At 61.1% G+C, this 54,114-nt stretch carries 60 protein-coding genes, 3 tRNA genes and 2 pseudogenes (2 of these 65 cut by a window edge); 34 read left to right on the top strand and 31 right to left on the bottom strand.

Annotated elements, in window-relative coordinates; all coding sequences use genetic code 11:
- The 4 genes in view from BJ6T_RS20580 to BJ6T_RS20595 are tightly spaced (at most 11 nt apart) and all read right to left on the bottom strand, a layout consistent with a single transcriptional unit that may run on beyond the window.
- Window positions 1-719, bottom strand: partial view of a hypothetical protein gene (locus tag BJ6T_RS20580; RefSeq protein WP_014494403.1) — the 5' portion only. The gene continues 25 nt to the left of window position 1, outside the view; only the first 719 of its 744 coding nucleotides appear in the window; it begins with the start codon at window positions 717-719; its stop codon lies off the left edge, out of view.
- Window positions 716-1,132: a phage holin family protein gene (locus BJ6T_RS20585; RefSeq protein ID WP_014494404.1), complete on the bottom strand. Its 417-nt coding sequence runs from the start codon at window positions 1,130-1,132 to the stop codon at window positions 716-718. Before BJ6T_RS20585 ends, BJ6T_RS20580 begins: the two co-directional genes overlap by 4 nt.
- The gene (locus tag BJ6T_RS20590; protein WP_014494405.1) at window positions 1,129-1,788 is read right to left on the bottom strand and encodes a hypothetical protein; all 660 of its coding nucleotides are present in this window, start codon (window positions 1,786-1,788) and stop codon (window positions 1,129-1,131) included. Before BJ6T_RS20590 ends, BJ6T_RS20585 begins: the two co-directional genes overlap by 4 nt.
- 11 nt (window positions 1,789-1,799) lie before the next feature.
- Window positions 1,800-2,762 carry a hypothetical protein gene (locus tag BJ6T_RS20595; RefSeq protein WP_014494406.1) on the bottom strand — a complete coding sequence of 321 codons (963 nt, stop codon included), beginning with the start codon at window positions 2,760-2,762 and terminating at the stop codon, window positions 1,800-1,802.
- Between the two features lie 1,008 nt (window positions 2,763-3,770).
- Here BJ6T_RS20595 and BJ6T_RS20605 point away from each other — a divergent pair.
- Window positions 3,771-4,019: a hypothetical protein gene (locus tag BJ6T_RS20605; protein ID WP_223153919.1), complete on the top strand. Its 249-nt coding sequence runs from the start codon at window positions 3,771-3,773 to the stop codon at window positions 4,017-4,019.
- Window positions 4,020-4,326: 307 nt separating this feature from the next.
- On the opposite strand, the gene BJ6T_RS20610 is transcribed toward BJ6T_RS20605, so the two are convergent.
- The 6 genes from BJ6T_RS20610 to BJ6T_RS20635 all read right to left on the bottom strand — a co-directional run bounded on the left by BJ6T_RS20610 (window position 4,327) and on the right by BJ6T_RS20635 (window position 7,220).
- A complete protein-coding gene (locus tag BJ6T_RS20610; RefSeq protein ID WP_014494408.1) occupies window positions 4,327-4,536 on the bottom strand; it encodes a hypothetical protein in 210 nt (69 codons plus the stop codon).
- A 130-nt stretch (window positions 4,537-4,666) separates the two neighbouring features.
- Window positions 4,667-4,891 (bottom strand): hypothetical protein, encoded by a 225-nt coding sequence (locus tag BJ6T_RS20615; protein WP_014494409.1) that lies wholly within the window; start codon window positions 4,889-4,891, stop codon window positions 4,667-4,669.
- Window positions 4,891-5,232 (bottom strand): hypothetical protein, encoded by a 342-nt coding sequence (locus BJ6T_RS20620; protein WP_014494410.1) that lies wholly within the window; start codon window positions 5,230-5,232, stop codon window positions 4,891-4,893. The genes BJ6T_RS20615 and BJ6T_RS20620 overlap by 1 nt, the downstream gene beginning before the upstream one ends.
- A 72-nt stretch (window positions 5,233-5,304) precedes the next feature.
- On the bottom strand, window positions 5,305-5,763 hold the full coding sequence (gene hspD / locus BJ6T_RS20625) for a small heat shock protein HspD (RefSeq protein ID WP_014494411.1): 459 nt from the start codon (window positions 5,761-5,763) through the stop codon (window positions 5,305-5,307).
- A 182-nt stretch (window positions 5,764-5,945) separates the two neighbouring features.
- The gene (ligD, locus tag BJ6T_RS20630) at window positions 5,946-6,866 is read right to left on the bottom strand and encodes a non-homologous end-joining DNA ligase (RefSeq protein WP_014494412.1); all 921 of its coding nucleotides are present in this window, start codon (window positions 6,864-6,866) and stop codon (window positions 5,946-5,948) included.
- 3 nt (window positions 6,867-6,869) lie between these two features.
- Complete coding sequence (locus BJ6T_RS20635) at window positions 6,870-7,220, bottom strand: hypothetical protein (protein ID WP_014494413.1); 351 nt, start codon at window positions 7,218-7,220, stop codon at window positions 6,870-6,872.
- Between the two features lie 116 nt (window positions 7,221-7,336).
- Here BJ6T_RS20635 and BJ6T_RS20640 point away from each other — a divergent pair, with 116 nt between their 5' ends.
- Together BJ6T_RS20640 and BJ6T_RS20645 are read left to right on the top strand one after the other, a co-directional pair.
- Complete coding sequence (locus tag BJ6T_RS20640) at window positions 7,337-7,561, top strand: hypothetical protein (protein WP_014494414.1); 225 nt, start codon at window positions 7,337-7,339, stop codon at window positions 7,559-7,561.
- A gap of 465 nt (window positions 7,562-8,026) precedes the next feature.
- Window positions 8,027-8,248, top strand: a complete 222-nt coding sequence (locus BJ6T_RS20645; RefSeq protein WP_141378549.1) for a hypothetical protein — start codon at window positions 8,027-8,029, stop codon at window positions 8,246-8,248.
- Between the two features lie 869 nt (window positions 8,249-9,117).
- Here the strand turns inward: BJ6T_RS20645 and BJ6T_RS48475 are convergent.
- Window positions 9,118-9,459, bottom strand: a complete 342-nt coding sequence (locus BJ6T_RS48475; protein WP_225894826.1) for a hypothetical protein — start codon at window positions 9,457-9,459, stop codon at window positions 9,118-9,120.
- Between the two features lie 235 nt (window positions 9,460-9,694).
- Between BJ6T_RS48475 and BJ6T_RS47330 the strand changes: the two genes are divergently transcribed.
- The 9 genes from BJ6T_RS47330 to BJ6T_RS20695 all read left to right on the top strand — a co-directional run bounded on the left by BJ6T_RS47330 (window position 9,695) and on the right by BJ6T_RS20695 (window position 15,161).
- Window positions 9,695-9,925: a hypothetical protein gene (locus BJ6T_RS47330; RefSeq protein WP_028170169.1), complete on the top strand. Its 231-nt coding sequence runs from the start codon at window positions 9,695-9,697 to the stop codon at window positions 9,923-9,925.
- Window positions 9,926-10,362: 437 nt separating this feature from the next.
- A complete protein-coding gene (locus BJ6T_RS20660; RefSeq protein ID WP_014494417.1) occupies window positions 10,363-10,749 on the top strand; it encodes a DUF1236 domain-containing protein in 387 nt (128 codons plus the stop codon).
- A 387-nt stretch (window positions 10,750-11,136) separates the two neighbouring features.
- Complete coding sequence (locus tag BJ6T_RS20665) at window positions 11,137-11,343, top strand: hypothetical protein (protein ID WP_014494418.1); 207 nt, start codon at window positions 11,137-11,139, stop codon at window positions 11,341-11,343.
- A 38-nt stretch (window positions 11,344-11,381) separates the two neighbouring features.
- Entirely contained in the window at window positions 11,382-11,627 is a 246-nt protein-coding gene (locus BJ6T_RS20670; RefSeq protein WP_014494419.1) for a hypothetical protein, read from the top strand.
- A 51-nt stretch (window positions 11,628-11,678) separates the two neighbouring features.
- Window positions 11,679-12,062 (top strand): hypothetical protein, encoded by a 384-nt coding sequence (locus BJ6T_RS20675; RefSeq protein WP_014494420.1) that lies wholly within the window; start codon window positions 11,679-11,681, stop codon window positions 12,060-12,062.
- Window positions 12,063-12,154: 92 nt separating this feature from the next.
- Window positions 12,155-12,556, top strand: a complete 402-nt coding sequence (locus tag BJ6T_RS20680) for a response regulator (protein WP_014494421.1) — start codon at window positions 12,155-12,157, stop codon at window positions 12,554-12,556.
- Between the two features lie 8 nt (window positions 12,557-12,564).
- Window positions 12,565-12,927: a response regulator gene (locus BJ6T_RS43735; RefSeq protein WP_014494422.1), complete on the top strand. Its 363-nt coding sequence runs from the start codon at window positions 12,565-12,567 to the stop codon at window positions 12,925-12,927.
- Between the two features lie 607 nt (window positions 12,928-13,534).
- A complete protein-coding gene (locus BJ6T_RS20685; RefSeq protein WP_014494423.1) occupies window positions 13,535-13,783 on the top strand; it encodes a DUF6894 family protein in 249 nt (82 codons plus the stop codon).
- Between the two features lie 1,180 nt (window positions 13,784-14,963).
- Window positions 14,964-15,161, top strand: coding sequence for a hypothetical protein (locus BJ6T_RS20695; protein WP_014494425.1), 198 nt, complete (start codon window positions 14,964-14,966; stop codon window positions 15,159-15,161).
- Between the two features lie 519 nt (window positions 15,162-15,680).
- On the opposite strand, the gene BJ6T_RS20705 is transcribed toward BJ6T_RS20695, so the two are convergent.
- Window positions 15,681-16,097 (bottom strand): PRC-barrel domain-containing protein, encoded by a 417-nt coding sequence (locus BJ6T_RS20705; protein WP_014494426.1) that lies wholly within the window; start codon window positions 16,095-16,097, stop codon window positions 15,681-15,683.
- Window positions 16,098-16,226: 129 nt separating this feature from the next.
- Here BJ6T_RS20705 and BJ6T_RS20710 point away from each other — a divergent pair, with 129 nt between their 5' ends.
- The 5 genes from BJ6T_RS20710 to BJ6T_RS20725 all read left to right on the top strand — a co-directional run bounded on the left by BJ6T_RS20710 (window position 16,227) and on the right by BJ6T_RS20725 (window position 18,703).
- The gene (locus BJ6T_RS20710; protein WP_014494427.1) at window positions 16,227-16,430 is read left to right on the top strand and encodes a CsbD family protein; all 204 of its coding nucleotides are present in this window, start codon (window positions 16,227-16,229) and stop codon (window positions 16,428-16,430) included.
- A 576-nt stretch (window positions 16,431-17,006) separates the two neighbouring features.
- Window positions 17,007-17,249 (top strand): DUF6894 family protein, encoded by a 243-nt coding sequence (locus BJ6T_RS20715; protein WP_014494428.1) that lies wholly within the window; start codon window positions 17,007-17,009, stop codon window positions 17,247-17,249.
- A 372-nt stretch (window positions 17,250-17,621) separates the two neighbouring features.
- Window positions 17,622-17,870, top strand: coding sequence for a hypothetical protein (locus tag BJ6T_RS20720; protein ID WP_014494430.1), 249 nt, complete (start codon window positions 17,622-17,624; stop codon window positions 17,868-17,870).
- A gap of 353 nt (window positions 17,871-18,223) precedes the next feature.
- Window positions 18,224-18,424 (top strand): hypothetical protein, encoded by a 201-nt coding sequence (locus tag BJ6T_RS48480; RefSeq protein ID WP_014494431.1) that lies wholly within the window; start codon window positions 18,224-18,226, stop codon window positions 18,422-18,424.
- A gap of 48 nt (window positions 18,425-18,472) precedes the next feature.
- Window positions 18,473-18,703 (top strand): DUF6894 family protein, encoded by a 231-nt coding sequence (locus tag BJ6T_RS20725; RefSeq protein ID WP_014494432.1) that lies wholly within the window; start codon window positions 18,473-18,475, stop codon window positions 18,701-18,703.
- Window positions 18,704-18,712: 9 nt separating this feature from the next.
- Here the strand turns inward: BJ6T_RS20725 and BJ6T_RS20730 are convergent, their stop codons facing one another.
- Window positions 18,713-18,982 carry a hypothetical protein gene (locus tag BJ6T_RS20730; protein WP_014494433.1) on the bottom strand — a complete coding sequence of 90 codons (270 nt, stop codon included), beginning with the start codon at window positions 18,980-18,982 and terminating at the stop codon, window positions 18,713-18,715.
- Window positions 18,979-19,449, bottom strand: coding sequence for a hypothetical protein (locus BJ6T_RS20735; RefSeq protein WP_014494434.1), 471 nt, complete (start codon window positions 19,447-19,449; stop codon window positions 18,979-18,981). Before BJ6T_RS20735 ends, BJ6T_RS20730 begins: the two co-directional genes overlap by 4 nt.
- Before the next feature lie 778 nt (window positions 19,450-20,227).
- On the opposite strand from BJ6T_RS20735, the gene BJ6T_RS20740 reads away from it, so the two are divergent.
- Window positions 20,228-21,790, top strand: coding sequence for a winged helix-turn-helix domain-containing protein (locus BJ6T_RS20740; RefSeq protein ID WP_014494435.1), 1,563 nt, complete (start codon window positions 20,228-20,230; stop codon window positions 21,788-21,790).
- 572 nt (window positions 21,791-22,362) lie between these two features.
- Window positions 22,363-22,800 carry a YybH family protein gene (locus BJ6T_RS20745; RefSeq protein WP_014494436.1) on the top strand — a complete coding sequence of 146 codons (438 nt, stop codon included), beginning with the start codon at window positions 22,363-22,365 and terminating at the stop codon, window positions 22,798-22,800.
- Window positions 22,801-23,243: 443 nt separating this feature from the next.
- Here the strand turns inward: BJ6T_RS20745 and BJ6T_RS20750 are convergent, their stop codons facing one another.
- From BJ6T_RS20750 to BJ6T_RS42640, 9 genes and pseudogenes are all read right to left on the bottom strand, one after another.
- Complete coding sequence (locus BJ6T_RS20750; RefSeq protein ID WP_014494437.1) at window positions 23,244-24,803, bottom strand: hypothetical protein; 1,560 nt, start codon at window positions 24,801-24,803, stop codon at window positions 23,244-23,246.
- Between the two features lie 427 nt (window positions 24,804-25,230).
- Window positions 25,231-25,559 (bottom strand): annotated as a pseudogene (locus tag BJ6T_RS48485) (NYN domain-containing protein); the annotation flags it as partial.
- A 64-nt stretch (window positions 25,560-25,623) separates the two neighbouring features.
- Window positions 25,624-25,866: a DUF6894 family protein gene (locus BJ6T_RS49685; protein WP_014494439.1), complete on the bottom strand. Its 243-nt coding sequence runs from the start codon at window positions 25,864-25,866 to the stop codon at window positions 25,624-25,626.
- An 862-nt stretch (window positions 25,867-26,728) separates the two neighbouring features.
- A pseudogene (locus tag BJ6T_RS43750) lies at window positions 26,729-27,160 on the bottom strand (YciE/YciF ferroxidase family protein); the annotation flags it as partial.
- A 301-nt stretch (window positions 27,161-27,461) separates the two neighbouring features.
- Entirely contained in the window at window positions 27,462-28,100 is a 639-nt protein-coding gene (locus BJ6T_RS20775) for a cysteine hydrolase family protein (RefSeq protein WP_014494441.1), read from the bottom strand.
- Between the two features lie 778 nt (window positions 28,101-28,878).
- Entirely contained in the window at window positions 28,879-29,721 is an 843-nt protein-coding gene (locus tag BJ6T_RS20785; protein ID WP_014494443.1) for a hypothetical protein, read from the bottom strand.
- On the bottom strand, window positions 29,718-30,479 hold the full coding sequence (locus BJ6T_RS20790) for a HipA family kinase (protein WP_014494444.1): 762 nt from the start codon (window positions 30,477-30,479) through the stop codon (window positions 29,718-29,720). Before BJ6T_RS20790 ends, BJ6T_RS20785 begins: the two co-directional genes overlap by 4 nt.
- A gap of 156 nt (window positions 30,480-30,635) precedes the next feature.
- Window positions 30,636-30,860 carry a hypothetical protein gene (locus BJ6T_RS20795; RefSeq protein ID WP_014494445.1) on the bottom strand — a complete coding sequence of 75 codons (225 nt, stop codon included), beginning with the start codon at window positions 30,858-30,860 and terminating at the stop codon, window positions 30,636-30,638.
- A 597-nt stretch (window positions 30,861-31,457) separates the two neighbouring features.
- Window positions 31,458-32,465, bottom strand: a complete 1,008-nt coding sequence (locus BJ6T_RS42640; protein WP_144038006.1) for a COG3904 family protein — start codon at window positions 32,463-32,465, stop codon at window positions 31,458-31,460.
- Window positions 32,466-33,081: 616 nt separating this feature from the next.
- Between BJ6T_RS42640 and BJ6T_RS20805 the strand changes: the two genes are divergently transcribed.
- A complete protein-coding gene (locus BJ6T_RS20805; protein ID WP_141378678.1) occupies window positions 33,082-33,465 on the top strand; it encodes a hypothetical protein in 384 nt (127 codons plus the stop codon).
- A gap of 1,485 nt (window positions 33,466-34,950) precedes the next feature.
- Here BJ6T_RS20805 and BJ6T_RS20810 read toward each other — a convergent pair.
- Together BJ6T_RS20810 and BJ6T_RS20815 are read right to left on the bottom strand one after the other, a co-directional pair.
- Window positions 34,951-35,025, bottom strand: a tRNA-Thr gene (locus BJ6T_RS20810).
- Between the two features lie 170 nt (window positions 35,026-35,195).
- Window positions 35,196-35,684, bottom strand: a complete 489-nt coding sequence (locus tag BJ6T_RS20815) for a hypothetical protein (RefSeq protein WP_014494450.1) — start codon at window positions 35,682-35,684, stop codon at window positions 35,196-35,198.
- 326 nt (window positions 35,685-36,010) lie between these two features.
- Between BJ6T_RS20815 and BJ6T_RS20820 the strand changes: the two genes are divergently transcribed.
- Together BJ6T_RS20820 and BJ6T_RS20825 are read left to right on the top strand one after the other, a co-directional pair.
- The gene (locus BJ6T_RS20820) at window positions 36,011-36,496 is read left to right on the top strand and encodes a hypothetical protein (RefSeq protein ID WP_014494451.1); all 486 of its coding nucleotides are present in this window, start codon (window positions 36,011-36,013) and stop codon (window positions 36,494-36,496) included.
- Window positions 36,497-36,551: 55 nt separating this feature from the next.
- A complete protein-coding gene (locus BJ6T_RS20825; RefSeq protein ID WP_014494452.1) occupies window positions 36,552-37,064 on the top strand; it encodes a hypothetical protein in 513 nt (170 codons plus the stop codon).
- 124 nt (window positions 37,065-37,188) lie between these two features.
- Here the strand turns inward: BJ6T_RS20825 and rlmB are convergent, their stop codons facing one another.
- Window positions 37,189-38,019, bottom strand: coding sequence for a 23S rRNA (guanosine(2251)-2'-O)-methyltransferase RlmB (gene rlmB / locus BJ6T_RS20830; RefSeq protein ID WP_028169916.1), 831 nt, complete (start codon window positions 38,017-38,019; stop codon window positions 37,189-37,191).
- A gap of 206 nt (window positions 38,020-38,225) precedes the next feature.
- On the opposite strand from rlmB, the gene BJ6T_RS20835 reads away from it, so the two are divergent.
- Window positions 38,226-38,311, top strand: a tRNA-Tyr gene (locus BJ6T_RS20835).
- A 109-nt stretch (window positions 38,312-38,420) separates the two neighbouring features.
- Here BJ6T_RS20835 and BJ6T_RS20840 read toward each other — a convergent pair.
- Window positions 38,421-39,464, bottom strand: a complete 1,044-nt coding sequence (locus BJ6T_RS20840; RefSeq protein ID WP_014494454.1) for an LLM class flavin-dependent oxidoreductase — start codon at window positions 39,462-39,464, stop codon at window positions 38,421-38,423.
- 138 nt (window positions 39,465-39,602) lie between these two features.
- The gene (locus BJ6T_RS20845) at window positions 39,603-40,526 is read right to left on the bottom strand and encodes a LysR family transcriptional regulator (RefSeq protein ID WP_014494455.1); all 924 of its coding nucleotides are present in this window, start codon (window positions 40,524-40,526) and stop codon (window positions 39,603-39,605) included.
- A gap of 114 nt (window positions 40,527-40,640) precedes the next feature.
- Between BJ6T_RS20845 and BJ6T_RS20850 the strand changes: the two genes are divergently transcribed.
- The 3 genes from BJ6T_RS20850 to BJ6T_RS20860 are packed head-to-tail and all read left to right on the top strand — an operon-like array spanning window position 40,641 to window position 43,759.
- Window positions 40,641-41,999: an MFS transporter gene (locus tag BJ6T_RS20850; RefSeq protein WP_014494456.1), complete on the top strand. Its 1,359-nt coding sequence runs from the start codon at window positions 40,641-40,643 to the stop codon at window positions 41,997-41,999.
- A complete protein-coding gene (locus BJ6T_RS20855) occupies window positions 41,996-42,499 on the top strand; it encodes a GAF domain-containing protein (protein WP_014494457.1) in 504 nt (167 codons plus the stop codon). The genes BJ6T_RS20850 and BJ6T_RS20855 overlap by 4 nt, the downstream gene beginning before the upstream one ends.
- A 12-nt stretch (window positions 42,500-42,511) precedes the next feature.
- A complete protein-coding gene (locus tag BJ6T_RS20860; protein ID WP_014494458.1) occupies window positions 42,512-43,759 on the top strand; it encodes a metal-dependent hydrolase family protein in 1,248 nt (415 codons plus the stop codon).
- 62 nt (window positions 43,760-43,821) lie between these two features.
- Here BJ6T_RS20860 and BJ6T_RS20865 read toward each other — a convergent pair whose 3' ends face one another.
- The gene (locus tag BJ6T_RS20865) at window positions 43,822-45,879 is read right to left on the bottom strand and encodes an ATP-dependent helicase (RefSeq protein WP_014494459.1); all 2,058 of its coding nucleotides are present in this window, start codon (window positions 45,877-45,879) and stop codon (window positions 43,822-43,824) included.
- A 128-nt stretch (window positions 45,880-46,007) separates the two neighbouring features.
- Between BJ6T_RS20865 and BJ6T_RS20870 the strand changes: the two genes are divergently transcribed.
- Window positions 46,008-46,598, top strand: a complete 591-nt coding sequence (locus tag BJ6T_RS20870; protein WP_014494460.1) for a TMEM175 family protein — start codon at window positions 46,008-46,010, stop codon at window positions 46,596-46,598.
- A 9-nt stretch (window positions 46,599-46,607) separates the two neighbouring features.
- Here BJ6T_RS20870 and BJ6T_RS20875 read toward each other — a convergent pair whose 3' ends face one another.
- Window positions 46,608-46,988, bottom strand: a complete 381-nt coding sequence (locus tag BJ6T_RS20875; protein WP_014494461.1) for a YciI family protein — start codon at window positions 46,986-46,988, stop codon at window positions 46,608-46,610.
- 167 nt (window positions 46,989-47,155) lie between these two features.
- Between BJ6T_RS20875 and BJ6T_RS20880 the strand changes: the two genes are divergently transcribed.
- A complete protein-coding gene (locus BJ6T_RS20880; protein WP_014494462.1) occupies window positions 47,156-47,365 on the top strand; it encodes a hypothetical protein in 210 nt (69 codons plus the stop codon).
- Between the two features lie 24 nt (window positions 47,366-47,389).
- Complete coding sequence (locus BJ6T_RS20885) at window positions 47,390-47,593, top strand: hypothetical protein (protein ID WP_014494463.1); 204 nt, start codon at window positions 47,390-47,392, stop codon at window positions 47,591-47,593.
- Window positions 47,594-47,603: 10 nt separating this feature from the next.
- On the opposite strand, the gene BJ6T_RS20890 is transcribed toward BJ6T_RS20885, so the two are convergent.
- Window positions 47,604-48,317: a substrate-binding periplasmic protein gene (locus BJ6T_RS20890; RefSeq protein WP_014494464.1), complete on the bottom strand. Its 714-nt coding sequence runs from the start codon at window positions 48,315-48,317 to the stop codon at window positions 47,604-47,606.
- Window positions 48,318-48,618: 301 nt separating this feature from the next.
- On the opposite strand from BJ6T_RS20890, the gene BJ6T_RS20895 reads away from it, so the two are divergent.
- From BJ6T_RS20895 to BJ6T_RS20915, 5 genes are all read left to right on the top strand, one after another.
- On the top strand, window positions 48,619-51,030 hold the full coding sequence (locus tag BJ6T_RS20895; RefSeq protein WP_014494465.1) for an ATP-binding protein: 2,412 nt from the start codon (window positions 48,619-48,621) through the stop codon (window positions 51,028-51,030).
- A 322-nt stretch (window positions 51,031-51,352) separates the two neighbouring features.
- Window positions 51,353-51,426: transfer RNA gene (locus BJ6T_RS20900), tRNA-Gly, on the top strand.
- Window positions 51,427-51,959: 533 nt separating this feature from the next.
- Entirely contained in the window at window positions 51,960-52,550 is a 591-nt protein-coding gene (locus BJ6T_RS20905; protein WP_014494466.1) for an RNA polymerase sigma factor, read from the top strand.
- A 128-nt stretch (window positions 52,551-52,678) separates the two neighbouring features.
- The gene (locus BJ6T_RS48495) at window positions 52,679-53,065 is read left to right on the top strand and encodes a hypothetical protein (protein WP_014494467.1); all 387 of its coding nucleotides are present in this window, start codon (window positions 52,679-52,681) and stop codon (window positions 53,063-53,065) included.
- Window positions 53,066-53,169: 104 nt separating this feature from the next.
- On the top strand, window positions 53,170-54,114 hold the 5' portion of the coding sequence (locus BJ6T_RS20915; protein ID WP_240537986.1) for a vWA domain-containing protein. 582 nt of this gene lie beyond the right edge of the window; only the first 945 of its 1,527 coding nucleotides appear in the window; it begins with the start codon at window positions 53,170-53,172; its stop codon lies off the right edge, out of view.

Consider the following 54,114-nt stretch of genomic DNA (forward strand, 5'->3'; position numbering starts at 1 on the left):
TTGGCGGTGGCTGCCTCGGCGGCATCCATGCCGGTTTGCTTTACCCTATCCAGGGCTTCGGCACCTTTGTCGCCGACTTCTGCGATCACTGTATCTGAGGCTTCACGCAAGGCCTGCGATACCGCGCCGGCGCGACGATTAAGGTCGGCCTTCATTTCGTCGGCGACTTTGCCGATATATTCGTTCTCAATTTCGGAAGCGCGAAACGCGCCTGCGACTGCTGCCCCGATCGCCATGCCCACAATCCCAAGCACCAGGGGTTGTCTTTCAAGCAACTCAGTTAGTGACGATTGCGCACCGGTGAGTGCTTCCTTACCTGGAAGCGCATTGCCGAGCTTGCCAAAGTTCTCCTGCAAGAAGGCGACGCCATCGTCGAACCGATCCTGAACGCTGTCGGCAGCTCCTGAGACTGCGTCGGAAGCCGCTGCGGTGGCGCCGCGCAAAGTTTCGCCGACGCCCAGCGATCCCTCGTCGTCCATTTCAGGTGCCGTTGGAGGCGCCACAGTCTGCTTAATAGCCGATGCTGGCGACCTGAGAGGACTCGTTCCAGCATCGGCCACGGGTGAAACTGCATCCACAGCCGAGCGGGTCGCGGTCTTCAGCTTCTGGTCGCCAGCCAACAGCCAAAGCGCTCCACCTCCGATAAGCGCCGCGGCAAGGGGGTTTTCCCGGGCCGCCGTCACCAAATTGTCGATAAAGCCGCTCTTTGTGTTGCTCATCGCACCATTCCTTTCATGGTGTCCTTATCCTTTTCAAGCTGGCCGATCGTTTCTTTAGGTGCCAGATTGCGCATATCAAGTCGTTTGACGCCGACTGCAAAGAGCACGGCAGAGATTACCGCCGCTATGAACGCCGATGCCAGATACGATACCGGTTGTGACCATCCTGCGGAGACCAACGCCGCGGACAGGGCAAACAGTGCCATGACGATCGCCGGAATCACCAGAACGGCACCGCCTGCAATCAAACCCAGCGCGCCACCGAGTTTCTGAAGCTTGTCGACAACCTCCGCCTTGGCCAAGTCTATTTCGTTCTGGAAGAGCTTGGCAAACTGCGACATGGTATCGCCCAACAGCGTCGAGACGGCCCGAAACTCGCCCCGGCTAGTTTTGATATCGTGCTCGATACTCATCGTACGGTGTTGCCCTGTGAGGATGACGTTTGTTGCGAACTCGGACTAGGCCGCGCGGAACTCGCCGAGAACAGGGGGCCATCGGACTTCTGAACGTCTTCCGACGACGATTTATCCGTTGTGCCGCTCCGCTTCGATGATGACGATTGCTCGCCAGATGCTTTTAGGAAGCGGACTGCTGCGAATCCTGCCAGCACAGATATTCCGAGAAAGGCCGCGGGCTGACGCTTGGCGAAATCAGTTGCGCCTTCGACGAGATCCCGGAAGCTCCCGTCGCGGATCTTCTGGGCGGCTTCTTCGACATAGTCGGCAGCAGAACCGATGCCGCGTGCAGCGAACGGTACGTCGCTCTCGAATGCTCGGCCGGCTTCTCGCATATTGCCTGCGAGGCGTTCAACGAAATCTGCGCCCGACCGCTGCTGCTCTAGGGCCTGGCTTTGGATCTGGTCCACAGTCCCTTCCGTCACCCCTTTGGCTGCATCCGCCGCTTCACTGAATTTGTCCCGCGCGAGATCGGCCGTTGCTTGCAAGGCATCGCCAGCGCGCTGCTTCATCTCTGCTCCGGCTTCACCGATCTGTTCATTCAGATCCTTCGAGGGTCCCTTGTCTCGGTTAGGCGCGAACTGCGTAATGTTGTTCGGGTCCACATCGTTCATGATGGTTTCCTTCAGGTGTTGGTGTTTTGGGAGGGGCGAAAGGCAGCTTTGACCACGTCGTCCGCAGCCTCTTTCAGAATGCCCGCCACATCCTGCGTCATACGACTGGCGTGGGTGCCGAGATCGGCCTCGGCGACCTTTTCCGCCGCCGCGTCGGCTGCCGACGTGGTCGTCTCTTTCGCTGCCTCGAATCCGGATTGGGCCGCAGCGGCCGCAGCCTGTTTCACGCCATCGCTGGCCCGACCCATCACCTTGCCTTCAGCCTTGGTCTCGGGAAGAGCCGCAGCGATGATAGCGCCGATCGCGATGCCCAGGCCTCCGATCAGAGCAGCATTGTCGCCGATGGTCTGACGGGCCTGGTCAGGCGCGTTCGTCGCCGCATCCTTGGCTGCGTCGATGCCACTCTTGAGTTTTTCACCTGCAAAACTGGCAGCTCTTGTTGCGCCTGTCCGCAGATCATCCGCAAGGCCGGCGGCCCGATCTTGTGCGTCTTCAGCCATGCCAGCGGCTCGGCTTCGAGCGGAGGATAGCTTTTCTGTGGCGTCGCCCTGCATGGCCCGGGCACCCTCCGTCAACTCCTCGAGCATTTCCCCCGCTCTATCCATTGCCGGACCGGAAGCGTCCGCAGCGCGATCACGCACCGTCTTCGAGGTCAGGGCAAGCCCGGCGCCGATCATCAGAAGTGGCAACGGGACACCTCGCGCCAATCGCAGCAGCGGAATGCCTACTGCAGCGCCCGCGGCCACTGCGCGCATGGGATTGCTCATGATCTGCTGCTTGAGCCCTTCAATCCAGCTTTGGGTCTTGTGGCTGACATATTCGGAGACTTCCGATTTAATGTGCTGCGGCGAGACCTTGTGGCGGATGTCCTCGGCGGTGTCCGATATCTGGTCCCTTAGTCGCCCTACCGTAGCCGCCAGCTCTGCGCGGTTGCGCTCGGACTCACGCCTCAACTCCTCCACTGATCGCGCCATCGCTTCACCCTCTTGCTTTATTTCTTGTGCTTTAATTCTTGAATCTGAGGACGAACACGCGTTTTGTTGAATCGTTCCTAGCTGAACAAGGATGACGTGCCGCCGGCCAAACTTTCTGCTGCGCGCAAGGCTTTGGTACGTGAAGAAAACAGCCTCGGAGCAGCGGTGGTGTGCCGGGAGGAGAGCTCGGGGAATGTTGCGTCGGTTCGTAGGATCTTCGCAGGACTCGCGCTTGCGCGGGCGGGCACAAGCGATCCGATACGATCGGCGGCACTGCCTGCCTTGTTGAAGTTATCGGGAGCTCAAATCGAGACATTCTGCCGCGGCATGCGGAAATGCGTTCGGGCAAATTCGCTTCCCACCTAAGCCGGGGCCCTGTGGTTGTTACCGGGCATTGGTGCGCATGCTCGTTGACCGGTTCGGCGAGTCGGTCGGCGAGCCCCTCAGTCTCGGCAGGTGCGACCGGCTCGCTTTGATCCTCGACCTCCACGGGGAAGTCGTCTGCTGTAAGTGAACCTGCCCGTGCGGCACCTCGACGCGTTTGGTCCTGCTCCAGCTTAGGAACGAAGGTTACAGCGGTCGGTTGCAAGCAAATCATGAAGATTGGCAAGATGGCGCTCGTAGCTGCACTTGTGTTCGGATCGATCGCTGCCGCCTCCGCGCAGGGTGGCGCTGGGGGCGGGGCCGGAGGAGCGGGCGGAGCAGGGGCCGGCGCGGGATCGGGCGGAGCCGGCGGCGCGGGTGCGGGATCAGGGGACGGCGGAGGCGCAGGTGCGGGATCTGGGGGCGGCGGCAATTCTCCAGCCGCGACCAGCGGTCAAGGGGCATCGAGCAGCCCGAGTTCGGCTAACCCGGGGGCGACCATGAATGACCCGAAGATGAAAGGGAAATAGAAGCGAAAGAAATAGCCCGCTGACATGATCGATCGGGCCGTTTTTCATAAAGCTGTCGCGTAGCGATTGAGGCTGCGTTAGGCCGGCCGGGAGGAGACCGGTGGCAAGAACGTTGGTGTCCAAGGCCGATCTCGAACTGATCGCTCTTCAGGAGATCCGGCACGTTCCCGGCGGGGAGCTCGTTATCTCCGTCGAGATTGAACACGACGACGCGGAACCCGATGGCCTGAATTGGCGACTGCTCGTGATTGCTAAAGACGGCGCGAACCTCGATCGCCTCCAAAACGCCGCTACTACAACGAGCCATCGGCTGAAGCGTCGATACCAACTTGTCATCAAGAGCGGCAACTCGGCGGGTGGCTGAGGCTAGAGACTGGCCCCCAACACCAACAGAACGGCACCGATTGCCGCAAGGAGAATGCCCGGCCAGTTCGCCCAAGAATCGCACGCCGCGCCGCGTCGGCTCTAGTGTATCGCCAGCGAACCGACTAAGCGATCCTCGCCAAACCAGCGCCAACATGCGGCGCCTGGTGAAGGAGCTCAGCCCGCTCAGCCAACTTAGGACGCGCCTAGCCGTCGGGCGCGTCCCCTAGCCACAACGCACTGCTATGCGCGAATGCGTTGCGTCTGTTTGCAGAAGTCCTCATCCATCGCGCCACTCACACCGAACTTCAGTTGGGCGGCTTCAGCTCACCGGCGAGCCAGCCTACCGCGTCCGTTTTCATCGGATCCACGGCGGAGCGGACCACTTCGGTACGCTCGCAAGTCGAGCACTCGAAGGTGCGCTCATCGAATCCGCGGGGGCCGGGAGAGATGCGCGCCAACGCCATCCGGTGCTTGCACACAGGACACATCGGACGCTCGTTGGTCGAGACAGCCATCCCTGAAATCTCCACCGCCGATGATACGCCGTCCGCAGCTGGAGTCTTCAATATTCGCGCACGAAGAACCTTCCGAGGAGCGCCAAAGAGAACGAACCGGAGCCCGGTCGGCCTGGGTTGACGGTCGTGCTCATGGCATCACCTCTGCAACCGGCAGCGGTCGACCGGGCCCTGGCTCCTTGAAGGCGACCGGGAAGGTCGAAGCAGAAAGGCTTTGCAGAGCGGCCTCCTCCTCGGAAAGCCGCCTTTCGATAAACTGCCGTTCCAAAGGTGAAAGCTTGGTACGCAGGAGCCGGCGGTAGCGGCTGATGTTGTTGTGATGGGCACGAAGGAGGGCCAGGTTCTCGTCCATCATCATCTGGGCCTCCGAACCTCCGCCGCCGCAGCCGCACGTTCGGTCGAACGGAGACGGTAAGGCTTTCCGCCGGGCGGCATCCGGGGGCCACCGTCCAGGGCGCGCAACGCGTCCAAGATCTCGTCGATCGACACCGGCTTCTTGAGGCCCGCGGGTGCGCGCATGGATGGGCAAGAGGCGATCGCGGGCGCGTCGGACGCCCATGATGCCAGGATTGCGCGCTTCTCGGCCAACGTCAGGGCCGGATGATCCAGCACGTCTCTCGGTGCTTCAAACACGGTGCCGGGATGAAGAAGAGCGTTGAAATCGAAAACGTTGTCGTCAGCGGTCGTCGGCCGCATGGTCCTCTCCTTTTCATTGACAATGGATGGAGCCGCACGATTTGTCGCGCGGCTCCAATGGCGTCTGGGCGGCTAGGCGGCGGCCTTAGCTTCCAGCTTTCGCATGTTGCTGGCCGAGGCATCACCGATGGCAATTCGGCGCGGCTTCATGGCTTCCGGGATCTCGCGAACAAGCTCGATGGTCAGCAAGCCGTTGTCGAACGCGGCGCTTTTTACCTGGACATATTCGGCCAGGTTGAACTGCCGCTTGAAACCGCGGGTCGAGATGCCGCGATAGAGAAAATCGCGCTCGGTCTTGTCGGATTTGCTGCCTTCGACCGTCACCACATTCTGTTCGGCGGTGATGCCAATGTCCTCGGGCGAAAACCCGGCGACCGCGAGCGAGATTTGATAGCGATCGTCCGCCAGCCGTTCGATGTTGTAGGGTGGATAATTGTCCTCGCTGGCCCGCTGAGCCATTTCTGCGAGGTCGAAAAGGCGGTCGAAGCCAATGGTCGAGCGCCAGAGGGGTGCAAAATCGTAGGTGCGCATAGCCAAATCCTCCTGAGAGCAAGATGTCTACGAGCGGCACCGGACACAACCGGTGCCCGTCTCTTGGCCCGGGCCCATGAGGCACCCGGACGCCATCGTTGGATGGCGACAAAAAAATTAGCAAAGCCGGTTTTGGTTTCAAGAGGGGGCTGGAAAAAATTTCGCCACCGATCGCCGCGCCGTTATAGGTCCTCACGCAACCCCTTAAAGAACGGATGTCGCACTTTTCCTTCGGCCGACTTGGCCCGGTACTCGATCTCGGCGAGCAGCTTCGGTTCGACCCAGATGCCCCTGTGCGCGATGCGCTTGGCGTAGGGCTGCGTCGGTCGGATCAACGGCTTCAGGCGCTTTTGGAGTGCAGCGGCCGAGACCTTGTCGAAGCCGTGGTCGACCTTGCCGGCATAGATCAGGTCGTCGCCCCTGCGCCGCGCGAGATAAATGCCGTCCCATTTGCCATCATCGAGCGCGAAGCCGGCAATCGTCAGCGTCTCGCGTTGGGCGCAGGTCTTCTTGACCCAGTTGTTGCCCCGGCCGCTCGCGTAGATGCTGTCACGCACCTTCGAGACCACGCCTTCGAGCCCGACCTTGCAGGCGTGCATGAACATCTCGCGGCCGTCGATCTCGAAGCTTTCGCTAAATTGGACGTCGCTGCCGGCTATGATCTTCTTCAGCGCGGCCTTGCGCTGGAGCAGGGGGACTTTCCGTAGATCCCGGCCGTTGAGATACAGCAGGTCGAAGGCGACGAGCACGATCTTAGTCGAGGTGCCCTTTAGCTCGTTCTGCAAGACGGAGAAATCGGTGCTGCCGCCGGCGGCCGGCACCACGGCCTCGCCGTCGATGATCGCCGAGCTCGCCTTAATGTGCCATGCGTCGTCGGCGACCTTCTTAAAGCGTTTGGTCCAGTCGTGCCCGCGGCGGGTGAAAACGGTGACAGCTTCGTTGGCGAGATGCACTTGGACGCGATATCCGTCGAACTTGATCTCATGAATCCAGCGCTCGCCGGATGGCACGCGGTCGATCGAGGATGCCAGGGCCGGCTCGATGAAGCCGGGGAAGGGTGCCTTGACGCCTAGCGCTTCTGGCTTTTTTCGCTGGAAGGCCACGATCTAGACCAGGCGCAAACTGTACTGCCGGGTGTCCTGGGCAGCGTAGCGATCGACGAATTCTTGGAGATGCGAAGGAACGTCGGTGAGCTGCAGATTGCACCGATGCTGGATCTCGCGAGCAACGTCCTCGGAAACGTCTTCTGACCAGCGCTCGGACGTGTTGAAGGCAATAACCTTGATCGGACGTCGATACTCGCCGGCGAGGAGGTCCTGGATGACCGTCTCGAGGTCTGCCGATTCCATGTCGGTTTCGCGCCAGGCGCTGCCTGCGCGCCCGAAGTCGTCCGCCACTAGATACACGGTCGGTTCATCGGCCGGGACGATGGAAGGGGTCCACCGGGACTGACGCATACGCAACTCCACGCAACAGAACCGGGATTCAATTTGATCCGCGCCGATTTGTTCCTCTGGTTGGAACTGCGAGTTACTCTGCGCTTTTATAGCGAGAGGCAACCAGCGGAGAAAACATGGCAGTCAATAAACCGACCGGCGACAACGCTCGCAAGGGCGCGGTGAAGAAACGCTCGCAGACCAAAACGACAATTGGCGGAGCTACCGGATATACAAAGCGCGACAGAACGTCCGGCGAGTTCATGGCCGTGAAGAAACCGAAAAAGGCGAAGAAAGCTGCCAAGAAATTCAAAGGCGTGCGGGTCGAAAGAGCCAAGAAATCCGCCAAGCGGGGGCGCTAGACGTCGGTGGCCGAGGTTTGATCGTCTAATGGACACCGAGGCCGCCGACTGACGCGGCCTACTCGTCGATTTCGCGGAGCTTGTCTTCCAGTTCCCGAACGAGCGTCTGGATACGCTCATAGGTCTGTTGGGTCATGCGCAAAACGTCTGGCTATTTGCCGATAGCGGAGTATCCGCATTTCCAGCTCAACGCGTTCGTTCTTGGACTGCACGGCACCAATTCCATCACCTTTCTTTAAGTATGCCGGAACAGCCGTTTAGTTTCGATTTAGGCCACCGCCCGTTTGCCGAACGCCAAGCCGTCGCGCTTGGGACGAGGCGCTCTGGATATTTAGGAGTACTTCCGCGAAATTATCAGAAGTTGCGCCGAAAGATGATGCAAGGCCGCCTCGGTGGTGGCGCCGCCCGTTAGTCATCGACCTTCGCCCATGTATGTTTACAACCATGAAGGGAAGGGCGATCCTCATGGCAGACCGCTTTGTCGTTCGGTACGAGCATCCCAAGAACGGCCGATTCACAGTGCTGGACACTTCAATAGATCAGCCTGCAGTCACGCCGGACGGGACGCCTTTAACTGGACTCTCTCATTCAACGGCAGAGGTTGTGGCCGAGAACCTGAACAAGGGCGACGCTCCGCCCGCCCTCAATCGTAAAAAAGGCAGCAGGCTGCGCCTGCACATGACTTGAAGAATCAAAAGTTGAGCGCTGCCTGGTCACGCTGCTTGGGCCCCAGCATCGGGCCGGGGGCTTAATGATGCTGGGGCCTCCGGACAGGCTCTTGTCTCTCAAGGAAACAGTCACCGCAAACACAAGCCGATCACTGACAGAGCGTTCCTAAGTGGGGTTGCTTGACGCACTCGTGGATGCAGCTCGTGAAGCAGTCATCGCAGGGTCTCTGGATCAGCGCTTTGCTGTCGAGGTCCGCAATGGAATGGGGCCTGTTCTCGAAGTAACGGCCATCTTCAATTCCAGGATTGTTAGAAGGCAATGAAGAGGCCGCCTCAGTTGGCGGCCTCTTCATTCGCGCTGTTGGCTTATTCGCCAACAGCGGCGCAGAAGCCCGACGCTTCATGAAGACCGCTTGGGGCCAAGTGGGGACACGCTGCTAACGCGACGAGCGCGGTTCTAGCGTTCGACTGGCCGGAAAGAGCAAGCACTGTGCTCCGGACCGTGGGCCAAGGCGGGCGGCTTTAATTCATCTTCTCACGGAGTTTTCTTATTATCTCGCGCAGGTCGTTAGCGTACTCCTCAATGATCCGGCGAGCGTCCTCCAAGCGCGTTGGCTTGGGCTCGGGCTTATCGGATTGGGAGGGCTTGTTCATGGCAGAGCCTTGAACCTAGCTCGCCGGCAACCCCATTGAGCTATATCAAAGGACTAATCGCTTTAGCTCTCTCAATAGGCAGTCGCGGTCATCGATGTGGAGGGATTGTCTATCCCTCATCGTCGCCGAACGGCCCCTCGCGCCTTTTGGTATCAGGGTTGTGCCGGACCCTGCGGATCGAATTCGGCAAGCCGTCGCCTACCGAACTGCTCGCCGATTCCTCCGACGATACTGTCAGACTGAATGGGCGTTCGCCGGAGGGCACGCGGTCGATCGAGGCTGCCAAGGCCGGCTTGATGAAGCCGGGAGGGTGCCTTGACGCCTAGCGCTTCCGGCTTTTTTCGCTGGAAGGCCAACGCTACACGAGGCGCAGGCTGAATTGCTGCAGGTCTTGCGATCCACCAACTCCTGCAGGTACGACGGCACGTCGCTCAGGTGCAGATTGCAACGACGCTGGATCTCTCGGGCGATGTCCTCGGAAACATCTTGCGACCAGCATTCGGCTGTGTTGAAGGCGACTACCCGGATCGGCTTGCGATATTCTCCGGCCAGCAGATCCTGGATGACGGTCTCCACCGCGCTCTCCAGGTCTGCTTGCACCTAGCGCTGCCATTGCGGCCGGAGTTGTCTGCAACCAAGTAGACAGTCTCATCGCTGTTCGGGGCGATCGACAAAAGCCATCGGAACTGACGCATAAGCAACTCACCCAACGGAACCCGGATTCAATTTGACGCGGACCGATTCGTTCCTGAAGTTAGAAAAGGCACTGCAAGGCAGGATTCGCAAGTCTAAGTTGCCTCAGGGAGGAAACATGGCGGTCAAGAAGCCCACCGGCGACAACGCTCGCAAAGGTGCGGTCAAGAAGCGTTTGCAGACGAAGACGACATTGGGTGGAGCTTCCGCCTTCACTAAGCGCGACAAGGCGTCCGGCGAATTCATGGGCGTCAAGAAGCCCGCGAAGGGCAAGAAGGCCGCAAAGAAATTCAAGGGCGTGCGGCTTGAGAAGAAAGCTACCAAAAAGAAAAAGGCAAAGAAGAGCTAGGCGGCTCTTCACGTGCGCCCTGATCTGGACGTTCGCTCAATCCTGATCTCAACATAGCCCGCGTCAGAGTAACGCGAGCGGACAACGAGTTGCCGGGAGGAATTACCCGAACCCACCCTTCTTCGGATTTGCCGCAGTGGTATTCGATTTGCTACGCGTCGTTCAAGAAAACGCGGATTTCGAATCCGTCGAGCAAAAGATTGCAATAATGCGATAGCCTTCTTCGTCGCAACTTCTTGCAACCGGCCCATGATACTGCGGCTTTCCAATCAAGAGCTACCCGTCTTAGCAACGTATGCCTGACAGCAACGCTGCGCCGCCGCGGCTTGAACTGTTACGCAGTAACATTCTCCAGACGCGCCTTTCATCGGAGGAACCGGAACAATGCTCTGGCCCAGCGGTTGACGGCGCATCAACAACCACTGGAGAGAGTGGACATGAAAACCCGTCTTGCGATTTCATTGGCTGCTGTGTCGCTGCTGGCGGCGTCGAGTACAGCCTTTGCCCAGTCGACGACCGAACAGGGCGCTAGGGACGGCGTGCGTGCGGGTGGCGAAATCGGTGGCCCGGTCGGCGCGATGGTCGGCGGCACCGTCGGTGCGGCCGTTGGCGCCGGCCTCGAAATTCCGAATGCCGTGCTCGGCGGAATCCCGCGCGACGACTCCGTCGTGATCCACGAGCGCGTCGTCGTCGGCGAGCCCTTGCCCCCGACCGTGGTCTTGCGCCCGGTGCCGAACTACACCGAGTATCGCTACGCGGTCGTGAACGACCGCCGTGTCATCGTCGAACCGCGCACGCGCCGGGTCGTGAAAATCATCGACTGATCGGTCAAGGCGTGTAAGGCCCCGCGGAGCGTCACTCCGCGGGGCCTTAGTTCGTCATTGCCGAATTGGCGCGAACCGCCGGTGCGGTTGGGAGATCGTCGTTGCGAGAAGGCCGCCAGGCAACTGTGGCGGGCTTCTCGTGCTCGAGGCCGCCGAGCCGGGTGTACGATAATGGCGGAGAGACGGCCCGGCTGCAGGTGCCGGCGAGCCAGCGACGACTCAAATAATTGCCCGCGCTCGTCGTCCCTATTGGGGCCATTCTTCCAAAAATGGGCACTGGCTTTTGTCCGACCTTAGGCGCCGGCCGTACTTATTGGTGCGGGAACAAGTGGCAATTCCACGGGTTTTCGAACCGTCTGTGTTGCATGGTTATGCGCCGAGGCATCGATGAAGACCAAGCGATCCGGGAAGTTGTCGCACTACGATAAGATGGCCGCCTCCGCTCAGCAATTTTTCACGGAGGCGACGGCCTGTCGCGAGGAGGCGGCTCGGAGCCTCGACCAGGTCGATCGAGAAGGCTGGTTGAAGCTTGCGCGCGAATGGACTGAGCTCGCGCTCGCGGCCCAGCAGGGCCAGATTTTCCGCCGGGATTAGTGGGGCCGTCTCACACCGTTGTCATATCGGAGTAACGTATGCGTTCCTCGCCCTCGATCGTGCCGGCCGGCCGCCTCGACCACAACATTGCTGAGTGCCGCGAACATGCGGATCACTACAAGAGACTTTCTGACCACTACAAGAGACTTTCTTCCGCGAGCGGGATCTCCAAGGACCGCGCCACCGCACTGAGAAACATCGCCCGAACCTATGTCGGTTTGGCTGGCCAACTGGATAGACTGGCGTCTCTCGCGAGGAACGAGCAGACAATGGAGGTGAAGTAAGGCGGCACTGGCCTGCTTGCAACTTCACGGGCGCTGTTCGTATTTCAAAATTTGCCAACTTTTCCCGACCGCGGTTACTACCTTTTAGTTGATCGGGAATATAACGGCGGGATCACTTCTGTTTACCCGATGCCCGCAGAAAAAGAGCAAGAAGACCGAAGGGTCACCTTCGAGCATCCGTTGCCAGCGCAAATGATGGCCATCGATGGCACGTGGCGTCGCGCGTGCACGCTTAAGGAGGTCTCAAATGTCGGAGCGACACTTCAAGTTGAGACCTCGATTGAGGGGCTGACCCTGAACGAGTTCTTTCTTCTGCTTTCGTCCACTGGACTTGCCTATCGTCGCTGTCAGCTCGAACGAGTAAACGGCGAAGAGTTGCGGGTCAGCTTCATCCGCGAAAAGGTCAAGGCCAAAAAATCCTCCGACAGGAGCTAGACCCCGGATTTCAAGAGTGCCAGACTTTCCCGGGAACCTTTGGCTTGTGTGCACTTTGTAACCTCCAGTTTGCACGTGCTCGGGGGAGAACTATGACGGAAGTGCTGCCGACGGTTCTTCTGGTAGAAGACGACGATGCGATCCAAGGCATTGTCGAGGATGCATTGAGGGAGGGGGGCTTCGAGTCCACCAGCGCCAAGAGCGGCGAGGAGGCGGTAACTCTGCTCAAGAGTCGGCTCGTTGCATACTGCGCTCTAGTGACTGACATCAATCTGTTAGGAAGCCTCGCCGGCTGGGAGGTCGCGCGGGCTGCGCGCGAGACCGATCCCAATTTGCCCGTGATCTACATATCGGGCGCAGCGGCCCACGACTGGCCGGCGCAAGGCGTTCCCAACAGCATAATTCTTCAGAAACCGTTTGCCCTCGCGCAGCTTACAACGGCGGTCTCTCAGCTCCTTAACGAGCGCTCGGCGGCCGATTTAGGCAAGGCTTGAGGCGAGACATGACGCAGGCGTCAATACTCCTTGTGGAAGATGAGGCGCTTATTCGAATGATGCTTGTCGAGATGGTCGAGGAACTCGGACACAGGGTCATCGCTGAAGTGGGGAATATAGATGATGCGCGATCTATTGCTGAGATTGAAGGATACGATCTCGCGATCCTCGACATCAATTTGCATGGTACGAACGTGGGGCCCGTTGCCGAAGCAATAAGGAGACGAGGGCTGCCGTTCTTTTTCTTGAGCGGATACGGCAGCAGCGGCGTGCCGCACGGATTTGAAGGAACGCCCGTCTTAGTCAAACCGTGCACGCTGGATAAGCTCAAGCACACAATCGATACTGTTTTGCCGAACGGAGAAACTTAAAAGCGCAAGACAACCGTTGCGGTTGCCCTTTGCGAAGCAAGGCCGCCTCAGTTGGCGGGCTACCCCGCCCAGCACCTTTCTATTTGCTCCCCGGGCGGCGTCCCGCTTTCATGCTTCGATAACCAGCGGCTCGATCGCGTATCTGAGCCCGGCGCCAATCCGCTTCAATTCATCTTCTCACGGAGCTTTCGGATGAACTCGCGAAGGTCATTCGCTTACTGGGGCGGAGAGAGGGCCCCGGCTCCGGGGGGCAAGGGGGTTAGGCCGGGGCCGCTCCGCCAGCTCTGGCAGCAAGCCAGCGACGACTCAAATATTCGCCTGCTCTTGTCGTTCCCCTTGAGTCCCTTGTCCCGGAAGAAAAGGGCCCCAGCTCAAATGGGGGATGAGCCGGGGCCTAGAGGTTAACCCTCGGCGAGCCCGAGGGCGTTGGGAAAACTTGGCAAAAACCACGATGTTCCTAGCTCGGTCAGAACCCCGCGGCCAACAAACGGTGGCCTAATTAGGAACGCCGTCCGGTATCTGCTCTTGTCCTCTATCACCGGGACCGATCAAGGCGCCCCCTGACTGAGAAACGCGCTGCGCTCCCCACCCAAACGGAGGACCGCCTATGCCGCGCTATTACTTCCATATTTTGAACGGAAAAATGCTGATCGATGACGTCGGCGTTGAAGTGGCCGATACCGAAGCAGCGAAACTTGAAGCAGTGAAGTACGCGGGTACTGTCCTGACCTCCGAGCATCCCACCGACATGTGGAAGGGGATACCATGGGAGATGAAGGTCACGGACGGCCCTTTCCCAAATGAAGGTCGGACTTTGCTCACCCTCACGCTAACCGCTGAAATCAACTCCAATTAGGTGCTGTTGTCGGTCGCTAATTTGGAAACTTAACATTCGACAAGGAAAATCAAATCCGCTCCCTACGATTATCCACTCATCACAGAACGGAACTTGGCTTTTATCTGTGACGATAACGCCACTTGCGCTCCCGCCTTCCTCGAACGGGAAAGGAGCATGGCATGTCCCAGCGGCGTCGTTTCAAACAACACCTTCCGCTTCAAGATCGATTGGCCGAATGGGCGAAAGAGGTTCTCAGCATGTCAGGTGTTTCCACTTGGTCCCGAGCGAGACGCCCTTATCAGGAAGGCTCGTCAAGCCGACATTGCGAACCATCTGGACGATTGGGCCAAGTCACCGGGTTGCAGCCGCCGAGGTGAGGGCCATGATCGAACAGCCCCATCTCAATCGGTATTCAGTTCACGCACGCATCTGCCTTGGCATTGCAGCCTTTGGCGCCGCACTGTTTGTCGCGGCGCTGTTCATGGGCATGCGGTAAGGACGCCTCGGTGGGCTAGTTTGAAAGTAGCGGTGGCCTAGTTTGAACGAATCTGACTTTCGATGGTCCAATAGGGGAGACCGTCGGAATGTCTGTCGTGCCCCATCAAAACGAGCGCGTAGAACTAGCGATGAAGCTTTTGGACTGCCGCCAAAAGCTGCGGCGGACTGGCTGGGACGTGGAACGGGCCAAGAGCTTACGCGACGAGATGGACCGGCTAGAACAGAAGCTCCGCGAGATAGACGAGTAAGGGGCGCCTCAGTTGGCGGCCTCTTTCCTCCTGCTTCGTCCCCACGTGTGATGCCTCCGTGCTGCTTGATCGGGTCCGGTCATCTGCTCCTGGGCGCGCTAATGGGCAAAAATGACGTAGAGGAGAGCAGCCCCCAGCAAAACTCCCAAAATCGTGTTGGCATCCGGGGCATGCTGGGGCCTCCGGACAGGCTCTTGCCTCGTTAGGGAAGCAGTCACCGCAGACACAAGCCTTCCACCGACAGTCTGTTCCTCGGTGCGTCTACTCTGCGAGCGTGAGCGGCCCAACCGCCTTGAGGGCTGGATAGGACGGAGACGCCAGGACCGCCTCACGCACCGGCTTGCGGCGGCACGCGCAACGAGGATGTTCCGCTAGAAGAGAGCGCCAGATGTAATGTTCCCGGATTGAACAGTTGAAATCCCGAAAGAGTTGGTGTGCGGGAGGATGTTCAAATGAAACGCGACCGGTTCAAACAGGATAGAGCGTTAGGCGAACGGCTCATCGAAGAAGCTAGACAAGCACGGGAAGGGGTAGAGCAGTTGCCCCTGGGGACGGAACGGGAGGACCTTTTGAGGAAGGCCCGCGCAGCCGATATCACCGCCCATATTGACGAATGGCTGAAATCGCCGGACTTGCAGCCACCGAAGTAGTGTCATGCAAGACATGCCTCCGTTCTGACAAGAGCGCAGTCGTCGCACTTGAACAGCCGGCTTTCGGCTTGATCGCCTACGTGCCTCATTGGCTTCATGCAAAGCTCACACCGATGGACGGGGAGAGCGCGGCCGCCATCGCTGAGACGCAGCTTCACTACCAGGCCCCCTGCGCCTTTGCGCATAGGAATTTGATTTGTGCCGAAGTGGAAAATCATCATGCTTCAAGCCCTTCTCGTAATGCGAGGTATTCGGGCGGCGGTGGCGCGTTTGAAGGTCGCCGACGGTTTCTCCCCAGGCAATGCGCCGCCGGCTAAAAATACGCTGTCCCGGCGGCAATGCTCAGACCAGCCCCGAGGTGGAGGGACAAAAATCTCGGATGCTCATTGGTGTAGAACGACGATGCAAAGGTTCAAGGAATGAACCCGATGCGGGCAAACATCATGGAGTAGCGCTAGGCAGCGAGCAGCCACACTGCCGAGCTGGCGACTGTCGCCATAGGCCTTTCGACAGAGTTACTTAATACTTGAACTCTGGCATCGACTTGAGTTGGTCTTTCGTGACGTTGATAACGGCTCGGTCGGGAAACCATTCGCGCGCAGTCTCGGACGTCATTCCTTCGGTCGTTTTCCCAGCCTTATTAGCGAATTTTAGGCTGTTCATCGCGACCAGCACATAATGCGTGCCCATTCCCAAAAAGCCGCCTGCCTCGATGACAAGACCCCTTACCCGGCCCTGAGAGTCGATGATGATGTCATAAACGTCGCCGACTTTGTCGTTGGCTTCATTGTAAACGTTGACGCCCTTCATTTTTGCTGCGCTCCAGTCTCCCGCAGCGGCGATTGGCGCGGCTGCTTCGGACGCCGTGTGAGCAGGAGTCTGGGCGAACGCCGCGGAAGCAAAGAGCAGAGCAGTGATGGTGGCCAATGTTCTCACGTTATCCTCCCTAGCTGGAACCTAAAAAACAGAAGCGCTCGGCATTCGTTCCTAGTGATGCGCAGGAACGGCCTTCACTAGTATTCGTTGATGCTGCACCGATTAAACCGATCAGCAGGAGGTAGCGTCATGGATTGGAACCAGGTCGAGGGAAACTGGAAGCAGGTCAAAGGCAAGATCAAAGAGCAGTGGGGAAAGCTCACTGATGACGATCTCGACGTGATCGACGGGAAGCGAGATCAACTCGAAGGCAAAATTCAGGAGCGATACGGCTATCAGAAAGACCAGACGAAGAAAGAGGTCGATGATTGGTACGGACGTCAGACTTGGTGAGCAGTTGATTTGAAGAGGCGGGTCCGGTGAGGTGAGGGCGGATTGCCCTCCGTCGCGTGCGATGGGCCGCAGGCGCATCCACTGAGTTACGCCTCGGCCGACGCTGCTACGCTCCGCCAGCTCAGGCAACGAGCCAGCGACGACTCAAATATCGCCCGCCGTTGTGGTCCCTTTTCAAAACTCAAGCCGGCACTAACCGTATTTAACCCAGTGTCCGAAGCTGATTAAGGGGCTTAACATGGTAGAAGGCAAGCCAGGGCGGGAGGCGCTCCCACGTTCCACGCGGGCAACAGAAGGCAGAGCCAGTGATCAACATTGCTGAGTGCCGAGAACATGCTGACCTCTACAAGAGACTTTCTGGCGCGAGCGGCATTTCCAAAGATCGCGCCGACGTCCTGAAAAACATCGCCCGAACTTATGTGGGTTTGGCTGGCCAACTGGACAGACTGGCTTCTCTCGCGAGGAACGAGCTGAGGTAGGTGGCCGGCCTGCTTTCGGCATCAGTCGCCTAGTTTGATTTGGGCGTGGCCTGTTTTACGAAAGAAACAATTTGAGGTTGGCGTCGTTCATGGTCTGATGAGACGGTATTATTTTGACATCAGAGAGGGTGACGAGATTTTCCCGGATGAGGAAGGTCTAGAGTTCTCAACCATAGAGAAGGTGCAGGAAGAGGCGGCGCGCTCGCTTGCCGATATGGCCAGAGATGCCGTCCGCGCCTTAGGGGGCGATAGCCAAAAGCTGTCGATTGAAGTCCGGGACGAGAGCGGTCCGGTGCTCCAGCTCAAATTCACATTCGCGGTCGAACGGCGCAGGCATTGAGGCCGCCTCCGTTGGCGGGCTGTGTTCCTTCTGTCGGGAACCCGAGTTCTGGTTTATGGTCCGGAGATCACCGCCCCGTCCGAGGCGCCCATTGGTGACTGAGAGTGCTTCATGCTCCCGCCCTCTATGCCAAGCGGAAGCCGTGTGTGAGAAGTGCGTTCAGTACGACGACAAGATCGCCCGGTATCGGCGCCTGTCGCTCGGAATCAACGACCGACAAACGCTGGACGGAATTGCAGTCCTGATCGCACAGGCGACGGACGCAAAAGCCGTCGTCCATCCATTCCCGCCCAAAGACTGAGGACGGGCTATTTGTGCGGCGAGGTTTCGCCTTTCATAGCTCCTTGCTGGCATTCAGGCGTTCGCCGTTGCATGTTTGTCCCTATGGAGACGCGCGAAGACTTCCTGCTTAAGCTAGCGACGGTTTTGGATGACGTCGGGTCGAACCAGAAATTGATAATTCGGGACCGTTACATCGAGCGTGCGTTTGGCGGCACGCGTGCCATCGCGATCGCAGAGGCGGAGGTCTTTGCCCGGGCGCACGGCTGCACTTTTCGCTACAACCGCATCAAGCGCCAAGGAGAGTTCACCCGTGCTTATCCGGCAGGCGGCAGGGCGTGAGGTGGCTCGTCGAGAGCGCGGGCTACTGCTGGTCGTTGGGTGCGGAAAAGCAAGTCCGGCGGCCGGTTCACGCTGGCGGGCCAGAACTTCAAGTAAGCATCCAGACGGAGAAAACGACACAGAGGCAGCTTGCACCTATGAATGCGAGACCCAAAAAGAAGCGCTCGGCAAGGTCCATTTCCATGGCGTTCCCCTCCGGCTGCCCGCGATAAGTAACATTCAATTGTGACCCGAGGTTCCCGCGTTATCGCGTGGAACTTGTGTTCACTAGGGCACAGACCACGGAACTGCCCGCGCGTTAGGCTGCAACAACTCAAACCCAACGGTTAGGACCCGTAAGATCGAGGTGTGTCATGCAGCGACGCCGTCGTTTTAAACAAACTGTGTCCCTCGAAGAACGTCTTGCCCAAGAAGCCGCACGCTTAAGAGAGCTAGCCAAAAAGCTCCCTGCCGGCTTCGAGCGAGAAGCTCTCCTCCGCAAGGCCAGACAGGCCGAGACCGGCTCGCACTTGAGCGAGTGGTTGAGATCACCCGGACTGCAGCCGCCAGAATAGGAACACGCGAACATTTCTTCTATGCTCTCCCTCGAATGAGGGCGGCTTATGACCCGGTACTACTTCGACATCCGGGACGACACTGGTTTGTACCCGGACGAGGAAGGTCTGGAATTCGACACTCAGCAAGAGGCCGAGGTCGAAGCCGCTAGGTCGCTTGCGAACTTGGCAAAGGACTTTGCCACCATACGGCAGGACGTTTCCGTGGAAGTGAGGACAGAAGTTGAGCGGGTGTTTCAAGCCGCATTCATTTTCGACAGAAGTAGGACGAAGCAGTAAGGACGGTTCCTATTTGCGAGTCAGCAGATCTTCCCCGGACGGCATCAGCTTCACATACGTGCCGCTTTCGTGCTTCCACAACCAACCGCGCTCGATCGCGTGTTTGAGCCCGGCGCCGAACTCGCTGCCACTGCCCTCCAGCTTGAACAAGAAGGGCGCGTTGATCCTCTCGATATAGATTCGGCCGTCCTGTACGGCCTCGACGCTGGCTGCGAGCTCGACGAGCTTGCGAGCGGCCGCCTCCGGATCTGCATAGGGTCGTTCTTCGGTGTGCTTCATAGGCGTGTCCCATTGGCCGCCTGCGCGGCGGTGATATGTGCGCGGTGCTGGTAGCTCTCCGCCGGTCTCCAGCTGTCGAATGTGGTCCCGCAGATGCAGCGCATACGCGTGCTCCGGATCTCGCTGTCGAGCTTCTCGCTCCGCGCCCGCTTGGCCGCCATCGCGGCGCGCCAGTCGCGGTCTTGGCGCCATTCGGCGAAGGCATTGTGGGTGATGTTCGGCTGTAGATCCGACCAAGCGGTCTCGAAAGCCTCGCGCGCGGCTTCGAAGGTGGCGGCTATGCCACTCCGCCATGTGCTTGGCTCCATGCCGGGATAGAAGCCGACCGACCAACCCCATTGATCGGCGTGCACATGCACGCCGGTGCGCACGCCGATCGCGCCGATGCGGACGTCGGTAAAGTAGATATGCCAGGTCTCCTCATGCGGATTGTCGGCGCGGCGGCGGGTGAGGGCGGTGTTGATCATGGCGACAGGATAGGGGCTAGCCGAGCCTTGAGCCAGTCGCTGGGGCTTGCGCGTGGTCTTGGGCCGAGCCCAATAGGTTGGTCAATAGGCTGCCCAGAAGCCGCCGTACCGATGCGCAGCGGTTCTGGTCGTTTTGAACCCCTCGCTACCGCTTTCTTCGCTAGGCATTTTCAATTGGTCCATTTTCGGGGAATGAATCTTTGCGCAATTATTGCGAGTTGGCCCAAGCCATTCGTGCAGGTTCAACCCTGATTGCGGCCTTCTTGTCGTTCGTCATCCGCGAACGCATCTTCATCAAAGGAGATTGGAATAACGGGAAAAATTATTGCTACTAGCCTTCATCACGTAAATTTTTTCATGACCTCAAGCCCTGCAGCGATGCCGGGCTTTTCTTTTGGTCCGGCGCAAGGATAGGTCGTCTGCCATCCCGTATGATTCCGCGAGCGGCGAAAGCGGTCAGCCAACGATTTCCGCAATCTCGATTGGCGCCTTCGCTGCGCAAAGGGCGCGACCAGTGCGCTATGGGTCACACCCGGAAGAACTCGGCCTGAGGATATCAAGTCTGCTTCACCCCCAAGGAGCGGACATCTAGCGGACATGCTGGGTCGACCTCTAAGGGCCACAAGCGGGAGGAGAGGAATAAGGAACGCCAGTCCGGCCGCGGATCTAAGGACGAAGGCGTTGGTCGCTAGTGGCGCACTAACAGCTCGCTTACATTTTCCTCACTGGCAGCTTATTGTTATGGTTTCCGAGGGTGGCCCCGGAGAGGGAATGCAGCTTGCGGTTTCTTTTTGAGGATTACGCATTTGATACCGACAGGCGCGAACTGCAGCGCGCAACAGACGTGGTTGTTGTCGCACCCCAAGTGTTCGATCTGCTCGAATACCTGATCCGAAACAGAGAGCGCGTCGTCAGCAAGGACGACCTCATCAACGCCGTTTGGAAGGGTCGCATCGTCTCGGATGCTGCGCTGACGACTCGCCTCAATGCCGCCCGGAGCGCAATCGGCGACACGGGCGAGAAACAGCAGTTGATCAAAACATTGCCGCGCAAAGGTTTCCGCTTCGTTGGTGCAGTGCAGGAAGACCGGAGGCCCGCAAGTCAGACGGTGGGCCCAGTCGAGCGAACCGACGACGCGCCGCCGCGCCTGTCCATCGTCGTGCTACCCTTCGCGAACCTGAGCGGTGATCGCGAGCAGGACTATTTCGTGGATGGTGTAACCGAGAGCTTGACCACGGACTTGTCGCGCATCGCTGGTTCATTTGTAATCGCACGGAACAGCGCCGTCTCATACAAGGGTAGAGCAGTCGATGTACGGCAGGTCGGCCACGAATTAAACGTTCGCTACGTGCTCGAAGGTTCAGTGCAACGCAGCGGCAAGCGACTCCGGATGAACGTGCAGTTGATCGATGCTAAGAGCGGCCAGCATCTTTGGGCCGAGCGCTTCGAGAAGCCTGTCGGCGACCTGTTCGATATGCAGGACGAAATCGTATCGAGGCTCGCCGGTACATTAGGTGCCCAGCTCATTGAGGCTGAGGCGCGACGAGCCGAGCGTACGCTGCATCCCGATGCGATGGACTTGTGTTTCCAGGGCCGGGCCTGGTTGATGAAGGGGATTAGCCTTGAATGCGTGACGCAAGCGCGGGGCTTCTTCGAACGCTCGCTGGAGTTCGATCCCGGCAACGTCGAAGCAATGATTGGTCTGGCAAATGTTGATACGGTAGTTGGGGGTAGCTTTACGACGGATGATGGGCCCGCGCGGCTTGCGGCGGCCGAGGCGATGGTGAACAAGGTATTGTCGATTAGGCCGAACAGTGCCTCAGCCCACATGGCTCGGGGTTGGGTCCAGACCTTTACGAACCGGGCCGCCCAAGGCATCCGTGAGTTCGAACTTGCGTTGGCGCTGGCTCCGAATTTGGTCCACGCTCATGCTGCCCTTGGTTTCGCAAAATCCTACATAGGTCGCGCTGCCGAGACCGAAGGCCATATACTCGAAGCTTTACGGCTCTCTCCTCGCGACGTTTTCGCCTACCAGTGGGCGTGTTTTGCGGGCGTGGCCAAGCTGCTGCTTGGTTCAGACGTCGAAGGCGTTAGTTGGCTGCGACGAAGCACCGAGGCGAACCGTAACTTTCATCTCGCTCATATATCGCTCGCCGCTGCCTTGGCCTTGACCGGCGCGCTCGATGAGGCGCGAACTGCTGCGAGAACGGGACTTGCGCTCAACTCAGGTTTCACCATTCGTCGCTTGCTCGCAGCTCAACAAAGCGACAATCCAATTTACCTTGCCGGGGTGCAGCGCTTGTGTGAAGGCTGGCGCCTCGCTGGCGTGCCGGAAGGATGATGAGCGCTTCGGGTCAGAAGTCGACTTCAGCGCGTTCCTGACCTACGTCGGCTTTGGGTCACAAGCGGCTGTCTAGCTGGTGTCCGACCTTGGTCAGCTCAAAGCCCAAAGCCGACAATACGGCGATTGAGACAGATGATAGCTAAGGGCCAAGGCCGAATTACACTGTGACCAACGCAGGGATTTCCGACCTGGGCAATGGTGTGCCGCGTCTCCCATTTGTCAGCGCCGTTGACCGTAATTGCCCGGAATTGCTGTTCCGCGAACTATTGGGTGGAGTCCTACCAACCAATCATGATGAATGTGCCTTCGCAGAACTGGTCATGGTGGTTGAAGTTCGGCGCATGTGTGACCGGCTGCATTAGCGGTGTCATGGCGCGCGATGTGGACTCCCGAGGTGAATGGCGCAGTTGAAGTTAGCGCCGCCTGCGCCTCCTTCCTAATGAACGAATGGCCGGCTGCAGCGCGACCGGCGACGGTGTCGGCATGCTGGCGGGAGCGCAGCCGCGGCAGACGATCGGATTGATTATCTGAGAAATCGGGAAAGGCATTATGCAATAGAGGAGTATCCTATGAAGTTGGCTCAAACATCAGCACTAATCATTTGTCTGCTCGGCGCGCCGGGAGTTTCGTTGGCCGCGGACGCCAAAGAGGACGTGGAGAAGGCTTACGCCGCTTGGGATGCCGCATTCAACAAGCAGGACGAGAAAGCCATCGGCGCCTCCTATGTCGCAACGGCAAAATTGATGCCGCCAACACATCAGGTCGCGTCGGGTCCGGCTGAGATCGAGAAGTTCTTTGCCGGACTCTTTACCAACGGTGTGACGGGTCATAAGTTGGAGATGATCGACGCCGGCGGAGACGACAAAATTGTGTTCGGCACAGCCAAGTGGAGCGCTACGGGTAAGGACAAGGAGGGCAAGCCGTCTCCCTTCAGTGGTTTAGCGACGCACGTCTTCGAACGCCAAGCCGACGGATCGCTCAAATTGAGGCTGCAAACATTCAACTAAAGCGGTCGAGGCTTAATCCGTCCGGTGAGGCGGCGGCCTTACCGGACACCCAAAACGGCTACTTGCCGCCGGTGCAAGAGATCTCCGGGTTGGGTCGGTAGCAGAAGCTGGCGGGCAGGAGTGCGACTGCTGGATCAGGCGGAGCCGGCGGCGGCGCGGGCTGGGGGTGCTGGATCGGGCGGCGGCGGCAATTCTCCGGCGGCCGCTAGCGGTCAAGGCGATTCGAGCAGCCCTGGATCGACCAACCCGGGCGCGACATCAATGACCCGAAGATGAAGGGGAAGTAGTCGCATCGCGAACAGCCCGCCGGATATGATCCAGCGGGCTATCTTCATGATGCGTTCGCTTATGAGCAGGAGCAGTCGCGGTTGAGGACCGAATTCATTGGAGCGATTGCCTTGGATTTGAGGATCGGTGACTAGATCGCCGACGAAGGAACGCTCTCAAACAAACAAAAAGTCATTCGCCGTCATCAAGTGCGTGAAGTTTGCAAGCGTAACTTGATCAGCTCCCGCCATGATAATCGTGCTAGTTCCGCTTTGAGTGATGACAAGGTCATCGAACGACTGCACGCCCGCAACATCAATGAAAGCTATCTTGTCATCCTGGCATTGGCTGAAATCCCGGATGAGATTGTTGGCACCAACGGTCATTAGACCATTGTCCTTGAATACAAACGTATCGGCACCTCCATGAGCATTGCCGCTCAGTTCACCATCTCCCCACATCTCATTGCTGACTGTGCCACCTTGCCCAGCCGTCCCCGCGTATAGGACATCGCTGCCGGCCTTGGCGCGACCTGAAATTTGCGCCGCATCGCCCCATAAGAAGTTGTCGACCCGGCCGCTGTCAACGGCGTGGCCCCCGAAGATAAGATCATCGCCTCCTTGGGTCGCCCCGCCCATGACCTGTGCGTCGCCATAGAGCTGGTTCACAACGTCCGTCAACGACCTGTCGCCGCCACTAAGACTGTCATTACCTCCGCTGGCAGCGTCGAACATCGTAACAGCATCGCCGACGGCGAAGTTCTTGCTCCCCTGCAGCGCTGCAACGTCGTCGCCGCCTTGCGCATGGCCGGACATTGTGGCGCCGGCGTCCCCGTAAAAAGACACTGTGGAGCCGCCCTCGTTTACGAAAGTATCGTTGCCGCCCTTGGCAAAACTGGAAATGTCGCCGCCGGCATCGCCATAGAAGGTCTTTGACGTTACCGCCCCACCGGATCCCGTGAAACTGTCGTCACCTCCCTCAGCATGGCCGGAAATGTTGCCTCCGGCATCACCGTAGAACACCTGCGTTGCGAACAAGGCCCCGTTGAAGGTGTCGTTGCCACCTTTGCTGTGGCCGGTCATGTCACCGCCGGCATCTCCGTAGAATGAGTTGCCTGAGTCCGTTCTGGCTGTGAATGTGTCATCGCCGCCTTGGGCGTGACCGGTCATGTTGCTCCCGGCGTCACCAAAAAAGGTGTTTGTAGCCTGTCTGGAGCCTTGGAAGCTGTCATTGCCACCCTTGCTGTGGCCAGACATGTCGCCGCCCGCATCGCCGTAAAAGGTGTGGGTGCCGCCCTGTACCGTCTGAGTTATGAAGGTGTCGTCGCCGCCCCGAGCGTGACCCGACATGGCGCCGCCGGCATCGCCGAAGAACGTATTGATTTGCTGTCTGCCAGTTCCACTCAAGAAGGTGTCGTTGCCCCCCTTACTGTGGCCCGACATGTCCACGCCAGCGTCCCCGTAGGCAGTGACACCTCCCGTTGGGAGTCCGTTGAATGTGTCATCGCCGCCCTGCGCAAAATCGAAAATGCTGCCAACCACGTCGCCATAAAATGTGTAATTGGAAAGTCCGACTTCATCGAAGGTGTCGTTCCCTCCCTTCGAAAAGTCAAACATGCTACCACCAGCATCACCGAATAGGGTCGGTGCGTCAGGGTTGCCTATCAGGTTGTCGTCGGTGCCAATTTGACGATTGACTAGGTCACCCGGAGTAAGCGGAACAGGCTGCCTGCGCATCGGAAGTCCTCCTCGACTGCATCCAACACAATCTTAGGGTGTTTCGTCAGGCAGCGATCAAACTATAAGTGGGTACACCCCGAGACCGAAGTCCCCGACTCGCTACAACGGAATGAGGCGGTACGGGCGGGTAGGTCCGCTTGGGTCACTCGCTGACGTCCCGGGTGTGGAACAATAGACCGCTTGAGTCCGCTAAGGGGGCTCAAAGTCGGCTTACACCATAACCAGAGGGTTTCCGACCTAGGGCAATGGCAGGAGAAATGATCTCAATCAAGTCTAAGTTGGTGAGTAACTACCGGCTAAGCCGCCCACGCCAAGGGCTGCATTGCTCGTCTAGATCTGAAACAAGCGCCATCGTAGTGCCTGTCTTTGGCGCGATGCAGCAAGACGTGGGCCAAGGCGCCCCACGAGCCTGTACGAAAAGGTTTCACTCTTGAGGGTCATTCCCCTTCGGCTCTTGTAGGAACTTCGGCATATGATGGCGTCCCTCGCCACGCTCGCTGCGGTCACGCGGGGCCGGGCGTTCGGAGGGGTCGCGGCCGAGCTTGGATTGCAGCTCGACGAGGTCGGTGAAGACGTCGGCCTGGCGGCGCATCACCGTCGGCGATCATCAGCGGCTGGCTCGCGATGGTGGAAATCACGGTGACTCGGACGCCGTCGGCGCTGGACGGCCTGGACCAGGGAGCGGAAGTCGCCGTCGCCCGAGAATAGCTCATTGTTCGATTGCTCGGCGAACTCGAGGTCGTCCACGGCGAGCACGGAAGCGCATAACAAAACGCGGAGCCGGAAGGACTGGCATAAAAAAATCGCAGCTCGCCGCCTAAGATACCTGCCGCATAGAATAGCCAAGCCCGACTTGTATCGGAATCTCGAAAATCTCTGCACCGTTTTCGTCCCGGACCCTGATGTAGTTGCCAGGCTGCGCGAAGGGTGGCTTTTCAGCGCCAGTGCGATGAGCGATGAACTTGGCGTGCTCCTTCGCCTCGCGGCGGGACGCGCATTGATGTCCCACCCTGTCGCAGGCCGTGAACGAGCCGACTAGATCGAAGTAAAACCGCTTCATAAAACCTAAAACGACCGTTCCTGCGCCGCGTTCCTATGGGCCTCTTAATCTCACGCCGGGCCGACCGATTTACCTGCCGAAACGCTCGACATTGCCGGCCACGATTTTTCTGTAGTGATATCTCGTCGGCGGTGCCGGTGCCCGCCGCGATCTGTCGCGGCCGCATGTCGATGACCTGGAGGGCATCAGCCATAAGAGCCAGCATCGAATACAAGCAAGCATGCGAACTCCAGTCCAGGCTGATAAATGTTGCGGAACAAGGCGGTGCGCGCAGATTAAGCCTCCGTGGCAGCCCGGGTTCCTAGCCACGTGCGTCAGCGACATCGTCTCCCGGGACGCGCGTCAGCGATAGGAACGAAATGTACCGTAAGCCGCTTGGTCGCTAAAGGAACCGCAGCATGAAAGTCGTCTGTCTCGCCTTCGCTATTGCAATCGTCCTTCCCTGTGCCGCTTTCGCTTAAGGCAGAAGAGGTGGGGGAAAGCGCGGCCTTGCGAAGGTTGTTAAGTCCAATGAACGCCGCGCCGCACACGTTCGCTCCGGCGTAAATTAGCCAATATCAAGGGACACCTCTATGCATCGATCGATCGCAATCGCTTTCGCAATGACCTTCTCTTGCGTCGCCGCTTCCGCATCGGCCGAGCAATGCGAGGACAAGCTCCAGCAGGATAAATCTCAGCAGAACTCAGCCGACGAGGCCCAAGTGAGGGGCGACCTCAAGGCCGGTTCGCAATGCGCTACTCCAGGCGATAAGGAAGAGTCAGCAAAGAAGAACGAGGACAGAGCCGCAAAGCTCAAAAGCGAAGGGAAGGTGGAAGACCACACCACCACCGGCCAGCCACGTACCAAGGAATAAGGCCAACGGCGTGCAAGCATCTTGGCCCATGCGATGAGGGTGCCGTACCTCGTGATTTCGTAGTGCTCGACGGCCTGGGCCGCCGCGATCAGTGCCGCGTCCAGCACCTGCTTTTCGTCAATATCGCCCGCGACTTCGCTCGCTTCCTTGAGGATTCCGTCAATCGCAGGGCAATCGACGCCCTTAGCCTCGACGCCGTGCATCTCGAACACTTTCTCAAGCCGGGTGATCTGGCCCTTGGTTTCGGAGAGATGCGTCTGGAACCCGTTCTTGAGGCCGAGATCGCTCGCTTTCTCGATCATGTCCGGAAGGTTCTTCGCGATCTGCTGCTCGGCGTAATAGATATCCTGCAGCGTATGCACGAAGAGGTCGTTCAGCGTCTTTAAGTCCTTGGTAAAAAAAGCCCATGGCGTCCTCCTGTGTTTCTGCTCTGCAAACAGCCGGTAATGGAGAGCGTTCCCAATCTTACAGCGTGCGAAAGCTCACGTTCCAGCCGCTCGCGCAGGATGCGCCAGAACTCGGGTGCGAGTTTTGCCACCATGACTTCGATGACCGCGATATTGTCCCGCTCGGCCTCGTGGCCGCTGCGCCATAGGACCCTGGCCGGGCGCCCGGACAAAGCTGGTCGCGCCGCCGAATTTTCCGGTCAGTTCTTCCAGGAATTCCTCGAACCAGCTTTGCGAAACCGGCTCTCCGTCACCGCGCTCCTTCGGCAGGAGAATCTGCACGAGAAGGATTTACTCATGACACAAGCCTTGCCCTGGAGCTGCCCGGCCAGCTGCCGAGAAGCGTTTCGGTCGTTACGCATTCCACCTGCTGCCCGAAGCGGTTCATGTAGATGTTCATCATGGAATCATGCGTTTCGTCAGCCGAACTGCAAAGTGCGTCAGTGACAAGAATGACGCGGTATCCCCAGTCGACGGCGCCGAGCACCGTCGCCAGCACGCAGACATCCGTCTCGCCGCCGGTAATGATGATCGTATCGACATGAGCCGCGCGCAGCTGCTCGTGAAGATCGCTTCCTGTCCAGGGCGAGTAAACGTGTTTGTCGAAGATGCGTGCGGGCGGTACGAACCGCGCGAGATCCCGAACCAGTCCGATCATTTCGGGACCAAGCTCGTCGATGGTCATCGATCCCCAGCGCTCATAATAGCGTCGCCACATGCCGGCACCCTGGCCCGGCTTCTGCGCCGGGATGAACCGGGTGAAGACGGTTCGCTCGGGGTGGGCCGCCGCGACCGAAACGACATTCGGCAAAACCCGCGGCAGCCACGGCATCTTCCATGCCGTGCTTTCCGCGAACATCCTCTGCATGTCGACGCAAATATGAACCGCGTTCTCTCCGGGTGCCCCAAAGCGGAGCTCATCGTTCTTTGGCATTGGCGCCGTCCTCGAAAGTGAGCTTCAACGGAGCGGCGCGACCTTGGTTCCTGTCCTGAAAAGGGGTTGCGGCGAGCAACCCGGCTAGCCACGCGGCAATGAGCGGGGAAAGATGGTCAAAGGTGCGGTGACGCACCGCGTCCAGCTGCCGCCGGCTCTCAACCTCGGCTGATGTCGCGCTGTCGATTTACTCCAGTCCCGCTTCCCGCTAGCCTATCCGCATTGCAAATGCGAATTTCATTGTGGGGTAGCGTTATGTCGAGTGCGATTGAGTTGATTGTCGATGGCTATGCCCGACTGAAGGATCGCCAGTCGCTCGAGGATCTACGGATGCACCGCCGGCGCTTGGCGGTCGACCTAAAGGCCAGGGAGGGCTTCGACTGCCGGTCATCGACCGCCCAACTCGAGCAAGATATCGCTGCAATCGAGGGGGCTGCAGACGCTGTCAGGACCCGTGTGGGGGTAGGGGAACCTGAAGGGACCACGGCGTGATGGCAGGCGGTTGCCTATCCCTGTTGCCCCGGCGGGCACTCCGAGTTGGACGGCAAGCGAAACGGCGCCACACGGAGCTGAGGACGGGGTTCGGCATCTCGGGAGTCGCCCTCACGTCGCCGAGGCGGTGCTGAACCACCTGCCCCCTTGGCTGGTGCGCACCTATGACACGAACATCTACTTCAAGGAAAAGCGCGAAGCGCTGAATTTATGGGCGGGCGCATCTGATGGGGCTGGTCGAGGGTGCCCCGAGCACCGTGGTGCCGATCAGAGCTCGACTATGGCGCTATGCAGCCAGCGCCAGAACCTGATCCGCTGCTTCTGGTACGCTGTGTGCCGGGATCAGCTCGAGATCGTCTTTGGCTGCTTCGTGTTTCAACTCGGCGATCGCTCGCATTGTCGCTTGCAATGCCTTCTCAGGATACGTGATGTCGTCTTCGCGAGGAGCGCCCAAGATCACTGCACCCCGGCTCACGAAGCCTTCACGCTTCACCATCACTAGCTCGTAGAGCTTGCCCCGCACAGTGCCAACCGATGCTGAGAGTCCATTCGGCCGCAAAGTGGCAAAATTGGCACCTCGGCTTTCGTAAAGGAAACCGATCCGCGGCGGCATGCCGTTTGAGATGAGCTGCACATCGCAATTGAAGCTGTTCGCGAGTTCCGGACGGCGTTCGATGACGCTTTGCCGCACTTGCGCCTGCCACTGCTTGGTTCCTTCTTGCGCGGTAGTTTCGTCCTCTTGCGCATCGAGCTCGTCGAGACTCGCCATCGAGCACGATCGATAGACGGCTTGGCGCAATACGCCATATCGTTCGGCGCGCGAGGACGCCTCTTTCCAAGAGCCGAGCGAGAAACCAGTCAGCGGAATGGTGGGATTTGCGTTGCCTATTTGCGACCGCAGCGCATCGAGCACGAAATCGATCATCTGGGACAAGTGCGCCCGCCTCGACCCATACAGGGCCTTAAGTACGTCCTCGCGCACCGTGCGCTTCACTTCCCCGCCCGCCGCATCAGAGACGACAATGGCCACGGTAATGCGCTCACCCGAGCCGGTGATGGGTTCGAAAAACACTGGCGCCCAGCTGGCCCGGTATGAAGGCGCTGTTTGGACATCGAGTTTGATGCTCATAGCTGCATCCTAAGCTGCGTGTTGGGGAACCTTATTCCGATGTGGTTAACGATGTTCACCAAACGATCGCACACAAAAGCGGCGAATGCCTGGGGTAGGTCAGGTCCGGCGACGCCGACGAGCTCCGCGGCGCAATCACGGGCCTGGACGTCGTCGAACAAATCCGCAAACCTCAGTGCATCGCGCTTCAGCCGCTGCTGTGCCACTTGGTCGCTGTTAGCCACAAAGGCCAGCCAGCATTCGATCATGACGTTGCGATCGGCGTAGTGCGGGTCGAGGTTGAGCGCCTTACCGTGATCAATCAAGGCAAACGTGTTCTCGTCCTGCCAGAGGATATTTTGAAGGTTTCGATCCCGGTTGTTGATCCACTCGTCAAAAGCCGCGACCTTTGGGAGTGCCGGCCAATTTCTGAGCAATTCGCCGAGCATCGATTGCGACTGAGGGCTCCCGGCGTCGAAGTTCAAGAATTGCGAGCAATTCGGGTGCGGAAGATCGACAGATCCAAACATCCAAGCGCCTGTTGCCTGATCCTTCAGGAGCAGGGGTTCGGGCGCCGGTAGGCCGACCGCGCGGCACAAAAGAGAGCAGTATATCTCGCCGAGGATTTCTTCGTCGGGCAACTTCTTGGCGACGACCGCAACGTCCGTCCCCTGAACGTCCGCAAAACCGCGCACCGCGCCCTTCAGTCCGGTGCCGACGGGCACAGCGCCGAGAAGTAGAACGCCGAATCGAATGGACATGGGCTGCGAGTGGGTCATGGGGCCTACCCGGATGGTGGGGGCACCTCTGTGGCTGAGTCAACGACGCAGTACGCTGGTCCGGCCCGGCGAGATTTGCTCGGCGCCCTAAGGGGCCCCCGGAAGGGGATGGCTCTCAGCAAATCAGCATGGGCAGAGAGGTGGACCGTCCGGAGGTTAGCCTTTGATCCGATTCTCTCGGACGTCTTTCAGAATTGCTTCGTACGTCGCAATCACCTGCTTATTGCGATCAATTGCCTCCTGGGTGACGTCTACCCAGGCGCCGCTTCCCTCGCGCTCACCTAGCGTCATCCTTCCCGACTCAAGGGGCTCGAGATCTTTCCTCAGTTGCTCAAGCTGCTTCTCGATGCCCCTTGCGTATTCGTGCCAGTCCGGTGCCACGCTCGTCCTCCCAGTCCTACAATGAGCTTGACGCAACTTTAGCGCGAACGCAAGCGGTCACAGGGCATTGGCACATTGGGAGTTAGCGGGCATGGTAGCTCCCTCATGGAATACCCCAGCGCGTGCCGGCTTACCTCGTTCGCACAATCGAGACCCGCGACCTGGTCGGGTTATTCGTCGCCGATGACGAAGACGACCTAGCGTTCGTGATGACGAATGCACGAATGCGCCTGAGTGCGAATACGTTGAGCTCCCCAACGGCGGGGTGGTATGGGACAGCCCTGCCAAGTCGGTACCCCTCGACGCTGGCGATCCGCAGGACGAGGAATCCGAGCCAGAGGAATTCCCATGGGCTGGCGCCTCGCTCACCGAGCGCTGGTGGTACATCGCCTACGGGATGGAAGACGTCGAGTGGACGCCTTTTGACGACGATCCCCCCGGCCGTCCCGGACGGAGCCGCGCCCGGCAGGCTGGCGTCGGGTCATCCAGTTTCGGAAGCTCCGCGGTAACGAATGACCTGGGATTTTCCTAGGGGTATGCTTTGCAGGAATGTCTCTTCAAGCTTAGCTTTAGCCGTGACCCGACAGGCACGAAGACTTATTGATCCGCGACCTTGGACCAAGTCCCGCTGCTGTCTTTCATGTCACGATGAGAGATACCGGTGTCCCAGTCGACGCAGATTCGGACATCCTTGAACTCATTCAAGGTGCATGCTTCACGCACGATGACCTTGCCGTTCATGTCCTCGACCGTTTTCAAGAAGGCGACTTTGCCTTGATTATCGACGTAGCTCAAACCGATGTTGCACACCTTTAGTTCAGGCTGGCAGGAGCGATGAAGGAGCGGCTTTCCGTTATTCTGACTCGCCGATCGGTCCATCGCCTTGTTTACCATTTCCGCCCAAGTAGGGGCAGTATCAGGCTTGGAGGTCCGCGAAGCGGTGACGCCACTGCCTGATGGGGACAACGACAAAGGTGCATTTGGCGGAGTTTGCTGCAGATTGGCGACGGGCGGAGTGACCTGAGATGGACGGCCCATCATGGTGACGCCCATTGATTGAAGCTCCTGAGGGCTCAGCCAGACCATATCCTGCGAAGACGTAACGACCATCCGACCAATGATGGCGGCTGGGACGCCGAGCTCCTTTCCGATTTTCGCCATGGATACTGTTGCAGCACCTGACGCGGCAGTTTCTTCGCCATTTTCTCCTGAAGCTCCGTGGACGCCGACTTGTGCGCCGTAGCCGGCGTTCTTGGTCGAACCGGCAGCGAACATCAGAAAACACGCAGAGGCGCAAACCGCTGTTTTGCCAACGTTGGTAGACGTTTTGCCAAACCTGATAGCGTCGGCGATCTTTACACCTTCGAGCAAGTTGCCGCCTGGAGAATCCAGCCTCACGTTCGCGACAAACTTCCCGGAATCGTTGGCTTGGCGAACTGACTGCAAAAACTTGTCGGCGTCGCCTGGAACAATTTCTCCAGTGATCCAGATCGTCGCTTGCCCAGATTTACCCACGCCGACTTTGACTTCGGCAGAGTGGCCGTGAGTAGATAACGTAAGAAGTACAAGCGAAATTAAGACACTTGAGCGCGATTTGCCCATCACTCCCCCAATCGACGAGCATTGTCTCGCAACCTCGACGCGTACGCAAGGCCGAAGGGGATTGGCTGCCACGAAGCCCAACAAGGCTTGTCGGCTCATTGCGGAGGGCGCGTGCCCCGCTTAGTTGGTTCGCGACGAAGCAACATTTATCGAGCGATCCGCCCGCCGGTCGCACTCAATATCGAGGCGTCCGATGACCGCTCTGACCCGTGGACGTATTGTAGTTGCCGCTGGTCCCGAAGTTATCACGCTGCGTGCCGTTGGGATTTGTAGCGACGTAAGGCGCCACGTAAGTTCCGTTGCTGCGGGTGTAGCCAGACGATGTGTGCGTGCTCGGGTTAGAGCCGGTACCAGTTAAATATTGCGCGTCGGCCGCGGTAGCGGTCAGCAAGAACGCCGCCGTCAAAATAAGCTGTTTCATCCCTGGTCCCCCAAATAGTGTTATTAGTTTGGGGATGCAACCACGAAGTCATTCGACAGTCGAGTTCGACTATTGGATGAGCCACAGCAGATGGTGCTTGCGAGCTTATGCAGGCAAATGTCTGAGGGAGGTCGCGCAGGGATAGCCGTGTATGAATTGCGCCACTGTCTACTAGCGCTGCAAAACTGGGGCAGGGGAATGAAGACTCTCAATTGTATGCTGGCTGCGCTGACGATTGCGATCACCTTCGGCGCCGGGCTCCTGAATGCGCGTGCTGATAGCCTGCGCTGGGTATGTAGATACGAGGCGATGGCATCGCCATCTGGAATAAAGCAAGAGAGCTTTAGGCTCGAGTTTGTCTTGGACACACTAACCAAGAAAGCTGTGCTGATCGGCAACGCCGGCGTTTCTGACCTAGACGTTTTCAACGGTAACCAGGCCATCACATTTCAAGAAAAACTGGCCACAGGCGCAATTCAGACCACGACGATCAGTCATACAGACGGTCGATCGGTACATAGCCGCCACTCGATCATGAACGGCACATTTGTCCCCTCGCAGTACTACGGCGGCTGCAAGTAGCTTCCAAAATCAGGTGGCAACGTCTGCTGGCTCGCTCGCGCTGATCGGCGGCAGCGCCGGCTTACGCGGCCGCTTCTTGAGATCTTTGTGGTTGAAGTGCCCGCGGGCGGGACCAGGACCAGCCAGCGCTTACATATCTTTCGCAGGGTAAACTCGGAAATGCCAAGATCGCCGGCCGCACGGATCATTGTCTTACTCCAAACTAGATCTCGGATCTCGGCGCGTGTCGTTTCTCTCCGCAGATGGCGACGCCCGATGGAAATCTTTCTGCTTTTGCGCGGCCGCTTGATCCCGTGCTTTCGCTCGAATGCCTTGGTGGCCCTGTCTTCCATTCTTGATCGGTAGCGCGTCAGGCGCTCGGGGTACGCTGCGCATAGACCGCGCGCCCACCGTTTGGGCAGAGCGGGCCTCGGATGACGAGGTCGTGCTACTTGGCGCCCGTCAGTAACAAGCCCGCGCCGCTGCAGTAGAGTGGGCGTTCTACTTGCTCTATTTGCCCCACGGCGCTAACCCTATATCGGCAGGGAACGTCACATGTCAGACAAGGCCCGCGAGTTAATCGATTTCTGGGTGGAGAACAGCACGCTGTGGGGCAGCACCAGACTGCGGGCGCGTCGCAGGATGTAGCAGAACTCACGCGGCGTCTCATCGAGGCTGCCAAGGGGCAGGGCATTTCCGAAGCCGAGTTTTAGGCGGCAATTGGCGACATCGCCCCCTATATCGAAGAGCTTCTGAGGGGGGTGAATAAAGCCGAAGGCGAACGGCGCAAGCCTACTTAGGCTTGGTCAACCTTTACACATCACCAGGATCAAGTTCGATTTCTTGGAACATCCGCTGTTGCTCAGCCGTCAACGCTTCCGCCGTCCAGCCTTCAGGCACGGCCGCGAGTACCAAGGTCAGCGCCTAGCTCGGCTTAGCCAGCGCAATCCAGATCTCAGTTTTCGTATCGTCCGAGGCTACCTCAACGACAGTAAAACTGTTGCCGAACGACTCAGCCATCCGCCCCCAATTCCACAGCTCGCGACTGGTTTCTACTTTCGCAGATGTGAAACCGCAGCACGGCCGATTGGCCTGTTGAGTGAGAGTAGTCCCGTTGAACTAATCGGGCTTTCGATGATCTTATAGGAAGGGCCACTCGGAATGCCGCCGTGCCCCACCAGAACGAGCGTGTAGAACTCGCTCCAAACGTGGCAGGCTGTTTACCTTCTGCCAATCATCCGTCGGGGATCTGTCCAGCGATGAAGTCTGCAGCGCGCTTCGCGGGATCGGTCGCGACATGCGAATAGCGCGCGGTGGTGGCAGCCTGAGTGTGACTCAGCAGGCGGCCAATGATGCGCAGGCCGAGACTGCAATCCGCTGCCGAAGCTCGCTCCGAAGGGTGCAGGCGTTTAACTTTTTCCGTGGCTTCCCGGTGGCTTTTTCGGGCAAAACTTCCGACGTGTCAAACTGGTGACTGCTATATCATATTGAACCATATGAATTATTTGGTGCCGGCTGAGGGGATTGAACCCCCGACCTTCGGTTTACAAAACCGCTGCTCTACCGCTGAGCTAAGCCGGCCACGCTTGGAAGCGGGCAGGGCCGGCATGTGCCGGGGCTGTCTGCCCGTGCGCGCCGCAATATCAGACTTGGTTAGAAAGTGCCAGAACCAGACGGTTGGGTTTCGCCGACATGAAACAGGCGGCCCGCAGGGCCGCCTGAAACCCCCTTCAACCCGATGGAAGAAGGCCTTACTGGCAGATGTGCTGGAGGCCGTCCGCTCCCTTGTACCAGGTCCCGGGCCGGCAAACGATGCCGTTGCGGGCCGCATAGGTATCCCAATTGCCGTACCAGCCCATTTCGCCGCGGCCGCCGGCATACCCACCGGAAGTGTCATAGGCGTAGGAATTGTCCCAGCTGCGGAACGGCGCTGAGGCAACGGCTGCCGCGGTGCCGACGGCGGCACCTGCAACCGCGCCCGCAGTCGCTGCGGGCCAGAAACCGTTATCCTGCCTGGTCACGTTGTTGTAGCGGTCCGGGTCGCGATAGGCTGTCCGCCTATATTGTCGCTGTTGACGGCTGGTGGCGTAAGGGCTGCCGGCGCCCGCATTGAGGCAATTGGCGCTGGGGAACATGGATTCGCAGGCGGCCGGGTTGCTGATGGAGGCCTGACCCATTGCAGGGCTCGCGAGTGCGGATACCGCGATCACGGCGGCGCCGATTAACTTGAGGCTCGTCATGGTATTTACTCCATGTGGTTGAGAGCATCGTTAAGTGCGACGCTAAGTGCGATCGTCGACAAGTCGTTCCGTGATTTCATTCGGGCGGCGTCACTTCGATGTGATCGCGCGGGGGATGTGCGGTTTGTGCCACGCAATCCAGGCTGGTCCGCGCGAAGCCGTGCATCGCGGCTTCCGCACAGCGTTAACGCTTCGCTAGCTCGCTTCGCGGCATTCGAGCACGATGCGATCCTTACGCGTTAGGCTTACCTGAAGTTGGTGAGCGGGCCTTAACTCTCTCTGCGTCGCGATCGGATAGGTTGTCGCCGGATAACCGGGGTCCCGTCATGCGCGCTCTCGCGCTCGCCGCCTTTCTGATCGGATTGCCCGCGACGGCGTTTGCCGGCGGCGGCTTCGATATCGTCGTGCCCGGCCGCCCGGGCGTGCCCATCATCATCAACAACATCGACGCGTCCTACAGCGTGGTCGAGGGTGTCTGGGGTCTCGGCAAGAACGTCCAGGTGCAGCCGACCATCTATGGCGGGCGCTACATCGCCGAGCGGCAGCCCGAGGACGTCGGCCATTATTATCCGACCATGGGCCTGCGGCCCGGCTACGGCCGGCTCGAGGTCGAGCCGCCCGCCAACCGCAAATTGCCGAAGCCTGCCGAGAGCTATTACCAGAGCTGGGGTGTGCAATCGGCGCCGCTGCCACCGCAGATGGACGTGCCCGTCAATCCGCCGCCGGTGATCTTTGCGCCTGAGATCAACGACCGTCCGCGGCGTCCTCGGTCGCGGCCGCATGCACAGGCGCCCCGAAGGCCGCCAACTTAAGACACGTCAAGAATTCAAGAAAAATCCAAAATACGAAAATCAACAGGAGAGAGTAATGCGTCAGATGATTTCGGGACTGGTTGCGGCGGGTGCCGTGATGTTCGTCGCCACCGCGCCCGCCGCGGCTTGCGGCTTCAGCGCGTGCGCACCGGTTGTGCCGGTTTACTCCGGCTGCAACACCGGTTGCGGCGGCTACGGGTACGGCTACGGCTACGGTGCCTATGAGCGTCTCGCCGAGCCGACCACGCAGTATTATTACGTCAACCAGGGCCCGACCTACACCGGCCCGGGCGCCTTCGCGCCGTATCCGACCTATCGTGAGGACGCGGTCGTTGCGCCCGCCAATTACGGCTACGGTTATGGCTATCGCGCTGCCGCCGTCGAAGCGCCGGCGGCCTATCCCTATCGCCGCCCGTACTACCGTCCGTATCGTTACGGCTATGGCCCGCGCTACGGCTATCTGCCGCGTACGCACTACGGCTATGGTCAGCGCTACCTCTACGCCCACCGCCGCGCGCCGGCGCCGTACTATTACGGCGGCCATCGCGTGCTGCGCCGCTATTACTGATCTCTGATCGGTTGAGCCGACGCGACGCCCGTCCGCATGATGCGGACGGGCGTTTTGTTTTTTGGATTCTCAGTTTGACGCGTTTTCTTGACGCGAACCGGTATCCAATTCGCTCGAAACCGCCCTACCGCTTCATCAGCCCGAGACGGCTCGCGCCGACATAGAGCGAGAGCACGGCGGCGTTGGAGACGTTGAGGCTCTTGATCTCGCCGGGCATGTCGAGCCGCGCCACGACGCTGCATGTCTCGCGGGTCAGTTGCCGCAGGCCCTTGCCTTCGGCACCAAGCACCAGCGCGAGCGGCTCGCGCAGCGTGACGTTCGAGAGGTCCTCGCTGCCTTCGCTGTCCAGCCCAACGGTCTGGAAGCCGCGTTCATTCAACGCGGTCAGCGCTCGGGCGAGGTTCTGCACGGTCACCATTGGCACCAGCTCGAGAGCACCGGAGGCGGCCTTGGCCAGCACGCCGGTTGCCTCGGGGCTGTGGCGCGCCGTGGTGACGATCGCCTTCACCGCGAAAGCCGCTGCGGAGCGCAGGATGGCGCCGACATTGTGCGGATCGGTGATCTGGTCGAGCACCAGCACCATGCCTTCCTGCGCCAGGGTCTCGATGTCGGGCGAGGGCAGGGCGTCGGCCTCGGCCAGCAGGCCCTGGTGCACGGCGTCGGGCGACAGCAGGCGGTCGATCTCCTGGGGCCGGACGATCTCGGGCGTGACGCGGGTCGCGATGTTTTCGTCCGCAAGCCGCTTTGCAGCGTTCTCGGTCAGCGTCAGCTTGCGGATCCGCCGCTGAGGGTTGGCGAGCGCCATGGTCACGGTGTGCCAGCCATAGAGGATGACCGGTCCGTCGGACTGCGAATCACGATCGCGCCAGGCTGGTCGACCGGCTGATTTTCCGGGCCTGTTGAAGGGCTTAGCCCCGCCGCGGGGGCCCCTTGGGGTGAATTTTCGATCCTTCATGGGCTCGCTTGTGTCACGGGTCCCCGAATATGGCAATTTGGGTGGCTTCGGGGGTGATTTTAGCTGTTCGCCTCGGTTGACTTTGCCCCACCGCATCGCCCATAAACGCGCCCGGTCGCGCCCCCATCCGGGCTGTCGCGGCCTTCACGTTCCATGGCCGTCTTCGGTCGCCGGCAAGGTCCGGCCCGATTGTGCTGCCGTCGAGCGGGGGAGTGTCCCGAGTGGCAAAGGGAGCTGACTGTAAATCAGCCGCCTCATGGCTTCGCAGGTTCGAGTCCTGCCTCCCCCACCAGCCTTCGCTCGCTTCGCGAGCTACGGCTGGGCAAGCCAGACCAAATCACCGTCACGCGAAGCTAGCGAAGGCTGTCACGCCGTAGCCCGAAGGGCGTAGGCGGACTGGCTCAGCGCGCAGTTCCCCCCATCATCTCCCTGGCCATCGGCACCACTTTCCGCCCGTAAAGCTCGATGCTCTTCATCAGCTTCTCGTGCGGCAAAGGCCCCGCCGAATACTTCAGCTGGAAGCGCGAAATGCCAAGCGCCTTTGCGGTCTTGGCGATCTTGCGCGCGACGGTTTCCGGCGAGCCGACATAGAGCGAGCCGTGCTCGGCCTCATTGACGAACTCGTCACGGCCCATCGGCGGCCAGCCGCGCTCCTTGCCGATCCGGTCGCGCATCGCCTTGTAGTCGGGCCACAGCTCTTCGCGCGCCTGTTGGTCCGTCTCGGCGACGTAGCCAGGGGAGTGCACTCCGATCGGCCGTGCCGGGCGGCCGAACTCCTTGAAGGCGCGGTGATAGAGATCAACGTAAGGCGCAAAGCGCGCGGGATCGCCGCCGATGATCGCAAGCATCAGGGGCAGGTCATAATGTGCGGCGCGCACCACCGATTGCGGGCTGCCGCCGACGCCGATCCAGGTCTTGAGCCGGCCGTTCTCGACCGGCGGATAGACCAGCTGCTCTTTCAGCGGCGGACGCAGCTTGCCCTCCCAGGTCACCGGCTGCTGCGACAAGAGTGCCGTGAACAGGTCGAGCTTCTCCTCGAACAGCGCCTCGTACGCGCGCAGGTCGAAGCCGAACAGCGGAAAGGATTCGGTGAAGGAGCCGCGGCCGAGGATGACCTCGGCGCGGCCGTTGGAGAGCGCATCGAGCGTGGCAAAGCGCTGGAACACGCGAATGGGGTCGTCCGAGCTCAGCACCGTCACGGCCGAGCCGAGATGGATGCGCCTCGTGCGCGACGCGATCGCGGCGAGCACGGTCTCGGGCGAGGAGATCGCGAAATCGGCGCGGTGGTGCTCGCCGAGGCCGATGAAGTCGAGGCCGAGCTCGTCGGCCAGCACGGCTTCGTCGACGACGTTGCGGATCACCTGCGCGTGCGCGAGCGTCTTGCCTGTACCGTCCTTGGTGACGTCGCCAAAGGTATCCAGTCCGAATTGAAGCGGTGAGGTCATCGATCAGGTCTCTGAGGGGGACGCGAGCGGCGCCCGCATGTGGGAAGTCGTTTGATGTGCAGCTAGGGCGCGGAGCCCGCTTCGACAATGCTGCTCCGGGAAAGGCATGGTTTCCAGTTTTTCACCGCACCGGCGGGATCAATCGGACCTGGCGAACATCTCGACCAGGGTCTCGCGCAGCCAGCGCTGCGCCGGCACGGTGTCGTTGCGCTGGTGCCAGAACAGGCTGACGATGCGCGGCGGTGCCTTGAGTGGCAGCGGCATGGCGTGCAGGAACGGGGCGTGCCGGGATTGCGAGCGCAGATCGCTCGGCAGCACGGCGATCAGGTCGGACTGGCGCACGACCTCGTAGGCGGCGCTGTAATGATTGACGGTCGCGACCAGGTTGCGCGACAGCCCGCGCGAGGCGAGGAACAGATCGTAGGATGGCAAGGTCTTGCCGGCGAGGCTCACATCCACGTGCCCCGCGTTGAGGAAGCTGCGCGTGCTCAACCGCTTCATCGCCGCGAGCGGATGGCCGCGCCGCATGAAGCAGGCGTAGTCGACGGTCCACAGCGAGCGCGAGCGAATGGCGGCCGGCTGTTGCGCCTCATTGACATAGACGCTCAGCACGCAATCGACCCTGTTGTCCTCGAGCTGATCGGCGATCTCCAAAATGGTGTTGGGCACGGTGTGGATGCGCGCCTTGGGCGCGATCTTGCCGAGATGACCGAGCAGGTTCGGCATCACCAGCGAGGCGACGTAGTCCGACATCGACAGGCTGAACTCGGTCTGCGCGCGGGCCGGATCGAACACCTGCTCGTCGAGCGCGCCACGGACGCTTTCCAGCGCCTCGCCGATCGGCTCCCACAGCACCACGGCGCGCTGGGTCGGACGAATGCCGGTGCCGGACCTGACGAACAGGGGATCGCCGAGCGCGTCGCGCAGGCGTGCGAGCGCGTTGCTGACCGCGGGCTGCGTCATCGTCAGCGCGCTCGCCGCGCGGGTGACGCTGCCTTCGGTCATCAGCGCCTCGAAGACTTTAAGGAGGTTGAGGTCGAGCGCGCGGAACGACACGGACATTCACCGTGGTGATATATTAGATCATGATTATAAATTATGACGATAATGTCACTTTGTCTATGGTTTCCCAAGGGACACGCGGAGCGCCGGGCCGCCAAGACTGAGGGGACTTCCATGTCGATGATATCGGCGCGCATCGAGCGCCTTCCGTTCGCACGCTTCCACAAGCATCTCCTGCTGATGGGCGGGCTTGGCTACATGTTCGACGCGATGGATGCGGCGGTGCTGGCCTTCATCCTGCCGGTGCTGCGCACGGCGTGGAATCTGTCGAGCGTCCAGATCGGCGTGCTCGGCAGCAGCACCTATATCGGCTTCCTGTTCGGCGCGTTGTTCGCCGGTACGCTCGGTGACCTGATCGGGCGCCGCGCGGTGATGATGTCGGCGCTGGCGCTTTACTGCGCGGCATCGATCGTGAGCGCGATGGTCGATACCTGGCCGTCCTTCTTTGCCGCCCGAATTGTCGCCGGCATGGGGACCGGCGCGGAGAGCGCGATCATCGCGCCCTATCTCGCGGAGTTCGTCGCGCGACGTTATCGCGGCAGCTTTACCGGCGCACTCGCGGGCTTCTTCTCCTTCGGCTTCGTCGCCGCAGCCTTGCTCGGCTACTTCATCGTTCCCGCCTACGAGAACGGCTGGCGCATCGTGCTGGTGATCACAGCGGTGCCGGTCGTCATGCTGCTGTGGTGGCGCCGGGCGCTGCCGGAATCGCCGCGCTGGCTCGAAAGCCGGGGACGGGAGAAGGAAGCCGAAGCCGTCCTCGACGGGATCGAGGCGGGCTTTGCGCGCGCGGGCCATGTCCTGCCGCAGCCGGTCGTCGAAGCGACGGCGCCGGCCGGAGCTACCGGAACGCTGCTCGCCAATTTCGCGGCGCTGCTCGCCGGCCGCCAGGCGCGCATCACCATCATGACCTGGATCATGTGGCTGGCGATCACCTTCAGCTATTATTCCTTCTTCGTCTGGATCCCCGGCCTGCTGGTCCAGAACGGGATGAGCATTACCAAGAGCTTCGCCTATTCGATCGCGATCTATTGTGCGCAGATCCCCGGTTATTTCAGCGCCGCGTATTTCAACGAGCGCATCGGCCGGCAGGCGACGATCGCGTCCTACATGGTGCTCGGCGGCGCCAGCGCGCTCGGGCTCGCCTTCGCGCAAAGCGACCAGCAGATCATGGCGGCGGGAATCTTCCTGTCCCTGTTCATGAACGGCACCTATGCGGGCGTCTATGCCTATACCGCCGAAGTATTCCCGACGCCGGTCAGGACCACGGGTGCCGGGCTCGCCTCCGCAATCGGTCGCATCGGCGCGATCGTCTCGCCGATCCTGGTCGGCTATCTCTATCCGAATTTCGGCTTCGCCGGCGTATTCGGGGTGACCACCACTGTGCTGCTGCTCGGGGCAGTCACCGTCGTGCTGATGGGCGTGCCGACGCGCGGCCGCTCGCTGGAAGAGATCGCGGCGGGTGAAGTTGCATGACGCGGACGAAAGTTGCCGCCGATCCCAGGCTCTGCGCCGTCGCGGCCGCGCAGGGCAGGGCGGATCAGCCGGATGCACTGTTCGCGGCACTCGACGAAGCCGTGAAGTCGGCGATCGGGCACAAGCTGTTCACGATCCTGACCTACGACGGCGACAGCGGCGAAGCTGCGCGGGTCTATTCCAATCTTCCCGGCCCGTACCCGACCGGCGGACGCAAGCGCCTCGCGCCGGGCCCGTGGACCGAGGCGGTGCTCGATCGCGGCGAGGCCTATATCGGCCGAACGCGGGATGATCTGCGCAAGGTGTTCTCCGACCACGAGCTGATCGCCTCGCTCGGCTGCGCGAGCGTGCTCAACATGCCCGTGCGCTGGCGCGGCCGTACGCTCGGCTCGCTCAATCTGCTTCACGAGGCGGGCTGGTACGCCGAGGACGATGTCGCCGCGTGCCTTCCCTTCGCCCAGCTCACCTTGCCGGCGCTGCTTGCGCCGGCCGACCTCTGACAGGATTCCGCGATGCCCAGCATCCTCTTCAAGAACGCCGCGCTGCTCGATCCGCTCCAGGCGGAATTGCTGGCAGGCCATGATGTGCTGGTCGAAGACAGCCTGATCAAGGAGGTCTCGGACCGGCCGATCCAGGCCACCGCCGATCGCACCATCGATCTCAAGGGCAAGACGCTGATGCCCGGCCTGATCGACCTGCACGTGCACGCCATCGCCGTTGAGCTCAACCTGGCGCAGCAGGTGCACATGCCGAATGTGCTGGTGACGCTGCGCTCGACGCTGCTGCTGCGCGGCATGCTGCGGCGTGGCTTTACCACCGTCCGCGACGCGGGCGGCGCCGGCCATGCGCTGAAGCAGGCGATCGACACCGGCCTGACCGACGGCCCACGGCTGTTCGTCTCCGGCCGCGCGCTCAGCCAGACCGGCGGCCACGGCGACATGCGGGCCCGCTCGGATTACCTCGCGAGCGATGCCCCATGTCCCTGCTGCGTGCGGGTCGGGGCGCTGGCGCGCGTTGCCGACGGCGTTGACGGCGTGCGCAGGGCAGCACGCGAGGAGCTCCAGATGGGCGCCGACCAGATCAAGATCATGGCCTCCGGCGGCGTCGCGTCACCGACCGATCCGGTCGGCGCCTTCGGCTACTCCGAGGACGAGATCCGCGCCATCGTCGAGGAGGCGCGCGGGCGCCAGACCTATGTGCTCGCCCACGCCTACACCGCCGCCGCCATCGAACGTGCGGTTCGCTGCGGCGTGCGCACCATTGAGCATGGCAATCTGGTCGATCCTCCGACCGCGCGCCTGATGGCCGAAAAGGGCGCCTATGTGGTGCCGACGCTCGTCACCTACGAGGCGTTGGCCAACGAGGGCGCCCAATACGGCCTGCCGCCGGAGAGCGTGGCCAAGATCGCCGATGTCCGCGACGCCGGCCTGCGTTCGCTCGCGATCTATCGTGACGCCGGGGTGAAGATGGGATTTGGCAGCGACCTGCTTGGAGCTTCCCAACGCCTCCAGAGCGACGAATTCCGCATTCGCGCCGAAATTCTCGGAGCGCGCTCCGTCATCGCCAGCGCGACATTGATCGGCGCCGAAGTGCTCGGCATGGAGGGCAAGCTCGGCCGGATCGCGCCCGACGCTATTGCGGACCTGCTCGTGGTCGACGGCAACCCGCTGCGCGATGTGGCCTGCCTGCTCGGCCAGGGCGAGCACATTCCGATGGTGATGAAGGCAGGCAAGGTTCAGTTCGACCGGCTGAACGCCTAAAGTGTATTCGAGCGAAGTGGATACCGGTTCGCGTAAGGAGAGCGCGTCTAAACAAGCCTGCGCTACCGCCACATCCCGCGCATCTTTGCCCCAATGTCGATCTTCGGGCCTTGCGCCGCGGTGCGGGCCGCACCGGCGGCGGCCTTCGGCCAGGCGGTGCGCTCGAACAGATAGACGAGGGATTCCGGGATGAAGCGGGTGCGCGAGGCGTAGACGTGGCGGTCGCCCTTGGCTTGCTGGCCGTGGGTGAAGAAGCGCTGCGGCACGACGAGGTGCAGATCGTCTTTGGCGCGCGTCATCGCGACATAGAGCAGGCGGCGCTCCTCCTCGAGCTCGGCCGAGGTGCCGGCGCCGAGATCCGACGGCATGCAGCCGTCGACGACGTTGAGCACGAACACCGACTTCCATTCCTGGCCCTTGGCCGAATGGATGGTGGAGAGGATCAGATAGTCCTCGTCGCGGAGCGGAAGACCTGATTTGTCGCTGGTCGCATCCGGCGGGTCGAGCGTGAGCTCGGTCAGGAATTTCTCGCGCGAGGCATAGCCGCTCGCGATCTGCTCGAGCTGCATGAGATCGGCGCGTCGCGTCTCGGAATCCTCGTGGATGCGATCGAGATGCGGCTCATACCAGAGCCGCACGCGCTCGAGATCGGTCGGCCATTCCGAGTAACGCAGATTTCCGACCGTGCGGACGAAGTCGGTCCACTCGGCGCCGGTGCGTGGCGGCACCGCAAGCTGGCCGAGCGCGGCAAGCGGGTCGGTGCTCTCCGCCATCTGGTCGAGCACGCGTTGCGCGGTGGCGGGGCCGACGCCGGGTAACAGGTGCAGGATGCGGAAACCGGCGACGCGGTCGCGCGGATTTTCGGCAAAGCGCAGCAGCGCCAGCACGTCCTTGACGTGCGCGGCATCGAGAAATTTCAGTCCGCCGAACTTGACGAAGGGGATGTTGCGGCGGGTCAGCTCGATCTCGAGCGGGCCGGAATGCGAGGACGTCCGGAACAGCACCGCCTGGTGCTTGAGCAGCGCGCCTTGCTCGCGGTTGGCCAGCACCTCCTCGACGATGTAGCGCGCCTGGTCAGCCTCGTCGTGGACGGTGACGAGCTGCGGCTTCTGCGACGAGGTGCGGTCGGTCCACAGGTTCTTGGTGAAGCGTTCGCGCGCTAGCCCGATGACGCCGTTGGCCGCCGCCAGCACGGGTTGGGTCGAGCGGTAGTTGCGGTCGAGCGTGATCATCTCGGCGTGGGGGGAGAAGCTTTGCGGAAAATCCAGGATGTTGCGGACGGTGGCGGCGCGGAACGAATAGATCGACTGCGCGTCGTCGCCGACCACGGTCAGCCCGCGTCCATCCGGCTTCAGCGCCAGCAGGATCGAGGATTGCAGGCGGTTGGTGTCTTGATATTCGTCGACCAGCACGTGATCGAAGCGGCCGCCGATCTCTTCGGCGATCAGCGCATCGCTCATCATCTGCGACCAGTAGAGCAGCAGGTCGTCGTAATCCAGCACGTGCTGGGTCTGCTTGGCCTCGACATAGGCCGCGAACAGGCCCTTCAACTCGGCGGCCCAGCCGGCGCACCAGGGATAGTGCTGGCCGAGCACTTTTTCGATCTCCATCTCGGCATTGACGCAGCGCGAGTAGATCGACAGGCACGTGCCCTTGGCGGGAAAGCGGCTCTCGGTCTTCGACAGGCCGCGCTCGTGCCGGACCAGATTCATCAGGTCGGCGGAATCCTCGCGGTCGTGGATCGTGAAGGCTGGATCGACGCCGATCCGCTCGGCATATTCGCGCAGGAGGCGCGCGCCGATGCCATGGAACGTGCCGGCCCAGGTGAGGGCGTCGCGCATGATCGCGGCATTGTTCTCGCCCAGCACCTTTCGTGCGATGCGCTCGACCCGGCCAGCCATCTCGGCCGCGGCGCGGCGGGAGAACGTCATCAGGAGGATGCGTCGTGGATCGGCGCCTGCGACGATCAGGTGCGCGACGCGATGGGCGAGCGTATTGGTCTTGCCGGAGCCCGCCCCGGCGATGACGAGCAGGGGGGCGCCCACGGTCGCGCCGTCGGCGACGCCATGCTCCACGGCGCGGCGCTGCTCCGCATTGAGCGTGTCCAGATATGTCGCCACGAATCGCCCCGGTGAAAGGGGGAGAGTCGGCGATCCCGGCGCGAATCGCAATGCGGCTGGACGGAACCAATGTTAAGACCTAGGGACAAGACGGCCCGAAGTTCCAGCCCGAGAAGCGCGCAACCGGCATGACCGAGCTCAAGCCCGACCAGTTCGAGATGCGGCGGCCGGAGTCGCTCAGCAACACCATCTTCGGTGTCGCCATGACGCTACTCGCCTACGACCTGCCCAGGGCCGCGGTGTTCACCAGTGCCCCGAGCTGGAGCGATCTCGCCCATGTCTATTCCGGCAAGCTCGCCGGTCTCGCGCTCAGCTTCATCATTGCCGGCGTGTTCTGGATCAGCCACCATCGCCGGCTCGCGCGCCAGCCCGTGGGCAGCCGCGGCATGGTGATCCTCAACCTGTTCTTCCTGCTGTCGATCGTGCTGCTGCCGGTGACCAACGGCCTCTACACCAATTACAGCATGAGCAGCGCGGTGGCCGTGCTCTACGGCCTCCATCTGACCGCGATCGCCGGCCTCAATGCGTGGCTGTGGTGGACGATTTTGGGCGGCTGGCGCCACGAGATCATGGCCTCGATGTTTCCGCTGCTGGTGTTCATTCCGGGCACGATCGTTGCGGCCTTCGCGCCGCACGTCGCGCCCTTCGTGTGGTTCATCGCCTTTGGCGGGCTGTTGATCCAGCGCTTCTATGTCGCACCGACCGGGCCAGGCGCGTGAGGCGGCGGCTCACCCCTTTGTCGCGCCGAACCCGTCGGCCGGCACGTAAAGCTTGACCGGGCGGATTTCGTAGACCGCCGACGGGTTGACCTCGCGCAGCTTTCGCGCCGCCGCGATCGCTTCCTCATCGGTATCGTAGTCGACGAGGTGGAAGCCGAGAAGCTGCTCCTTGGTCTCGGCAAACGGGCCATCCAGCACCATGCCCGCGCCGGGGCCGCGCAAGGTGTGCGCCTTTCGGGTCTCATCCAGACGGGCGGCCGGCCCAAGGTGTCCGCTTGCCCTCAAGGGCGCCTGAACCTCGATCACTTTGGCCACGACCGCGGCGTCCTGCTCCGGCGTCCAGGACAAAATCTCGTCTTCCACGTGGTAGGCCAGGATGGCGTAAAGCATCGTCACCTCGTTTGTTTTTCAAGCTCGCAGTCGGAAGGATGTATGAGCGCTGCCGATACCGACAATCCCGGAGACTAACATATTGCGTCGCTCAAGTTGCGACGAAACCGTCCTGAAACCCGATTGCCGCCCTCGGAGGTGAACGCTGTCCAAAGCCGAGGCGACTGATGGCCACCAAGAACACTTCGGAGGCGGCCATGTCGACCATCAAGATCATCTGCGACGCGCGTCGGGCAGGAAAGTCGGAAGCCGCGGATTTGCACGACCAGTCCGGCCACCACCGCTACTACGGCAGCTCGGCCGAGAACGGCGGCGAGCGGATCGTCGAAAGCCGCCGCGGAAAACGCCCGCGCGCGCTCAATGTGTGTGGCTTCTGACGCCCTCGGCGACACCGTCTTCACATGGACGTCCTGCAAATATTGATCGCGGCGATGCCGTTCCTGCTTGCGCTGATGAGCCGGACGGGGAAGGCAATCGCGCCGTGCCTGCTGACGAGCATCATCACCGTACTGCTCGGCGACGAGCCTCATCGGGCGGTCATGGCCTGGTGCGTCGGCGTACTGATCGCCGCCGTTGCCCTGCGTGAGCGGCTCCGCGCGAGCTGACCCGGCGCCGTCACGGCGCGCTCAGGACCTGTTTGACCAGCGCATCGCGCAGCATTGCCAGCTCGCCGCTCGCTTCCATCTGCGCGATCACCTTGCCGACCTTCGGCACCAGATCGCGATGGCGTTCGTGCAAATAGTGGTAGATGTGGATGCGCTCCAGCGGTGGCGAGAGCGGGACAATCCTGGTCTGCAGATTGAGTTTCCTCACCGCGACGAGCCCGCTGAAGAGGTCGGTGACCATCACCTCGAAACGGTCGGCGTCGAGCATCCTGATCATGTTCTCGAGGCTGGTGGTCGCGGTGACGCGGGCCATGCCGCGCGTCCCGGCCTCTGAGGAGCCGACGCCGCGGACGATGCCGATGCTGTACTCCCTGATCGAATTCCAGCCGGCGACGTCGAAACGGAGTTTCGTCGTGAAGACCGCCGGCTCGATGTAGTTGATCGCCGGCGTCACCTGAATCAGAGTCGGGTAGTCGCTGGAGAGCGTTCCGATCCGCTGGATCTCGCCGTCGACCTCGCCGGCGCTCGACAGCGCCAGCGCACGCTTGCCGGGGACGTCCTCGAACGCCAGCTTGATATTCAGCTTGGCGTAGACGGCCCGCAGCATCTCGCCGCCGACATATTGATCGGGGATGTCGGCGATGCGCGCCAGCCGGATGAGCTGCTGCGCCTGCGATGGGGCGGCTGCGAGCAACGACAGGCAGGCGACGATGATCCGCCACATGACGCGTCTCCTTTGCCCTGCATGATGCCCGCGATCCACCGGGGCGGCGCCCGCGTGGCGGCCGCACCGCTAACGCGTCTTGCAGGCGACCGCGGACTTTAGCCAATGTCATTCTAGCGCGCGAAGTGATAGTTTGCGGGAGAATCCTGCTGCTGGGCGCAAGACAAGACCCCGCCAAGCCGCCCATGGGCCTGCAGGATCGCCACGCAGGTCGCGTGATGAGAGAATTTCAACTGTCGAATTGCTCGCGGCTGCGACCCGCCGTCCGGAGCAGGGTGCCGCCAGTCCGGGGACGTGGTGCATGGGCAACGCAGGCGACGAGGACTCCAAGCGCAACAGCCGCGCCGGTCCCCCGGCGGCCGCGAAGCAGGATGTGGGGATCGGCGCTGCATTTGCGCCAGCGATGATCGGAGCGCTGCTGTCGCGGATCTTACATTGGTCGCGCAGCGGCGTCGGGCCCCGCCTGCTTGCCGCCGTGCTGCTGTTCTCCTCGATCGTAACGCTCACGCTGACCGCGCTTCAACTCTACCTGGATTACGATCGCGAGGTCGGCGTCATCGAGACGCGGCTCGACGAGATCGGACGCAGCTACACGGACAGCCTCGGCGAGAGCCTGTGGAATCTCGACCAGAACCAGCTCAGGCTCCAGCTTGACGGTATCCTGCGGCTGCCCGACATCCGTGCTGCCGAGGTCCACGAGATCGCCGATCGCCCCAATCCCATCCGTGTCTCGGTCGGGGAGCGAAGCACTCGCTCGGTCGTGACCCGGGACTATCCGCTGAACTACACCGCGCAGGGGGCGTCGCGTCCCATAGGCCAGCTCCACGTCGAGGCCACGCTTAGTGACGTCTACCGGCAATTGCTGAACCGGGCTCTGGTCATTCTGGCAAGCCAGGCGGCAAAGACGTTCCTGGTGTCCTTGTTTATCATCTACATGGTCCATCTTCTTGTGACGCGGCACCTCGTCGCCATCGCCGAGTTCGTCAGCAAGTACAGCGTTGCACGACCGCCTCCGCCCTTGCACCTGGAGCGGCGCCGACCCTACGATGCCGACGAGCTGGACAAGGTGATCGACGCCTTCAACGCCATGTGTGCGAAGCTCGAACGCGCCTACGATGAGCTTCGCGATGCGAACGCGAATCTCGAGCGCGATCTGAAGATCCGCCGGCGTGCCGAAGAGGACGCGCGCGCGAGCGAGCAGCGCTTCCGCGACTACGCCGAGACCGCGTCCGACTGGTTCTGGGAGACCGGACCGGATCACGTGTTCACCTACATATCGGACCGGGCCGGCGCCTTTGGCATGGACCGCAAGGCCCTGATTGGCAAGCGCCGGTGCGATGCCGCCTTCGACCGCGATGCCGAGCCGCAGAAGTGGCGCGAGCACATGGCGACGCTTGACCGTCACGAGCCGTTCCGGAAGTTCGAGTATCGCGGCCGCGATGTCGTCGGACGCGTGCGCCATTTCAGCGTCAATGGTCAGCCGATCTTCGCCGCCGACGGCCGTTTCATGGGCTATCGCGGTTCGGCCACCGACCTCACTGGGCAACACGAGACCGAGGAGCGGTTGCGCCAATCCCAGAAGATGGACGCGATCGGCCAGCTCACCGGCGGCGTCGCGCATGATTTCAACAACGTGCTCACGGTCATCACCGGCACCATCGAGATCATCCACGAGGGGCTTGCGGACAAGCCCGAGCTTGCCGCGATCGCGCAGCTCATCGACGATGCGGCCTCGCGCGGCGCGGAGATCACCTCGCAGCTCCTGACCTTCGCGCGCCGGCAGCCGCTGGAGCCGCGCGAGATCGACGTCAACGGCCTCGTGGTCGAGACGGCGAAACTGTTGAAGCCGATCCTGGGCGAGCATATCGAGATCGTGACCCGGCTTGCCGACGACGCATGGTCCGCGATGGCCGATCCGTCGCAGCTCTCGTCCGCGATCGTCAATCTCGCCGTCAATGCGCGCGACGCGATGCCGGGCGGGGGCAAGCTCGTGCTCGAGACCGCGAACCGGGAATTTGACGGCACCGGCAGTGCCGATGACGGCGATGTCACACGCGGTGCCTTCGTGATGATCGCGGTGACCGACGCCGGCCACGGCATCCCAGCGGAGATCCGCGACCGCGTATTCGAGCCGTTCTTCACCACCAAGGGCGTCGGTCGCGGCACCGGGCTCGGTCTCAGCATGGTCTACGGCTTTGCCCGTCAGACCGGCGGCACCGTCGCCATCGAGAGCGAGGAGGGCCGTGGCACTGTGGTGCGGTTGTTCCTGCCACGATCGGAGGGGGAGGCTTCCAACAGAATGGGGCCGGTGCAGGCCCAGGCGGCGACACGCGGGCGCGAGACGATTCTCGTGGTCGAGGACGATCCGCTGGTGCAGGGCTATGTCATCGCCCAGCTCGGCAGCCTCGGCTATCGCACGCTTGTTGCCGCCGACGGCGCGACCGCGCTCACGCTGGTCGACCAGGGCGCGAGATTCGATCTCCTGTTCACCGACATCATCATGCCCGGCGGCATGAACGGCCGGGAATTGGCCGAAGCCGTCCGACTCCGCCGCCCTGGGGTGAGGGTGCTCTACACCTCCGGCTACACCGACGACACCATCATCCACGAGGGACATCTCGATCCCGGCGTGGCGCTGCTCCAGAAGCCATACCGGAAGTCGGAGCTGTCCCAGAAGATTCGCGAGACGCTTGCGGGCGAGCCGCCGGCCTGAGCGGCCCCCGCGCCCACCCACGAAAAAGGCGCGGCGGGGAAGCCCCGTCGCGCCCGATTTCTTGCTCGCTGGTCCAGGGCTGAGAGCGCCCCGATGCCAGGCCTTTCGTCAAAGCCTAGCGGGCGATCCCAGCGAGGTGACAGCGCTTGAGATAAGACACTGGATCACCTCCTTTCGTTGGTTTCGGGACTCAGAATATAGGACGAATTCCAGCCCCCGTTAAGGGGCGCCCCGGGGGCGGGAACTGGTCTGTCCGCAACACGGGAAAGACCGGCCCGGAGCAGTTGAGACTGCCGCCGGGTCGTGTTAGGGAGCCAGTGATGCGGGTGTAGCTCAATGGTAGAGCAGCAGCCTTCCAAGCTGAATACGAGGGTTCGATTCCCTTCACCCGCTCCAAATTTTTCGAAGATTTTGCGAGAGGGGTCAGATTTCATTCTGACAAATCGGCGGCTTTACACGTTCTGATGCTCGCTTCCGATCGACTGTTTCGCGCCTCTCTTGATAGCTTTCGTATTCCCCACGCTGGATAGGAACCGCGAAAGGCAACCAGTCAGAATCCCGGTTGGCGACCCCCTCGGCCTTCCGGTGTGCGACCGGCTGAAGGGTCACGCCGACCCGCCTGAATATTCTGGGCATGGTTGCCCGGATCGTGTTCGCCGCCACGATGCTTGCGTTGCCGCCGCCACAGGGCGCTGTAAGGCCTTGGGTGTTGCGCCGTCCGGAAATTTTTTCAAACCTGGGCCAAGGATTCCGGCGTCTCGTTCGTCTCAATTCGTGAATGCCCGGAAAATCTCCTCCCGGCGTCCCGGCTCATGGGTGGAACGACTATGGTAAAGCGCATGCGGTCGCGGTCCAGGACGGGACTGGCCGGGGGACCGGGTAACGGTCCCAATTGTTTTGCTCAATCCTGTCGGCCTTGAGGAAAGGGCATGGGGGGCGCCATTCAGCTTGTGACCGCAGAGGCGACTGAGCCGCCGCATGGCAGCGCCACGGATGACGACCTCGTCAGTCTGGCCACGCAGGGCAACCGTGCTGCATTCGAAGCCTTGTTGCGGCGTCACTACGACCTCATGCACCGCGTTGCGTGGCGCATGACCGGCTCCCAGACTGACGCGCAGGACATTTGCCAGGATGTCTGCTGCGCGCTGGTGGAACGGATCGCTTCTTTCAGGGGTGAGGCGAAGTTCACAACCTGGCTGGTCGGTATCGTGCGCAATGCCTGCCATGACCACCATCGGCGTCATTCGACGTTGACGCGGCTCAAAGGCCATCTCGCCGTTCTTGCCGAAATGGCGGCGCCGCCAGACGGCCGGGATCTCTTTCGTCGCAGCTGGCTCGCGACCGAACTGGCGCGGCTTTCGCCGCTGCTGCGGGAGACGGTCGTGCTTGTGGTCGGCGAAGGCATGACGCACGCGGAGGCGGCCACGGCGCTCGGCGTCTCCGAGTCGACCATCTCCGGCCGCATGCACGAGGTGAGGCGACAGGCGGGTCTCGCGAAGGACATTGGCGATGAGTACTGATCACAACATCATGCGTTTGCCCGACCCTCCGCCGCCTGCGCCGGACGCGCGTGCCTCGGCTGTGCAAGAGGCGCTGCTTCGCTTCGATCAAAAAGCGCCGAGGAAAAAACGCCGACGACAGCCAAGGAATGCCGACCGACATCCGTCTCATCGAGCGAACCGCCGCGCCCTTGCGGCCGTCACGCGAGAGGTTTGTGATGAAGCGTACGCGATATCTCCTGGCCGCTAGCCTGGCCTGCATTGTTGCCGGATCGGGCGCCTATCTCCATCTCATGCAGTCGCCGCAGTCGCAGGACGTCGCTGCACCCGTCGAACAGAAGATGGCGAGCAACGACGTCGCTCAAGCTCCTTCGACAGTGCAAGCAAAGAAGGAAAGCGAAAGCCAGAAGGAAAGCCTGCCCCAGCCGCAAACGCAAATCCAACCCCCACTCAGGCCGGAAAGCCCGGCCAGGAAGCCGCCGCGCCTTCGGTTGCGGCGGCGCCGCCTCCCGCCAAGCCGCGCGTGGAAAATCTGATTGCCAGCCGGGACGCTCCGAAGGCGCCTCCCGCGACGGCGTCGAGGGCTCCCATGCAGGGGGCACCGTCAGAAAAGTACGCCCTGAGAGGCCGGAACGATCACATGCTCTCGCGCGCGCCGTCCGCTCTGCTGCTGTCGCAGGTCGAAGTCTTTCGGGACCAGCGCGAGCGTGTTCCTGCTGCGTCCGAGCCTGTCGGCCGCGACAAGTTTGCGAATGCGCCGGAAAACGCCTTCAAGGTCGCGCGCGATGCGCCCGTCTCGACATTCTCCATTGATGTCGACACGGCATCGTACGCGTTCGTCCGCGCACAGCTCAACCGCAATGTCCTGCCGCCGGCCGCGTCCGTTCGGACCGAGGAGCTGATCAATTACTTTCCCTATGCCTATGAAGCCCCGGCATCGGCGAGCGAACCGTTCCGGGCCGACGTTGCCGTGTTTCCGAACCCCTGGGCGGAAGGCCGCAAGCTCATTCGCATTGGCGTCAAGGGCTATGCGCTGCAGCAGACGAGCCGACCGCGCGCGAATCTGGTTTTCCTGATCGATACATCGGGCTCGATGGAGCCGCAGAACCGGTTGCCGCTCGTGAAGCAGTCGCTCGCCATGCTCGTCACCCAGCTGAAACCCGAGGACCGCATCGCGATCGTGACCTATGCCGGAAATGCAGGCACGGCGCTCGAGCCCACTTCGGTGTCCGAGAAAGCGAAAATCCTGGCGACGATCGATCGGCTCGAGGCGGGGGGCAGCACGGCGGGAGCCGAAGGCATCAGGCAAGCCTATGCGCTTGCAGAGCAGAACTTTGACGCCAGCGGCGTCAATCGTGTCATCCTCGCCACCGACGGCGACTTCAATGTCGGAATTACGAACAAGGATGAATTGAAAGGTTTCGTCGAGCGTCAACGGGAAAAGGGCATTTTCCTGTCCGTGCTCGGCGTTGGTGCCGGCAATTACAACGACGCGCTGGCGCAGACGCTGGCGCAGAACGGCAACGGCGTCGCTGCCTACATCGATACGATCAACGAGGCACGCAAGGTGCTGGTCGAAGAGGCA

Origin of the sequence: Bradyrhizobium japonicum USDA 6, assembly GCF_000284375.1 — a bacterium.
In the GTDB taxonomy this organism is placed as follows: domain Bacteria; phylum Pseudomonadota; class Alphaproteobacteria; order Rhizobiales; family Xanthobacteraceae; genus Bradyrhizobium; species Bradyrhizobium japonicum.

Coding starts and splice junctions, on each gene's coding strand:
- BJ6T_RS20905 (WP_014494466.1), top strand. CDS start 51,960: ATGGGGGGCGCCATTCAGCTTGTGACCGCAGAGGCGACTGAGCCGCCG.
- BJ6T_RS20735 (WP_014494434.1), bottom strand. CDS start 19,449: ATGATCAACACCGCCCTCACCCGCCGCCGCGCCGACAATCCGCATGAG.
- BJ6T_RS20590 (WP_014494405.1), bottom strand. CDS start 1,788: ATGAACGATGTGGACCCGAACAACATTACGCAGTTCGCGCCTAACCGA.
- BJ6T_RS20695 (WP_014494425.1), top strand. CDS start 14,964: ATGAAACGCGACCGGTTCAAACAGGATAGAGCGTTAGGCGAACGGCTC.
- BJ6T_RS20855 (WP_014494457.1), top strand. CDS start 41,996: ATGACGCGGACGAAAGTTGCCGCCGATCCCAGGCTCTGCGCCGTCGCG.
- BJ6T_RS20860 (WP_014494458.1), top strand. CDS start 42,512: ATGCCCAGCATCCTCTTCAAGAACGCCGCGCTGCTCGATCCGCTCCAG.
- BJ6T_RS20870 (WP_014494460.1), top strand. CDS start 46,008: ATGACCGAGCTCAAGCCCGACCAGTTCGAGATGCGGCGGCCGGAGTCG.
- BJ6T_RS20680 (WP_014494421.1), top strand. CDS start 12,155: ATGACGGAAGTGCTGCCGACGGTTCTTCTGGTAGAAGACGACGATGCG.
- BJ6T_RS20685 (WP_014494423.1), top strand. CDS start 13,535: ATGCCGCGCTATTACTTCCATATTTTGAACGGAAAAATGCTGATCGAT.
- hspD (WP_014494411.1), bottom strand. CDS start 5,763: ATGCGCACCTACGATTTTGCACCCCTCTGGCGCTCGACCATTGGCTTC.
- BJ6T_RS43735 (WP_014494422.1), top strand. CDS start 12,565: ATGACGCAGGCGTCAATACTCCTTGTGGAAGATGAGGCGCTTATTCGA.
- BJ6T_RS20620 (WP_014494410.1), bottom strand. CDS start 5,232: ATGCGGCCGACGACCGCTGACGACAACGTTTTCGATTTCAACGCTCTT.
- BJ6T_RS20895 (WP_014494465.1), top strand. CDS start 48,619: ATGGGCAACGCAGGCGACGAGGACTCCAAGCGCAACAGCCGCGCCGGT.
- BJ6T_RS20710 (WP_014494427.1), top strand. CDS start 16,227: ATGGATTGGAACCAGGTCGAGGGAAACTGGAAGCAGGTCAAAGGCAAG.
- BJ6T_RS20645 (WP_141378549.1), top strand. CDS start 8,027: ATGGCAGACCGCTTTGTCGTTCGGTACGAGCATCCCAAGAACGGCCGA.
- BJ6T_RS20665 (WP_014494418.1), top strand. CDS start 11,137: ATGAAGACCAAGCGATCCGGGAAGTTGTCGCACTACGATAAGATGGCC.
- BJ6T_RS47330 (WP_028170169.1), top strand. CDS start 9,695: ATGGCGGTCAAGAAGCCCACCGGCGACAACGCTCGCAAAGGTGCGGTC.
- BJ6T_RS20815 (WP_014494450.1), bottom strand. CDS start 35,684: ATGACGAGCCTCAAGTTAATCGGCGCCGCCGTGATCGCGGTATCCGCA.
- BJ6T_RS20715 (WP_014494428.1), top strand. CDS start 17,007: ATGAGACGGTATTATTTTGACATCAGAGAGGGTGACGAGATTTTCCCG.
- BJ6T_RS20585 (WP_014494404.1), bottom strand. CDS start 1,132: ATGAGTATCGAGCACGATATCAAAACTAGCCGGGGCGAGTTTCGGGCC.
- BJ6T_RS20610 (WP_014494408.1), bottom strand. CDS start 4,536: ATGGCTGTCTCGACCAACGAGCGTCCGATGTGTCCTGTGTGCAAGCAC.
- BJ6T_RS20850 (WP_014494456.1), top strand. CDS start 40,641: ATGTCGATGATATCGGCGCGCATCGAGCGCCTTCCGTTCGCACGCTTC.
- BJ6T_RS49685 (WP_014494439.1), bottom strand. CDS start 25,866: ATGAAGCGGTTTTACTTCGATCTAGTCGGCTCGTTCACGGCCTGCGAC.
- BJ6T_RS20885 (WP_014494463.1), top strand. CDS start 47,390: ATGGACGTCCTGCAAATATTGATCGCGGCGATGCCGTTCCTGCTTGCG.
- BJ6T_RS20840 (WP_014494454.1), bottom strand. CDS start 39,464: ATGACCTCACCGCTTCAATTCGGACTGGATACCTTTGGCGACGTCACC.
- BJ6T_RS20820 (WP_014494451.1), top strand. CDS start 36,011: ATGCGCGCTCTCGCGCTCGCCGCCTTTCTGATCGGATTGCCCGCGACG.
- BJ6T_RS20880 (WP_014494462.1), top strand. CDS start 47,156: ATGGCCACCAAGAACACTTCGGAGGCGGCCATGTCGACCATCAAGATC.
- BJ6T_RS20725 (WP_014494432.1), top strand. CDS start 18,473: ATGACCCGGTACTACTTCGACATCCGGGACGACACTGGTTTGTACCCG.
- BJ6T_RS20750 (WP_014494437.1), bottom strand. CDS start 24,803: ATGCGCAGGCAGCCTGTTCCGCTTACTCCGGGTGACCTAGTCAATCGT.
- BJ6T_RS48480 (WP_014494431.1), top strand. CDS start 18,224: ATGCAGCGACGCCGTCGTTTTAAACAAACTGTGTCCCTCGAAGAACGT.
- BJ6T_RS20845 (WP_014494455.1), bottom strand. CDS start 40,526: ATGTCCGTGTCGTTCCGCGCGCTCGACCTCAACCTCCTTAAAGTCTTC.
- BJ6T_RS20720 (WP_014494430.1), top strand. CDS start 17,622: ATGTTTGTCCCTATGGAGACGCGCGAAGACTTCCTGCTTAAGCTAGCG.
- BJ6T_RS20875 (WP_014494461.1), bottom strand. CDS start 46,988: ATGCTTTACGCCATCCTGGCCTACCACGTGGAAGACGAGATTTTGTCC.
- BJ6T_RS48495 (WP_014494467.1), top strand. CDS start 52,679: ATGCCGACCGACATCCGTCTCATCGAGCGAACCGCCGCGCCCTTGCGG.
- BJ6T_RS20730 (WP_014494433.1), bottom strand. CDS start 18,982: ATGAAGCACACCGAAGAACGACCCTATGCAGATCCGGAGGCGGCCGCT.
- BJ6T_RS20595 (WP_014494406.1), bottom strand. CDS start 2,762: ATGGCGCGATCAGTGGAGGAGTTGAGGCGTGAGTCCGAGCGCAACCGC.
- BJ6T_RS20615 (WP_014494409.1), bottom strand. CDS start 4,891: ATGATGGACGAGAACCTGGCCCTCCTTCGTGCCCATCACAACAACATC.
- BJ6T_RS20775 (WP_014494441.1), bottom strand. CDS start 28,100: ATGCCAAAGAACGATGAGCTCCGCTTTGGGGCACCCGGAGAGAACGCG.
- BJ6T_RS20745 (WP_014494436.1), top strand. CDS start 22,363: ATGAAGTTGGCTCAAACATCAGCACTAATCATTTGTCTGCTCGGCGCG.
- BJ6T_RS20670 (WP_014494419.1), top strand. CDS start 11,382: ATGCGTTCCTCGCCCTCGATCGTGCCGGCCGGCCGCCTCGACCACAAC.
- BJ6T_RS20825 (WP_014494452.1), top strand. CDS start 36,552: ATGCGTCAGATGATTTCGGGACTGGTTGCGGCGGGTGCCGTGATGTTC.
- BJ6T_RS20790 (WP_014494444.1), bottom strand. CDS start 30,479: ATGACCCACTCGCAGCCCATGTCCATTCGATTCGGCGTTCTACTTCTC.
- BJ6T_RS20660 (WP_014494417.1), top strand. CDS start 10,363: ATGAAAACCCGTCTTGCGATTTCATTGGCTGCTGTGTCGCTGCTGGCG.
- rlmB (WP_028169916.1), bottom strand. CDS start 38,019: ATGAAGGATCGAAAATTCACCCCAAGGGGCCCCCGCGGCGGGGCTAAG.
- BJ6T_RS20785 (WP_014494443.1), bottom strand. CDS start 29,721: ATGAGCATCAAACTCGATGTCCAAACAGCGCCTTCATACCGGGCCAGC.
- BJ6T_RS20805 (WP_141378678.1), top strand. CDS start 33,082: ATGAAGACTCTCAATTGTATGCTGGCTGCGCTGACGATTGCGATCACC.
- BJ6T_RS20635 (WP_014494413.1), bottom strand. CDS start 7,220: ATGCGTCAGTCCCGGTGGACCCCTTCCATCGTCCCGGCCGATGAACCG.
- BJ6T_RS20640 (WP_014494414.1), top strand. CDS start 7,337: ATGGCAGTCAATAAACCGACCGGCGACAACGCTCGCAAGGGCGCGGTG.
- BJ6T_RS20890 (WP_014494464.1), bottom strand. CDS start 48,317: ATGTGGCGGATCATCGTCGCCTGCCTGTCGTTGCTCGCAGCCGCCCCA.